Origin of the sequence: Pseudomonas sp. GM49 (assembly GCF_000282355.1) — a bacterium.
In the GTDB taxonomy this organism is placed as follows: domain Bacteria; phylum Pseudomonadota; class Gammaproteobacteria; order Pseudomonadales; family Pseudomonadaceae; genus Aquipseudomonas.
The window spans coordinates 1-53,392 of the sequence record NZ_AKJL01000087.1; the positions used below are offsets into that span (position 1 = coordinate 1).

Genomic DNA, 53,392 nt, shown 5'->3' on the forward strand with positions numbered 1-53,392 from the left:
CGACCATCGCGAGCAAGCTCGCTCCTACAGATGCAAAAAGCCCCGCATCAGCGGGGCTTTTTGTTGATTACGCGGTGGTTTTTTTCGCGTTGATCTTCTTCAGCTCTTCATCGCGCAATTCACGACGCAGGATCTTGCCGACGTTGGTGGTCGGCAGTGCATCGCGGAACTCCACGGAACGCGGGACCTTGTAGCCGGTGACGTTGGCGCGCATGTGCTCCATCACCTGTTCCTTGGTCAGGGTCACGCCCGGCTTGGCGACGATGAAAATCTTGATCGCCTCGCCCGACTTCTCGTCCGGTACACCGATGGCCGCGCATTGCAGCACGCCCGGCAAGGTGGCCAGCACGTCCTCGAGCTCGTTCGGGTACACGTTGAAACCGGAAACCAGGATCATGTCTTTCTTGCGATCGACAATGCGCATGTAGCCATCGGGCTGGATCAGCGCGATGTCACCGGTCTTCAGCCAGCCTTCGCTGTCGAGGATTTCATCGGTGGCTTCCTGGCGCTGCCAGTAACCCTTCATGACCTGCGGGCCCTTCACGCACAGTTCGCCGATTTCGCCCATCGGTTGTTCGACACCGGCATCGTTGATGACTTTGCACAGGGTCGACGGCACCGGAATGCCGATGGTGCCGACCTGGATGTTCTGGATCGGGTTGACCGTGGCCACAGGGCTGGTTTCGGTCATGCCGTAGCCCTCGCAGATGGCGCAACCGGTGACTGCCTTCCAGCGTTCGGCCGCGGCCAGTTGCAGGGCCATGCCGCCCGACAAGGTGACTTTCAGGGCGGAGAAGTCCAGCTTGCGGAAGCCTTCGTTGTTGCACAGGGCCACGAACAGTGTGTTCAAACCGACGAAGCCGCTGAACTTCCACTTCGACAGTTCCTTGACCATCGCCGGCAGGTCACGCGGGTTACTGATCAGGATGTTGTGGTTGCCGATCAGCATCATCGCCATGCAGTGAAAAGTGAACGCATAGATGTGGTACAGCGGCAGCGGTGTGATCAGGATCTCGCAACCTTCATTGAGGTTGGAACCCATCAGCGCCTTGCACTGCAGCATGTTCGCCACCAGGTTGCGGTGGGTCAGCATCGCGCCCTTGGCCACGCCGGTGGTGCCACCGGTGTATTGCAGCACTGCGACATCACCGCTGGCCGGGTTGGCTTCCGCCACTGGCTGGCCCAGGCCTTTGCTCAGCACGTCGTTGAACTTGATGGCTTTTGGCAAGTGATAGGCCGGCACCATCTTCTTCACGTACTTGATGACGCTGTTGATCAGCAGGCGCTTGAGCGGCGGCAGCAGGTCGGCGACTTCGGTGACGATCACGTGCTTGACGCCGGTTTTCGGCACCACGATTTCCGCCAGGTGCGCCATGTTGGCCAGGCAGACCAGGGCCTTGGCACCGGAGTCGTTGAACTGGTGTTCCATTTCCCGTGCGGTGTACAGCGGGTTGGTGTTGACCACGATCAACCCGGCGCGGATGGCGCCGAAGACGGCGACCGGGTACTGCAACACGTTGGGCAGTTGCACGGCGATTCGATCGCCGGGCTGCAAGTCGGTATGCTGTTGCAGGTAAGCGGCAAACGCACCGGACAATTCGTACAGTTCACCGTAGGTGAGTGTCTTGCCCAGGTTGCTGAATGCCGGCTTGTTGGCGAAGCGTTGGCAGGATTGCTTCAACACTGCCTGAATATTCGGATACTCATCTGGATTGATGTCGGCAGCAATTCCAGCTGGGTACTTATCCTTCCAAAAGTCTTCGATCATGGAAGCCCACTCCTCAGCAACGCGAATTCAGCACCGCATTTGATGCGATTATTATTGGTGTTTGGCCATTGGTGAATCTGGCTGATAGAAGGCCGAGAAGTCACAAAGCGCGCCGAGAGTAGCAGCTTTGCCAAGGGTCGACTAGAGCCAAAAGCGGCCTCTACGGTCACTTTTGTGACTCAAGACTTACAAGCGGTCATTTTAGAGCAAAAAACCTATAAAGCCCTGAAGCCCACGAAAACCGGGGCTTTAGCGTTCGCCGAAAAGCATCGCGGGCAAGCCCGCTCCCACAGGGTTCGCGTCGTTCACATCCATTGTGTACGACACGAACCCTGTGGGAGCGTGGCTTGCCCGCGATCCGCGCAAAGCGCGGCCATTCACCGATCAGGCGATATCACGCAACTCCCGCCGCAGGATCTTGCCCACCGGCGTCATCGGCAACGACTCACGCAGCACAATGTGCTTGGGTACTTTGTACGCGGTGAAGTTCTCCTTGCAGTAAGCCTTCAACTCTTCAAGGCTGACACCCGCTTCGCGGGCCACCACGAACAGCTTCACCGCCTCCCCCGACCGCTCGTCGGGCACGCCGATGACCGCACAGTTGGCGACTTTCGGGTGGGCCATCACCACGTCTTCGATTTCGTTCGGGTACACGTTGAAGCCCGAGACAATGATCATGTCCTTCTTGCGGTCAACGATTCGCACGAAACCGTCCGGGTCGATCACCGCAATGTCACCGGACTTGAACCAGCCCTCGGCATCCAGCACCTCGGCAGTGGCATCGGGTTTCTGCCAGTAGCCCTTCATGATCTGCGGGCCCTTGATGCACAACTCGCCGCGTTCGCCCAAAGGTTGTTCGACACCGTCATCGCTGATGACTTTCAGCGTGGTGCCCGGCACCGGCAGGCCGACCGTGCCGATCCGCGACTGGTCGCCGTACGGGTTGGTGCAGGCCACCGGCGACGTTTCGGTCAGGCCGTAACCTTCGGTGATGCGGCATCCGGTCAATTGCTGCCAGCGCTCGGCGGTGGCCTTGACCAGCGCAGTGCCGCCTGAGTTGGTGAGCTTGAGGCTGGAGAAATCCAGGGTCTTGAAGTCCGGGTGATCCATCAGCGCGACGAACAGCGTGTTGAGCCCCAGCAACGCCGAGAACCGCCAGTTCTTCAGTTCCTTGATGAAGCCACCGATGTCCCGTGGATTGGTGATCAGCACGTTGTGGTTGCCCGTCACCATCATGCACATGCAGTTCGCGGTGAAGGCATAGATGTGGTACAGCGGCAGCGGCGCGATCATGACCTCCTGCCCTTCGCGCAACAACGGCTGGCCATCACGTCCATGCTGACTGAGACAAGCCCGCGCTTGCTGCATGTTCGCCACCAGGTTGCCGTGGGTCAGCATCGCGCCTTTGGCCAGGCCGGTGGTGCCGCCGGTGTATTGCAGCACGGCGATGTCGTCGAGGCCGACGTTCAGCGGCTTGATTCCCAGGCCCCGCCCCATGCGCAGCGCGCTCTTGAAGGAAACAGCCTGGGGCAAGGAATAGTCCGGGACCATCTTCTTGACCTTGCTCACCACAGTGTTGACCAGCCACCCCTTGGCGGCCGGCATCAGGTCGCCCATCTTCGCTTCGATCAGGTACTGGATATCGGTGTCGGGCAGCACTTCCTGGACTTTCTGGCCGAACATGTTCAGGTACACCAGCGCCCGGGCGCCGGAGTCCTTGAATTGATGACGCATCTCCCGCGCGGTGTACAGCGGGTTGGTGTTGACCACGATCAGCCCGGCGCGCAAGGCGCCGAACACGGCAATCGGGTAATGCAGGACGTTGGGCATCTGCACCGCGATGCGGTCCCCCGGCACCAGGTCGGTGTGGGCTTGCAGGTAACCGGCGAAGGCCGCGCTGTGGCGTTCCAGCTCGGCATAGGTCAGGGTGATGCCCATGTTGCTGAACGCAGGGCGGTCAGCAAACTTCTTGCAGGAACGCTCGAACACCTCGATCACCGACTTGTAGGTTCCCAGATCGATATCCAGGGGTACGCCGGCCGGGCGTTTGTCATTCCAGAAATCAGGTTGCATTGTTCTTGTCCTCTTTACCTGAATCTATCCGGGGCCACTTTTCTGTCATTTCTCTCTGATCCCTCAAAGGCAGAAAGCGAAAAGCGGAGCTTCACGGACACTAGCAGCTATGGCGATTCAGGCAAATATGCCGAAAGCCGTCATTGATCGTGTGAATCTTCCTGCCTTGCTGTGGGCTGATCAGACGCGTGCAACGGGATGCGCTATACAATGCAACGACTCAGTGCAAAGGAACCGCCATGACCCATGACACTTTCTGGCTGACCACGAGCGACCACAGCCGTCTCTTCGTCAACCAGTGGCTTCCTGACGGCAGCCTCAAGGCAATGATTCTGCTGGCCCACGGCATGGCCGAACACAGCGGTCGCTATGGCCCCCTTGCGGAAAAACTCTGTGATCAGGGCTATGGCGTGTGTGCGCCGGACCTGCGTGGACATGGCAAAACTGCCGAAAACGGGACGCTCGGGCATTTCGCCGATGACGACGGCTGGTGCAAGGTCGTGAGCGACCTGGCCTGCCTCAACCAGCACATCGGCCAGCAGCACCCTGGCGTACCGATCGTGCTGCTGGGCCACAGCATGGGCAGTTACATCGCCCAGGCCTATCTGCTGCACCACAGTGCCAGCCTGCACGGGGCAATCCTCAGCGGCTCGAACTTCCAGCCCGTGGCGCTTTATCGCGCGGCACGGCAAATCGCCCGTATCGAACGCCTGCGCCAGGGCCAAAAAGGACGCAGCGCATTGATCGAATGGCTGTCGTTCGGCTCGTTCAACAACAAATTCAAACCGGCACGCACGCCGTTCGACTGGCTCAGCCGTGATCCGGCGCAGGTCGATCTGTACGTTAACGACCCGCTCTGCGGTTTTCGTTGCACCAATCAACTGTGGATCGATTTGCTCGGTGGCTTGCAGCAAATCAGCAAAGCGTCCAATCTCGCCCAGATCGATCCGGGTCTGCCGCTGCTGGTGATTGGTGGTGAATGTGATCCGGTGAGCGAAGGCAAACGTCTGAAGGATCTGGCCGGCGCGCTACGGGCGGCCGGCAGCCAGCACCTGCAACTGACCGTTTACCCGCAGGCGCGGCACGAACTGTTCAATGAGAGCAACCGCGATGAAATCATCGCCGATGTGCTGAACTGGATCGCACAAGCCTTGAGCGCCCCTCGGCCGCACCGATCCGAATAGTTTTTTGTGAATTTTTTAATTCGTCACAGGAATTGAGATAGATGACCCAGGTTACCAACACCCCTTACGAAGCCCTTGAAGTCGGCCAGACCGCCAGTTTCAGCAAGACGGTCGAAGAGCGCGACATCCAGTTGTTCGCCGCGATGTCCGGCGATCACAACCCGGTGCACCTGGATGCCGAGTACGCCGCCAGCACCATGTTCAAGGAGCGCATCGCCCACGGCATGTTCAGCGGCGCGTTGATCAGCGCGGCGGTCGCCTGCGAATTGCCTGGACCGGGGACCATCTACATCGGCCAGCAAATGAGCTTTCAAAAGCCGGTGAAGATCGGCGACACCCTGACCGTGCGCCTGGAAATCCTGGAAAAACTGCCGAAGTTTCGCGTGCGCATTGCCACCCGCGTGTTCAACCAGCGCGATGAACTGGTAGTGGATGGCGAAGCGGAAATCCTTGCGCCACGCAAGCAACAAAGCGTGACCTTGACCACGCTGCCCGCGATCAGCATCGGCTAACCCTCTGTGGCAAGGGGGCTTGCCCCCTCGCCACTGTCCCCGCAGCACCTCAACTACTGCAGTCTCTTGCAATTCCTGTTCGCATAAAAAACGCCAGGCTAGCTGGCATTATTTATGTCGGTCATTTGGCCTCCATGCAGAAGGCCTGTATTTTCCAGACTGACTGAATCAAGACGACCGATCGATGAATCCTGAAAAACTCGAACTGCTGATCACCCGCGAAATGCCCTTCGGCAAGTACAAGGGGCGAATCATTGCCGACCTGCCCGGCCCTTACCTTAACTGGTTCGCCCGGGAGGGTTTCCCCCATGGTGAGTTGGGTGGCCTGCTGGCCCTGATGCAGGAAATCGATCACAACGGTTTGTCGGACTTGCTCGAACCGCTGCGCGCCAAACACGGCAAACCGGCCCCGCGCCACTGAATCACCTACCGAGTACCCCATGCCCGACAACACCCGCCGCGCCCGTGATGAAGCCTTCTGGCAAACCTTTGCCGACCGTTACGATGTCGAACCCGGCCCGCTCAACCTGGAGAACGGTTACTTCGGGCGCATGTCGCGCACGGTGGTCGAGGAGTACCAGCGCAACATCGAGCTCATCAACCGCAGCAACTCGGTGTACGTGCGTCAGCGTTTCGAACAGGCCGACAGCCTGAAGATCCGCGCGCAACTGGCCAGGATGATTGGCGTACCCGCCGACAGCATCGCCCTGACCCGAAACGCGTCGGAAGGTTTGCAGTCGCTGATCCGCAACTACAACCGGCTCCAGCCCGGCGATCAGGTACTGATTTGCGATCTGGAATACGACACGGTCAAAGGCGCCATGCGTTGGCTGGCACGCAATCGTGGTGTCGAAGTGATCGAGATCGAACACGCGCACCCGGCAACCTTCGACAGCCTGCTCAATACCTATCGAGAAGCCTTCGCGCGGCACCCACGGCTGAAGTTGATGGCCCTGACCCACGTCACCCATCGCACGGGCCTGGTAATGCCGGTGCAGGCGATTGCAGCCGCCGCGAAAGAACATGGCATCGACGTCATCCTCGACGGGGCCCATGCCCTCGGCCAACTCGAATTCGACCTGGCCGAACTCGGTATCGCCTTCGCCGGCTACAACCTGCACAAGTGGATCGGCGCACCGCTGACGCTCGGTTTCATCTACATCGCCCCCGAACGCCTGGCCGACATCGATCCGGACATGGGCGAGATGCATTTTCCGCCCACTGACATTCGCGCCCGTACCTCGTACAGCACCCCCAACATCCCGGCACTGCTGACCCTGCCGCTGGTACTCGAAGAACATTGGGCGATGGGTGGTGCCGCGGCCAAGGGCGCGCGGCTCAATTACCTGCGCAATCGCTGGGTCGGTGCGGCGCGGCAGTTACCGGGCATCGAAGTCCTGACCCCGGATGACCCGCGCCTGTATTGCGGCATTACGTCGATGCGCTTTACCCGGCATGCCGACCAGCAAGTCATGGTCGAGCGCCTGCTCAATGAGTACAACCTGTTCACCGTGACGCGCAGTGGCGCGGCGTGCGGTCCGTGCATCCGCATTACACCGGGGCTGACTACTACGGCGGCCGACATGGATGTGCTGGCCAGGGCACTGACCGAACTGGGCTGACCTCAGACGGTGTACTTGTCGAAGTCTTCGGGTTTGATCTGTGTCGACACGGCGAACGTGTCGATGCCGATGGTCATCTGCCCGAAGTATCCGTCTTCAGCCGAATCCCGCCCCAGGGTGTGCACGCTCAAGGTCGATTTGTCACCGCCCATGGTTGTATAAAAAAAGTCCTTATCGTTGCTCAGTACCGGTACGGCTCGGCCGCTGTACGGTCGGCTGCCGAGCACCGAACGCGAGGCCACCTCAGGCAGGTAAAGCTGCCCGACCCAGGCGACATGCCGCTCCTGCAAATAGTTGTTGCCGGTCGTGATGCGCACGGCGACGTGAATGTGCAGGGCACGACCGGCGTAAAAGCCCGGATAGATCGTGGTGAAGCGCACGATGCCCGACTTGTCGGTAAACTGCCCGCCGCGCAGGTAGGTATCGTCATCGGTTCGCGGGACAGCGCCAATGTCACCGGTATCGACCTCGACATCCGGGTTGATCTTGCTCCAGCCGGAATAGGCCCCCCGCGCATTACAGTGCCAGATATCCACCAGCGCATCGGGGACTGGCTCACCGGTCATGGCATCGACAATGGTCAGCCGCAGCACCAACGGAATGCCATCGGCACCTTCGCTGATGTTTCTGCGGATCAGTTTCGGATTGCGGAAATACGGGCCGGCAATCTGTTCGGGGGCCAGCAGGTAAACCGGTGCTGAGGGGACTGCGAAGGTGTTGTCTTCCATGACGTTCTCTCTTCCATAAGATGAACGCAGGCTAGCACCGGTCGACTTTCGGCATGCGGTAACTATGTATCGCATGATGCCCCTGTGGGAACGAGCTTGCTCCCACAGGGGCGGGATGAGTCGATCCAGGCAACTTTCTTCAGGCAAAAAAAAACGGTGCACCGACCAAGCGCACCGTAAAGCCGTAGAACACACAACGAGGTGTCGGGTGAAGCGATCAGTCCAGCAGCGCCAAAGCCTCGGCGGTGCACTCCTGAATGCGGGCCCAGTCGCCGTTCTTGATCCACTCCGGATCAAGCATCCAGCTACCGCCCACGCACATGACGTTTTTCAATGCCATGTAGCTCTTGATGTTGGCAGGTCCCACGCCGCCGGTCGGGCAGAATTTCACTTCGCCGAACGGGCCGCCCAGGGCCTTGATGGCCGCGACGCCGCCGCTGACTTCCGCCGGGAACAGCTTGAAGCGGCGGTAACCCAGACCGTAGCCTTCCATGATGCCCGAGGCATTGCTGATACCCGGCAACAGTGGAATCGGGCTGGCGACACTGGCTTCGAGCAGGTCACGGGTGATGCCCGGCGTAACGATGAATTGCGAGCCCGCCGCCTCCGCCGCAGCCAGCATGTGGCGATCGAGCACAGTGCCAGCACCGGTCACCAGCTCCGGGCGCTGCTCGCGCAGAATCTGGATCGCCTTGAGGCCGAATTGCGAACGCAGGGTCACTTCCAGGGCCGTCAGGCCACCGGCCGCGAGAGCGTCAGCCAGCGGCAGAATGTCCTGCTCGCGGGCGATGGTGATCACCGGCAGAATCCGCGCTTTCGCGCAGAGGCTGTCGATCAGGGCAACTTTGTCCGCCATGGAAACGGTCGGGGATGGGTTTGTCATAGCGGCTGTTCCTTGGCTCATGGGCACCAGTAAATCTCTAACGTGGGTTGCAGGAATGCGCGAACCGGCATTGCGGCGACATCGTCACCCGCCAGTGCGGTACTCAGGGTGGTCAACTTGGACTGACCGGAAATCGACAGAACTTTGTGCTTGGCCGAGGCCAGCAGCGCGCGGCTCATGGTCAGGCGCTGATGCGGCACGGTTGGCGCCAGCATCGGCCAGCAACGACGGACACCGTCGGCCTGCAATGCTTCGGCAAGGTTCGGACTGTTGGGGAACAGCGACGCGGTGTGGCCGTCATCGCCCATGCCGAGGATCAGCACGTCGATCACCGGCAGTTCGGACAGCAAACGGTCCGCCTGCTCGGCAGCCTGTTCAAGGTTGGCACTGGCGCTGTACAGACTCAGGAATTGCGCCTTGGCCGCCTGACCTTGCAACAGATAACGCTTGATCAGGCCGGCGTTGCTGTCGGCGTGTTCGACCGGCACCCAGCGTTCGTCGGCCAGGCTGATCACCACATTCGACCAGTCCAGCGTCTGCCTGGCCAGGTGCTGGAAAAACGCCACCGGGCTGCGGCCACCGGAAACCACCAGGGTCGCAGTGCCCCGGGCTTCGATCGCGTCGCTCAATTGTTTGGCCACATTCAGTGCCAAACCTTCGGCCAGCAACACCGGGCTCTTGAACGCATGGGCGCTGACGCCCTGCGGCAGTTTCAGTTTAGATATCGCCATACCACGACCTCCCGTCCCGCGTGATCAGAGCAATGGAGCTCATCGGCCCCCAGGACCCGGCCGCGTACGGCTTGGGCGCATCACCGGATTTCTTCCACCCGGCGATCAACTGGTCACACCACTTCCACGCGGCTTCGATTTCATCTTTACGGACAAACAGGTTCTGATTGCCGCGCATCACTTCCAGCAACAACCGTTCGTAGGCATCGGGAATCCGTGCGCTGCTCCAGGTGTCGGAAAAATTCAGCTGCAACGGACCGCTGCGCAGCTGCATGCCTTTGTCCAGGCCTTGGTCTTTGGTCATGACACGCAAGGAAATGCCTTCGTCCGGTTGCAGGCGGATAATCAGCTTGTTGCTGATTTGCAGGCGCTGCTCGGGAGCGAAAATGTAGTGCGACGGTTCCTTGAAGTGGATGACGATCTGCGACAGCTTCTGCGGCATGCGCTTGCCGGTACGCAGGTAAAACGGCACGCCTGCCCAGCGCCAGTTGCGGATGTCGGCACGCAGGGCGACAAAGGTTTCGGTGTCGCTCTGGGTGTTGGAATTGGGTTCTTCCAGGTACCCCGGCACCGCTTTGCCTTCGCTGTAGCCGGCGATGTACTGGCCGCGCACCACCTGAGTGGTCAGGCCTTCCGGGCTGATCGGCGCCAGGGCCTTGAGCACTTTGACCTTCTCGTCACGGATGCTGTCGGCGGACAGGTCGGCCGGCGGGTCCATGGCGATCAGGCAGAGCAGTTGCAACAGGTGATTCTGAATCATGTCCCGCAGCTGGCCGGCCTTGTCGAAGTAGCCCCAACGGCCTTCGATGCCAACCTTCTCGGCCACGGTGATTTCCACGTGGGAAATGTAATTCTGGTTCCACTGGGTTTCGAACAGGCTGTTGGCGAAACGCAGGGCGATCAGGTTCTGGACGGTTTCCTTGCCCAGATAATGGTCGATGCGGTAGGTGCGGTTCTCCGGGAAGAATTGCGCCACGGCGTCGTTGACCTTGCGCGAGGATTCCAGGTCCGAGCCGATGGGCTTTTCCAGCACCACACGGGTGTTTTGCGCCAGACCGACCTTGGCCAGGTTCTCGCAAATCGCGCCGTAGACGGCTGCCGGCGTGGCGAAGTAGGCAATGACACGTTGCGTGGCACCGGCAACTTCGGCCAGGGCCACATAATCTTCGGACTTGAGGAAATCGACGTGCAGGTAACTCAGGCGCGCCAGAAAACGCTCGACCACGGCTTCGTCCAGCTCTTTGGCACCGACATAGCGGCGCAGCTCGGCGGCGATGAACGCCAGGTGTTCCTGCTCGCTGCCAGCCTCACGGGCCAGCGCGATGATGCGCGTGTCCTCGTGCAGCAGGCCGGCACCGTCAAGTTGATAGAGGGCAGGAAACAGCTTGCGCAAGGCCAGATCGCCAAGGGCGCCGAACAAGGCAAAGGTGCACGGTTCAACCGTAATCGAGAGCATGATGTTTGTTCTTTTATCAAGTTAAGCTACAAATACCTTTTTTCAAGGCATCACTCAAGGGAAAATGTAGTAATAACCACAACATTTTCGCAAAATACAGATTCCGAGTGGTGGTCGGTCGGAGCCATCAGTAGGATAGGCCACCGTTACGGGCCTCACCAAAGGCCCTTTTTGCATTAGCCGCGCGCTTATCGGCGCCGGTGAATCAAGGAATCCCATATGGACCGCGTGCGAAATTTACTGGAACAAATCCAGAATCGCCTTGAAGAGCTGAACAAGGCCGAGCGCAAAGTCGCCGAGGTGATCCTGCTCAACCCGCAGCAGGCTACCCGGTTCAGTATCGCCGCCCTCGCTCAGGCTGCTTCGGTCAGTGAACCGACGGTCAACCGTTTCTGCCGTTCGTTCGGCGTCAGCGGTTACCCCGAGCTCAAACTGCAATTGGCGCAAAGCCTGGCCAGTGGCGCCGCGTATGTCAGCCGCGCGGTGGAAGCCGACGACAACCCTGAAGCCTATACCCAGAAGATCTTCGGCAGCGCCATCGCCTCGCTGGACAGCGCCTGCCAGGCCCTGGACCCGAACCTGATCAGCCGCGCTGTCGACCTGTTGATCCAGGCGCGGCAGATCCACTTCTTCGGCCTCGGCGCCTCGGCCCCGGTGGCACTGGATGCGCAGCACAAGTTCTTCCGCTTTAACCTCGCCGTCACCGCCCACGCGGACGTGCTGATGCAGCGCATGATTGCCTCGGTGGCGCATACCGGCGAATTGTTCGTGATCATTTCCTACACCGGCCGCACCCGCGAACTGGTGGAAGTGGCGCGCATCGCCCGGGAAAACGGCGCCTCGGTCCTTGGCCTGACCGCCGAGAACTCGCCATTGGCCAAGGCCAGCACCCTGAGCCTGAACATCCCGCTGCCGGAGGACACCGACATCTACATGCCGATGACTTCGCGGATCATTCAGTTGACCGTGCTGGACGTGCTCGCCACCGGCATGACGTTGCGCCGGGGCGTGGATTTCCAGCCGCATTTGCGCAAGATCAAGGAGAGCTTGAATGCAAGCCGGTATCCCGTTGGGGATGAGTTTAATTAATCCAGCATCTCCATCGCCCTGAATGGCCTCATCGCGAGCAAGCTCGCTCCCACAGGGGAATGCATTCCAAATGTGGGAGCGAGCTTGCTCGCGATGGCGGTATACGGAGCACCACAGATGCTGAGCTAAACCCCCACCCGCGCCTGCAAACTCAAATGCGCCCGCTCCCCCGGTTTCAGGCACAGGCTGTCGGTGCCGCCGCTTGCTGCCTCTACGCAAACGAATTCGGATATCTCGTTCCAAGTCACGCCAAGCAATGGCCGCGAGCCGGGATGCCACACCACCGTGTCGGCCGTTTCACCCGTATCGATGCGCAGCGCCCGCTGCCAGGCATGGTCATTGAGTTGTAATTCACCGTCGTGCTGGAACACCCGCTGACAACCGCCGTCCACGCGTAATTCGCCTTCCTGCTGACAAACCTGTCGGTTCAACTGGTCGTAACCCTGCGCACCTTCGAGCCCAGACAGCGCTACCTCGCTGACATCGCCAATACGCCAGTACGCATGCAAAGCCTGGCTCAACTGGCACGGCATGTCATCCTGATGCTCGGTGCTCAGGCGCAACTCCATGCGCTCACCCAGGTGCGCGTGCAGGTCTACCTGCCAGTCGCACAACTTCAGTTGCCAGTGCAAACGCACGCCATCGTCGCCACTGTTGCTGTCGAGCAGTTTCCAGTCGAGCAATCGGGCCCAGCCATGGGACGGCCAGGCGTTTTCGCTCGGATGCCGGCCATACCACGGCCAACACACCGGCACGCCACCGCGAATGGCACCGACCTGCGGCCACTTCGCCGCGCACCACAGCCAGGGCTTTTGTCCCTTGGGCTGGAAGTGCAACAACTGCGCCCCCTGACGACTGAACACCGCCTGACACAGCGGATGATCGATCACCAGCACGTCGCGCATCTGATAGCGCTCCCACGCGAACACGGAACGCTCGCGCAAGGATTTGAAGAAGCGTTGTAGCGGATGCTCAAGCATGTGCCACGATCCTGAAAATCATCTGTCACCGGGGTGCGCGGCCCGCAAAAAAAAGCGGACAGCCATGGCTGTCCGCAAATATGCGCACATGGAGAGAAGCTTATCGCAGACGCGTCAGAACACCGACTGAATTTTCAGGCCAGCCACCAGCGCGTTGTCGACTTGATCCACACCCCCCGGGTGCGTGATGTATTGCAGGTTGGGACGCACGGTCAGCCAGTTGGTTACGTGGAAACCGTAGTTGAGCTCGTAGTTGTATTCGGTTTCACGAATGGGCGAGAACAGCGGATTATTGTAGTCCGAAACACCGTTGGCTGCGTTAGTCAGCTCGGCGTTTTTCTTCACGTCATCGTTGACATGGATACGGGCGAAACCGATACCCATGTCATCCTTCGGACGCGCGTCGAACGGGCCCTTGTACACGAACATCAGCGACTGGTAGTTGTCGACGACGTTAGTGTCCTTGTCATGGAAGGTGGCGTTGGCGGCGATGTTCAGACCGCGAGAAGCGTCACCGTTGTGACTGGTGAGTTGCTGCTGCGCGACGAACCAGTAGCCGTGCTTGCTATCGTGGACGCGGAATGCGTTGCCGGTGGTCGCTGCGTCCTGACCGTTGTCGTCCTTGAGAACGTCATCAGCAGGGGCTGTGCTTTTGTAGTAACCGACACGGTATTCACCCGGCAGGCTGTTGACCTTCGGCGACCAGACCAGCTCGACCGGCAAAACGGTGCCAGCTGTACCGCTGCCGCTGAGCTTGAAGCCGTTTCCGTGCTCCAGTTGCGACGGGTTCTGGTTGTACGCGCCAATCTGGGCGTAGAGCTCGTCGTTGATGTTGTACTTCACGCGGATCGCCGCCTGGCTGACCGGCCAGTTGAACCAGACGTTGGTGGCCCAGTTACCCACCTGGGATCCGCAGAACGCCAGGTTCTGGAATTCGCACGGGAAGGTGTTGAAGTCTTCACCTTCGCCGAAGTAACCGGCCTTGACGTCCAGTTTGTTGTCGAAGAACTGGTGCTGAATCCACAACTGGGTCAGACGCACCATATGGCCACGACCGAAGACTTCCTGGGAGGAACTCAGGGTGCCGGCACGCGGGTCGCCGATACGATCGTTGGAGATGTTCTCGCCGTTACGGTTGGTGAGCTGGATCTTGGCCTGGGTGTTATCCCAGCCGAACAGTTTTTCCAGGTCCAGCGCCGCGCCCAGGCCGAACTGGTCGGCGTAGCGCGCGGTCTTGTCATCGTTGAAACCGCCATGCAGATTGCCGCCGACTTCACCGACGTAGTCCATCTTGATGTCGATGCCTTGCTCGATCAGCTTGGTACGCTCGCCACCCCAGTCGCCCGTCATCCACTTGGAGTCGGAGCTGAACGCTTCATCGGCCATCGCATTGCCGGCCAGAACCAGTGCTGCCGCTGCTGACACTTGGCAGATCAACCGGGCCTTGTTCTTCATCTTCATCCCTACATCCTCGTTTTATTGTTATTAACTTTTCTTTTTTTAACGCGGTTACAACGGTTGCGACGGATGTCTCCACCCGACGCATATCCCCCCCTGTAGGAGCGAGCTTGCTCGCGATGGTCTCAATTGCACCGCGTTCACCCAGTCGGTGCACGTCATCGTTAACGTCCATCGCGAGCAATCGAGCGTCGACCGGCTGCTCCTACAGTCTTGTTCTTCAGCGGCTTTTGAATTGCGCTACGTTGGCAGCGTGAGTCTCCGCTTTTGGCACACCGGCAACCCCCAGCCGCTCCCCGCTCTTGGCATCGAACAGCAGAACTTTCGCCGGATCGAATTGCAGGGTCAGGGTCTCGCCCACCGCCGGCGCCACGTCCGGTGCCAGGCGGCAGCAGACCTTGGTGTCGTTGAGGTTGACGAATACCAGAGTGTCGGGACCGGTCGGTTCGGTGACCTGGACTTCGGCACGAATGGTCGGCAAGCCATTCGCATCGCCGTTGGCCAGAATGATCTGTTCAGGGCGCATGCCGAGGATCACTTCACGATCTTCAAGACCGGCGTCCTGCATACCCAGCGGCAATTCGCAACGAGCCTGGCCGCTGTCGAGCAGCGCCAGCAGACGACCGTCCTTGCGCTGCAGGCGCAGCGGGATGAAGTTCATTGGCGGCGAGCCGATGAAGCTCGCCACGAACAGGTTGGCCGGGTTGTTGTAGATGTCTTTCGGCGTGCCGAACTGCTGGATGATCCCGTCCTTCATCACCGCCACCTTGTCGCCCAGGGTCATGGCTTCGATCTGGTCGTGGGTCACGTAGACCGTGGTGGTTTTCAGGCGCTGGTGCATCAGTTTCATTTCGGTGCGCATCTCGACCCGCAGCTTGGCGTCGAGGTTGGACAGTGGTTCGTCGAACAGATAAATCTTCGGCCGCCGCGCCAATGCACGGCCCATCGCCACACGTTGCTGCTGGCCACCGGAGAGCTGGCCAGGCTTGCGACTGAGCAGGTGCTCGATCTGCAACAGCTTGGAAACCCGAGCGACTTCTTCGTCGATTTCGGCCGTCGGCATTTTGCGAATCTTCAGGCCGAAGGCGATGTTGTCGCGCACGCTCATGGTCGGGTACAGCGCGTAGGACTGGAACACCATGGCGATGTCGCGATCCTTGGGGCTCATGCCGCTGATGTCGGCGTCGTCCACCAGGATCGCGCCGCCGCTGATGGTTTCCAGGCCGGCGATGCAGTTCATCAAGGTCGACTTGCCGCAGCCCGACGGGCCGACCAGGATCAGGAACTCACCGTCATCGATTTTCAGTTCGATGTTTTTCAGGGTGTCCGGCAGGCCGGGGCCGTAGGTCTTGTTGACGTTGCGTAATTCGAGAGTTGCCATTTTTCTACCCCTTGACCGCGCCGGACGTCAGCCCACGCAGGAAATACTTGCCAGCGAATATGTAGACCAGCAGTGTCGGCAGCCCGGCGATCATCGCGGCGGCCATATCAACGTTGTATTCCTTGGCCCCGGTGCTGGTGTTGACCAGGTTGTTCAGGGCCACGGTAATTGGCTGGGCGTCGCCACTGGCGAACACCACGCCGAACAGGAAGTCATTCCAGATCTGGGTGAACTGCCAGATCAGGCAGACCATCACGATGGGGATCGACATCGGCAGCAGGATCTTCAGGAAGATCGTGAAGAAGCCCGCGCCATCGAGCCTTGCGGCCTTGACCAGCGCATCCGGAATGCTCACGTAGTAGTTGCGGAAGAACAGCGTGGTGAACGCCAGGCCGTAGACCACGTGCACCAGCACAAGGCCGGTGGTGGTGTTGGCCAGGCCGAACTTGCCGAGGGTGAACGAGGCCGGCAACAGCACGGTCTGGAATGGCAGGAAGCAACCGAACAACAGCAGGCCGAAGAACAGTTGCGAGCCACGGAAGCGCCACATCGACAACACGTAGCCGTTCATCGCGCCGATGAAGGTAGAAATCAAAACCGCCGGCACGGTGATCTTCACCGAGTTCCAGAAGTAGCCGCCGACCACGTCCCAGGCCTTGATCCAGCCGATGCCGTCGATCACGGTCGGCCAGCTCAACAGGTTGCCGGTGCGGATGTCTTCCGGGGATTTGAAACTGGTCAGCAGCATCACCACCAGCGGGATCAGGTACACCGCAGCCGCCAGCAACAGGGTTGCGTAGATCGCAATGCGGCTGAAGCTCAAGGCTGGCTTGCCGAGTTGATTAGTCATGGCGTTTGCCTCGCAGCTCGGAGTACAGGTACGGCACGAGGATGGTCAGCACGGCACCGAGCATCAGCATGGCGCTGGCCGAACCGATGCCCATCTGGCCACGGCTGAAGGTGAAGGAATACATGAACATCGCCGGCAGGTCGGAGGAGTAACCCGGACCGCCCGCGGTCATCGCCGCGACCAGGTCGAAGCTCTTGATCGCGATGTGCGCCAGGATCATGAACGCACTGAAGAACACCGGGCGCAGGCTCGGCAGGACGATCTTCAGGTAGATGGTCGGCAGGCTCGCACCATCGACTTGCGCGGCACGGATGATCGATTGATCGACACCGCGCAGGCCGGCGAGGAACATCGCCATGACAAACCCGGAGGCTTGCCACACGGCGGCGATCACCAGGCAGTAGACGACGCGATCCTGATCCACCAGCCAGTCGAGACGGAAGCCTTCCCAGCCCCAGTCACGCAGCATCTTGTCCAGGCCAAGGCCGGGGTTGAGCAGCCATTTCCACGCGGTACCGGTGACGATCATCGACAGCGCCATCGGGTACAGGTAAACGGTGCGGATGAAGCCTTCCTTGCGAATGCGCTGGTCCAGCAGCACGGCGAGGAACACACCCAGCACCAGGCTGATGCCAATGAACATGCCGCCGAACACCGCGAGGTTCTTGCTCGCGACCCACCAGCGGTCGTTGTCCATCAGGCGCATGTATTGCTGCAGGCCAACCCACTTGTAGCTCGGCATGAAGCTGGAATTGGTGAAGGACAGAATGAACGTCCAGATGATGTAACCGTAGAAACCTACCAACACGATCAGCATGCTCGGCGCGAGTACCAACTTGGGTAGCCAGCGTTGCAGGGCATCGAACGGTGAGGCTTTGCTGAAAACCGCCACAGAGCTCATCGGGATAATCCAGGTGGAGAAGTGAAATCCGGACAGAGTTCCCCCCTGTAGGAGCGAGCTTGCTCGCGATGGAATCAAGAACACCGGGGTCTGTCTGGATGATCGCGGTGTTTGGTAGTCCATCGCGAGCAAGCTCGCTCCTACAATGGGGCGGAGCTCTCTCTGGGGTTTGCCGCAGGATCACCTGCGGCGATTACGAGTTACTGGGCCGCTTTGACAGCCGAAGCCAGTTGGGCGCTGGCCTTGGCCGGGTCTGCGTCCTTGTCGTTCATGAAGTTGGTGACCACGTCGAAGATCGCGCCCTGCACGGCCAGGGAGGTGGCCATGTTGTGCGCCATGCTCGGTTGCAGGTCGCCGGTCTTGTCGTCCGCGATGAAGTCCTTCGCCGACTTCTGGGCACACTCGTCGAAGCCGAGCTTGTCCATTTCGTTCAGCATGTCGTTGCGCACCGGGATCGAACCCTTGTTCATGCTGAAGACTTTCTGGAAGTCGGTACCCAACGCGACCTTGGCCAGGTCTTGTTGCGCGGCGATGTCACCCTTGCGATCAGCCTTGAGCTTGAACACCGCCAGGGAGTCGATGTTGTAGGTGAAGGCTTTTTCGGTGCCCGGGAACGCTACGCACTGGTAGTCCTTGCCCGCGACTTTCTTCGCCGCAGTCCACTCGCTTTTCGCCCAGTCGCCCATCATCTGCATGCCGGCCTTGCCATTGATGACGTCGGCGGCGGCGATGTTCCAGTCACGACCGGCGCGGTTCGGGTCCATGTAGCCGGTGATCTTTTTCAGCTCGGCGAACGACTTGGTCATCTCCGGGCCGGACAGGGTTTTCTGGTCCAGGTCGACCAGGGCTTTCTTGTAACCGTCAGCACCCATTACCGAGAGCACCACGTCTTCAAACACGGTGCTGTCCTGCCAAGGCTGGCCACCGTGGGCGAGCGCGATGAAGCCTGCGGCTTTGAGCTTGTCGCCAGCGGCATAGAATTCTTCGAGGGTGGTCGGGGCCTTTTCGATCCCGGCTTTCTTGAACACCTCCGGGTTGATCCACAGCCAGTTGACGCGGTGGATGTTCACCGGCACGGCGACATAGTCACCTTCGTACTTCACCGTGTCGGAAACTTTTTTCGACAGCAGGCCATCCCAGTTTTCCGCCTTGGAAACGTCTTTCAGCGCGTCGGTGCTGAGCAGGCCAGTGCTGCCCCACTCCTGGATGTCCGGCCCCTTGATCTGTGCAACGCCCGGCGGGTTGCCGGCTACGGCGCGACTCTTGAGTACGGTCATGGCCGTGGAACCGCCACCACCGGCGACCGCGCCATCCTTCCAGGTGAAGCCGTCTTTTTCGACTTGTGCCTTCAGGACATCGACCGCTGCTTTTTCACCACCGGAAGTCCACCAGTGAACGACTTCAACGGAACCTTTGGATTCGGCGGCAAGGACACTGAGAGGGAGTGCAGACAGGGAAGCGAGAGAAATGACAGTAGCGAGGCGAGAAATCGCATTCATCTAGGAGCACCTTTCTTGTTGTTATGCATGCAAGTCTGTTGCTTGCGCTGCATAGGATTTTAAACAGGCGCCATCCCCCGGCAGGTAACGAAGGGACGCGCATATGTCACCGCATGGTTACATAGAACCGCTCTGGGACAGCTGTGCCAGCGCACTGGCCATGCTCGGCGCCAGGGGCAGGCGCGGAATCAGCACGGCTTGCCAGGCGTGATAAAGGTCAGGCTTGCCGGGCCAGATATCGGCACTCGGGCGGTTCAGCGGGTCGAGTTCGTGATGCCAGCTGCCGCCTTCGCGATCGATGAAATGACGGTCACAGAACTCCCAGAATAGTCGGTACCAGTGTTCGTACTGCGCCTCTGCAGTGCGCTTGAGCAAGGCACTGGCGGCGGCGCTGGCCTCGCAATGGGTCCAGTGCAGGCGGTGGCGGACCACCGCTTTGTTGTCCCAATCGAGGGTGTAGACAATGCCCGGCGCGCCATCGATGTCCCAGCCGTGGAGGCAATTGTGCTCGAACAGTTTTTGCGCGTCGGTGACCAGCCAGCCCGGCGTGAGCATCCCGGCTTTCACCCGCGCAGCTTCGAGGTGCAGCAACAGTCGCGCCCACTCGAAACCGTGGCCCGGGGTGGTGCCGTAGGGGCGAAAGCCGTCGGCCGGATTGTCGCGGTTGTAGTCCTGCAGTGGCTGCCAGTCGCGGTCGAAATGCTCGATCACCAGGTAGTCGTTGGCGGCGGCGTGGCCATGGATCACACGTTCCACGATGCGCTGGGCGCGGCACAACCAGCGGTTGTCATCGGTGACATCGGCCAGGGCGAGGAAGGCTTCGGTAGCGTGCATGTTGCTGTTGGCGCCGCGATAGGCTTCTTCGCAACTGAAGTCGCGGTTGAAAGACTCGCGCATCGCACCTTCTTCTTCGCTCCAGAAACAGGTGTCGATGATGTCGATCGCATCATCGAGCAGGGCTTGAGCACCGGGACGCTGTGCGACCACCGCAGAACTGGCGGCCAGCGCGACGAAGGCATGCAGATAGGCGTTCTTGCCGGTGTTGCCGTCGCGATGTTCGGCAGTGGCGAACCAGCCGCCGTGAACCGTATCGCGCAACGGCCCGCGCAGGGCCGCAACACCGTGATCGACCAGCTCGGCGAAACCCGGCAAGCCCTGAATATGCGCCATGGCGAAGCTGTGGGTCATACGCGCGGTGTTCATGGTCTGGGCTTGCGCATCAGCTGGGAGGCGACCTTTTTCATCGAGGTTGCCGAAGCCTTCAGGGAGTTTTGAAGCCTTGGCAAAATTCAACAAGCGCAGGCCTTCGGCGGCGAGCCATTGCTGATGGGCAGGTGCGTTCAGCCAACTGCTGAAGGCTGGTTGGAGGGTGTCCATGGCGTACCTTTTTTGTTGTTATGACTGAGGGGCAGTCTAAACAACGGACGACGGCGGGCTTGTAACGAAGGGGGTGGGTTATGTCACCAGGCTGTGACAATGGACACCAACATTGAGTGAAATACTTGTGGCGAGGGGGCTTGCCCCCGTTGGAGTGCGAAGCGCTCCCAAAACGACCACCCTCTAATTATCTGTGATATGAGGTTGCTGATTTTACGACTGCTGCGCAGCCGAACGGGGGCAAGCCCCCTCGCCACAGGGTGGTGTCAATCCATCGAGCGAGGCAACTGCAGGGTCACCCGCAACCCGCCCTCACGCAGGTTCTGCAAGCTGACCTCACCACCATGACTATGGGCAATGTTGCGGGCAATCCCCAGCCCCAATCCATACCCCTGCTGCTGCCCGGCCAGACGAAAGTGAGGCTCGAACACCTGCTCCAGCCGCTGCTCCGGCACACCTGGCCCTTCATCATCGACATGCAGGATGAACGCGCTGTCATCGTCATCGATGTGCAGGTGCGCGTTCTGCCCGTACTTCAATGCATTGTCGATCAGGTTGCCGATACAGCGCTTGAGCGCCAGCGGTTTGCCCGGGTACGCCGCCAGCGCCCGCCCCTGCTGGGTCACGCGGCCGTTGCCGTTCGGCCCGAGATAGGGCTCCACCAAACAGTCGAGCACATGGTTGAGGTCCACCAACTCGATGTTCTCGTGGATGTCGGTGTCTTTCACGCATTGCAGCGCGCCTTTGACCAGTAATTCGAGCTCGTCCAGATCGCGCCCGAATTTGGTTTGCAGCGTTTCGTCCTCGAGCAATTCGACCCGCAGGCGCAAGCGGGTGATCGGTGTGCGCAGGTCGTGGGAAATGGCGCTGAACAACTGACTGCGCTCCGTCAGGTAACGGCTGATGCGCTCGCGCATGGTGTTGAACGCGCGCCCAACCTCGACCACTTCACTGCCCCCGCCTTCGGCCACCGGTTCCACGTCGGCTCCCAACGACAGATCCCGGGCCGCCCGCGCCAGGCGCTTGAGCGGACGACTCTGCCAGTGCACCAGCAGGCCGATGAACAACAGCAAAAAGCCGCTGGTCAGGAGGATGAACCACACCTGCTGCGCCGGCAGGCCCTGCTCTTCAAGACTGGTATAGGGCTCGGGCAACAGCGAGGCGATGTACAGCCATTCGCCTGGCGCCATCTGGATCTGCGTGACCAGCACCGGCGGGTTCACCGGTTCCAGGGTCAGCGCGTAGTGCGCCCAGGAGCGAGGCAACTCATCGAGCTTCAGGCCGCCATTGAAGATGCGCAGGTCTTCCGGGCTGACGAAGGTTACCGAGATGTCCGCGTCCTGGCCGAGGGACTGGCGCAGCACTTCGTCCACCGCTTTGAGTACCGCCGCTTTGCGCGGGGTGATGGGCAGTACTTCCATGCCCAGAGGTTTATCGTTGAGCGTCACCACGAACCGGGTGCCGCCCATGCTGCGCAACTGATCGAGCACCAACGGTCGAAACGCCACCGGCAACGAACGGAAGTAACTGACACTGGCCGTCATCGAATGGGCCAGGCTGCGGGCGCTGGTGACCAGGCCCTCGAGCTGCGTGGCGCGCAATTGCGAAACCCAGATCACGCTCGACAGCGTCTGGGCGAACAATACCGCCAGCAAGGTCAACAGCAACATCCGCCCGAGCAGCGAACGCGGCATCGGTATTTTGCCGGCGAGTTTGCGGAAAATCTCAGTGGCCATTGCTGGCAACCACATTGGCCGCCAGTTGGTAGCCGCTGCCACGCACGGTGCGGATCAGCCGTGGCGGTTTTTCAGTGTCGCGCAGGCGCTGGCGCAATCGGCTGACCGCCATGTCGACGATGCGATCGAGGGGCATCAAATCGCGGCCACGGGTGGCGTTGCCGATGGTGTCGCGGTCGAGGATTTCCTGCGGGTGATCGAGGAACAGTTTCAGCAGTGCGAAGTCGGCGCCCGAGAGAATCACCTCTTCGCCGTCGATGTGAAACAACCGATGGCTGACCATATCCAGACGCCAGTCATCGAAGGCCAGCACCTCACCACCGTTACGTTCCTGGCCGAACTGCGCGCGGCGCAGCAACGCCTTGATCCGCGCCTGCAATTCCCGTGGGCTGAATGGCTTGCCCAGATAATCGTCGGCGCCCAGTTCCAGGCCGATGACGCGGTCGGCTTCGTCTGAACTGGCGGTGAGCATGATGATCGGCACCTGCGCCTGGCGTGGATGCTGGCGAATCCAGCGGCACAGGCTGAAACCGTCCTCGTCGGGCAGCATCACATCAAGGATCACCAGATCGCTCGGCGCCTCATTCAACGCCTGGCGAAAACCGGCACCGTCGGGCGTGGTACGCACCTGGAAACCGGCACGGGTCAGGTAGGTGTCCAGCAACTCGCGTATCTCTTGATCGTCATCGACCAACAAAATCGACTTGTTGACTGAGCTCACTTCGAAGGCATCCTTGTTGTTTGAATTGGGCGGATTATGCCTGATGAACCTTGAAAAATTGTTGCCTGTTCTGGCCTCATCGCGGGCAAGCCCGCTCCCACAAGGTTATGTACACATTCTGAAAATGCCGGTGATCCTGTGGGAGCGGGCTTGCCCGCGATGAAGGCGACTCGATCTCAAGCCTGTTCGAGCGCTACTCCCGCGCCAACAAGTCCGGAATACGGCGCCGTCACCAGCCACACTGGAATCCCCTTGAAGTAATCGCTCATGCAACCCTTGTCGGCGAAGCACCGGGCGAAACCGCTTTCAAGGAAGAAATCGGCAAACCGCGGGATCACCCCGCCAACGATGTACACGCCACCACGCGCACCGGTGGTCAGTACGTTGTTGCCCGCCACGCGACCGAGCCAGCAGCAGAACTGTTCAAGCACTTCCACGGCAATCGGGTCACCCGCCAGTCCGGCAGCGGTGATCGCTTCCGGTGTTTCGAGCACAGGCGTGTGTCCGTCCACCGCGCAGATCGCCCGGTAGACGCGCGGCAAGCCGCCGCCGCTCAGTGCCGTTTCTGCGCTGACATGGCCAATCTCGTTGAAAATGTGCTGCCACAGTTGGGTTTCACGCGGGCTGCTCAGTGGCAGGTCGACGTGACCGCCCTCCCCTGGCAACGCAGCGAATCGGCCCTCGCCCAGATCGAGCAGGGTGCCGACGCCCAGGCCCGTGCCCGGGCCAATCACCACCGCCGGACGCAACGGCTCCGGCGTGCCTTCGCAGACCACGCGAAATTCGCCGGGCTGCAAACGGGTCATGCCCAGGGCCATGGCCGAGAAGTCGTTGACCAACAGCAGTTGATCGACCTGCAAGGTCTGGCAAAAACCCTTGCGGCTCAAGCGCCAGTGATTGTTGGTGAACTTGAATTCATCGCCGCTCACGGGACCGGCCACCGACAGGCACACCGATCCGATCGAACCCGGCGCCAGCCCCAGGCCATTGAGGTAGAGGCTGATCGCCTCCTCCGGGCTCGGGAAATCTGCCGTTGCCAGCACCTGGACCGATTCCAGTTGCTGGTTTTTCCACAACGCGAAACGTGCGTTGGTCCCACCGATGTCACCGACCAAAGCCAGTTTCAATTAAGCGTCTCCAGGGCAGAAGTAAAGGCGCTGGCGCCCTGCTCCGCCGAGCTGAAGGCCATGCGCATGAAACCGAACAGCTCGCGACCGGTGCCGATGTTGTTGCCCAACAGGCCCTTGGCCGGCGTGCGCGCTGCGAATTCTTCGGCGTCCACCTTAAGTTCCAGGGTGCCTTTGACGCCATCGACGCGGATGATATCGCCCTCTTGCACCCGCGCCAAAGCGCCGCCTACATAGGCCTCGGGGCTGACATGAATGGCCGCCGGGATTTTCCCTGATGCGCCGGACATGCGCCCGTCGGTCACCAGTGCGACTTTGAAGCCGCGATCCTGCAGCACGCCGAGGAACGGCGTCATCTTGTGCAGCTCCGGCATGCCATTGGAGCGCGGACCCTGGAAGCGCATCACCGCGACAAAATCCTTCTCCAGCAAACCGGCCTTGAACGCATCGGCCAGGTCCTGCTGATCCTGGAACACCATGGCCGGCGCTTCGACAATCTGGTTCTCCACGGCTACTGCGGAGACTTTCATCACACCGCGACCAAGGTTGCCTTCCATCACCCGCAGACCACCTTCCGGCGAGAATGCACGAGCGACCGGACGCAGGATGCTTTCATCGAGGCTGTCGGTCACGCCTTCGCGCCACACCAGCTGGCCATTGTCGAGGAACGGCTCCTGGGTGTAGCGGCTCAGGCCATGGCCCATCACGGTGTTGACGTTTTCGTGGAGCAACCCGGCTTCCAGCAGTTCACGGATCAGGAACGACATGCCACCCGCGGCCTGGAAGTGGTTGATGTCGGCCTTGCCGTTCGGGTAGACGTGGCTCAGGGTCGGCACCACCTCGGAGAGGTCGGCCATGTCCTGCCAGGTCAATTGAATGCCCGCCGCCATGGCGATGGCCGGCATGTGCAGGGTGTGGTTGGTCGAGCCGCCCGTGGCGTGCAACGCGACAATCGAGTTGACCAGCGAACGCTCGTCGACGATTTCGCCGATCGGCATGAAGTCACCGTTCTGCTTGGTCAGGCGCGTGACCTGATGCGCCGCTTCGCGGGTCAGGGCATCGCGCAACGGCGTGTTCGGGTTGACGAAGGACGCGCCCGGCAGGTGCAGGCCCATGACTTCCATCAGCAACTGGTTGGTGTTGGCCGTGCCGTAGAAAGTGCAGGTGCCAGGGCTGTGGTAGGACTTCATTTCCGATTCCAGCAGCTCTTCGCGGGTCGCCTTGCCTTCGGCGTACTTCTGGCGCACGTCGGCTTTCTGCTTGTTGGAAATGCCCGACACCATCGGCCCGCCCGGCACGAAGATCATCGGCAGATGGCCGAAACGCAGCGCGCCCATCATCAGGCCCGGCACGATCTTGTCGCAGATGCCGAGCAGCAGCGCGCCATCGAACATGTTGTGGGACAGCGCCACGGCGGTGGACAACGCGATCACTTCGCGGCTCGGCAGGCTCAGTTCCATGCCTGGCTCGCCCTGGGTCACGCCATCGCACATGGCTGGCGTGCCACCGGCGAACTGGCCGACGGAGCCGATCTCGCGCAGGGCTTTCTTGATCAGTTCGGGGAAGACTTCGTACGGCTGGTGCGCCGAGAGCATGTCGTTATATGACGAAACTATCGCGATGTTCGCGGAGTTCATCATCCGCAGGCTGTGCTTGTCATCGCTGCCGCAACCGGCCACGCCATGGGCGAAGTTGGCGCATTGCAGCTTGCCGCGCATCGGGCCGTCGCTGGCCGCACCGCGGATCAATGCAAGGTAGGCCTCACGCGTGGCGCGGCTGCGGGCGATAAGCCGTTCAGTGACCTCAAGGACGCGGGGATGCATGTGTAGAACTCCAGGCTAACGGATGTGGCGACCTGATTGTCTATGCTGAACAAGAGCCGTTGTTGACGGGATGACAGACGGTTTTCTTGATCAATCGGACCAGTTGATTCAGGTCACTCGTTGTAGATTGAACAAAATATTGCCACTAAAAAGGCTTGTTTTCTATTTTTTTGCGAATAATCTTGTAATTCCAACAACAAAACGACGGCGGCGCTGATATATGACTCTTCGAATCGCAATCAATGGTTTTGGCCGTATTGGCCGTAATGTCCTGCGGGCACTCTATACCCAAGGCTATCGCCGGGATTTGCAGATCGTCGCCATCAACGACCTGGGCGACAGCGCGATCAACGCGCACTTGCTCAAGTACGACACTGTTCACGGCACGTTCGATGCCGATGTTCAACATGATCAGGAAAGCCTGACCGTCAACGGCGACCGCATTTCGGTCAGCGCCATCCGCAACCCGGCCGACCTGCCATGGGCCGCGGAAAAGATTGATGTGGTATTCGAATGCACCGGTCTGTTCACCGACCGCGCCAAAGCCGCCGCGCATATTACGGCCGGCGCGCGCAAAGTGATCATCTCGGCTCCCGCCAAAGGCGCCGACGCTACTGTGGTTTACGGGGTCAACCACGACATTCTGCGCCAGTCGCACCAGATTATTTCCAACGCCTCGTGCACCACCAACTGCCTGGCCCCGGTGGCCCAAGTGCTGCACCGCGAGCTGGGCATCGAAAGCGGCTTGATGACCACCATTCACGCCTATACCAACGACCAGCACCTGACCGACGTCTATCACGTCGATCCGTACCGCGCCCGTTCGGCCACCCAGAACATGATCCCGAGCAAGACCGGTGCTGCCGAAGCGGTGGGCCTGGTGCTGCCGGAACTGGCGGGCAAATTGACCGGCATGTCGGTGCGCGTACCGGTCATCAATGTGTCGCTGGTGGACCTGACGGTGCATCTGAAAAAAGAAGCCAGCGCAGAGGAAGTCAATGCGCTGATGAAAGAAGCCAGCCAGCATTCGAAGATCCTTGGGTACAACACCCTGCCGCTGGTCTCCAGCGACTTCAACCACAACCCGCTGTCGTCGATCTTCGACGCCAACCACACCAAATCCAGCGGCAAATTGCTCAAGGTATTGGCGTGGTATGACAACGAGTGGGGCTTCTCCAACCGCATGCTTGATAACTGTCTGGCGCTGTGCAACGCAGAATAAGCAGCACGCCCACCGGTCTTGTAGGAGCGAGCTTGCTCGCGATGGTCGTTAACGATAACGCCGGGAACCTGATGCCCCGCGGTGTTCTACAGTCCATCGCGAGCAGGCTCGCTCCTACAAGGTGCGCGTCATGTCTGGAGTAACAATCGATGATCGGCATCAGCTTTACGCAAAAGACCATGGCAGCGCGCAAGCGTATCGCCCTGGTCGCCCATGACCACTGCAAGGTGTTCTTGCTGGACTGGGCCGAACGGCAAAAAGACAAACTGGCCCAGCATGATCTGGTCGCCACAGGCACCACGGGGTTGTTGTTGCAACAACGCCTCGACCTGCCTGTGCAAAGCATGATCAGCGGGCCGCTGGGCGGCGACCAACAGCTCGGTGCGCAAATCGCCGAACAGCGGGTCGACATGCTGGTGTTTTTCTGGGACCCGTTCGAACCCCAGCCCCACGATCCGGATATCAAGGCATTACTTCGGGTCGCGGCGGTGTGGAACATCCCGGTGGCGTGCAACGAATGCAGCGCCGACTATCTGCTCAGCAGTCCGCTGATGGATCAGGCACACCTCCATCGGATTCCCGATTACGCGACCTATTTGCAGGGTCGTGCGTAAAGCTTCACAAATCAGTGCTTGACCATTCGAGTAGATGATAAGCATTATCATTTGCTCGAAATGGATCAGGTCCTCCCGTGAGTCAGTCGCGCTTCAACCACGTTTTCCTCACCCAGCGTACCTCCCTGCTGCGCACGCTGGAACGGATGGTCAACAATCACAGCACCGCTGAAGACCTCCTGCAGGAAACCTATCTGCGGGTGACCCGCGCGTTGAGCGAACGGGCCATCGATCATCTTGAGCCCTTTGTCTTCCAGACGGCGCGCAACCTGGCGCTGGACCATTTGCGCGCGCGGCGCATCCATTCGCGCACCATGGTCGACGACGTACCGCAGGAGGTGATGCACAGCATCGCCGCCCCCACCAGCAGCGCTGAAGACGCTGCCCATGCCGAACAATTGCTGGAGCGCCTGAACGTGAGCCTCAGTGAACTCAGCGCCCGCCAGCAGCGGATTTTCATCCTCAGCCGCCTGCACGGGCACAGCTATCAGGAAATCGCCGACGAGCTGAACGTATCCCTCAGCACCGTGCAGAAAGAACTCAAACTGATCATGTCGATCTGCATGGGTGTCGCCGAAAGGAATGACGGCAGCGGCAAGCTTTAAGCGGCAAGCCGCAAGCTCAACGCCAAACCGAGCTTTAGCTTGCAGCCTGTAGCTTGAAACTTGAAACTTGAAACTGCTGCTCAAAAAGCCCCGCCGAGGAAACACCGTGACGGACAACCACCGCTCCCCCGAGCCTTCACTGGCGCAGGATCCCGCAAGTGCGATGGACCAGGCCCTGGACTGGTTGATCGTGCTCGGCAGTCCCGACGAGGAGCAGAGCCGCCAATTCCACGCATGGCTCGACGCCGATCCGTTGAATGCCCAGGCGTTCGCCAAGGCCCAGGCGATCTGGGACGGCCCGCAAGTGGCGCAATGCGCGCAAAGCCTGGCTGCGCGCCCCGCGAAAGTCACGGTCCTCGCCCGCCTGCGTCCGCACTGGAAACCGCTGGCCACCGCCGCCGTGCTGCTGCTCGGGATGTTCAGTTTCAGCAATTTGCCAATGCGCCTGCAGGCCGATCACCTGACCGTGGTCGGGGAGCGTCAGCGCCTGCAACTGGAGGACGGCTCCAGGGTCCTGCTCAATACCAATTCGGCGTTCTCCAGCACCATCAATGATCAACAACGAGTTGCCCGCCTGTACCAGGGCGAAGCGTTTTTCGAAGTGCAGGCCAACCACAGCCAGCCACTGGAAATCGACGCCGGCCCGGTCAAGGCCAGCGTTCGCGATACCGCTTTTGCCGTGCGTTACCTCGACGGCGTGGCACAGGTGCGGGTGCAGCGCGGCGATGTCGACTTGCGAGCCACCCGTGACGATGCGCGGGTGCGCTTGTCCGCCGGGGAAAGTATCCGCATCGGCCCCAACGGTTTCGACCACCCGGCCAGGCTGGATGCCGCCACCGACCTGGCGTGGGTCCAGGGGCGACTGGTGTTTGAAAACTGCCCGTTGAACCAGGTGCTGGCAGAACTTCGCCGCTACTACCCGGGCTGGATCATCAACAACAACGAGCAGTTGGCCGATGTCGCCGTGACGGGCAACTATCGCCTCGACCAGCCACTGGACGTGGTTCGCGCCCTGGCCCACATCACCTCGGCACGGCTTCAGGAATTCCCGGCGCTGGTCATCCTGAACTGAATGAGAATTATTTTTACTCGATAGCCAAGCCCAGTACGTCTCGTTATAGCCAATGCAATTGATTCGCATCTAACCATGCCGATCAGCACCTATAAAGATTCGTGCGACACGGAGCGCTATCGATGTCCCCTCGCCTCACCCGCCAAGCCTCTTCACCTTCCCGCATGCTGTCGCTGCTGACCGCGGCCATCCTGACGGCCAGCACCGCACCGCTCATGGCCGCCACCGCCACCGAGCCGTCAACTCGCAAAATGGGCGACTACTCGTTCGCCATTCCCCAACAGTCACTGGTGTCGGCACTCAATGCCTTTACCGCGGTGACGGGCTGGCAGGTCGGCGTGTCGTCACAGCTGGCGCAAGGCGTGGTCTCGCCGGGGATACGCGGCAACCTGTCACCGGAAAAAGCCCTGGATCGCCTGTTGGTGGGGACCAGCCTGAGCTATCGCAAACTGGGCAACAACAGCATCGTTCTGGAAAAGCGCGCCAACAGCGGTGCCCTCAATCTGGATCAGGTGACCATCAGCGCCACCCGTAATGAGCAGAGTGTGAACAGCGTGCCGAGCACGGTCTCTGTCTACACACGCGAGGATCTGGACCGCAACAACGTCAATACCATCAAGGAACTGGTGCGCTATGAACCCGGTGTTTCGGTGGGCGGTTCGGGCCAACGCGCCGGCATCACGGGTTACAACATTCGCGGCATCGATGGTGACCGCGTGCTGACCCAGGTCGATGGCGTGCAGGTGCCCGACGGTTTCTTCAACGGCCCGTATGCCCAGACCAACCGCAACTATGTCGACCCGGAAATCGTCAAGCGTGTGGAAATCCTCCGCGGCCCGGCCTCTGTTTTGTACGGCAGCAATGCCATTGGCGGCGCCGTCAGCTACTACACGCTGGACCCGGACGACATCATCAAACCGGGCAAGGATGTCGGCGCACGGCTGAAAACCGGCTACAGCTCCGCCGACGACAGCTGGCTGACCTCCGGCACCATCGCCGGCCGCACCGGCGAGTTCGATGGTCTGTTGCATCTCAGTCAACGCAACGGTCATGAAACAGAGTCCTTTGGCGAAACCGGCGGCACTGGCCTGAACCGCACTCAAGCCAACCCCCAGGACGTGCGCACCACCAGCGTGCTGACCAAACTGGGCTGGAACTACGCCGACGACGCACGCCTTGGCCTGATCTACGAGAATTACTACGCCGACCGCGACACCAATCAATTGAGCGCGGTGGGTGGCCCGTTCAATGCCGGACGTGGTTTCGGCTTCTATAAGTCCCGCACCGGCAACGACACGATCACCCGCGAACGCTTTGGCCTGGAACACAGCTTCGGCCTGGACAGTTCGCTGGCAGACAACATCAAGTGGACGCTGAACTACCAGATCGCCAAGACCGACCAGAGCACCGAGGAAATCTACGCACCGTCGCGGACTGTGCTGCGTAACCGCGATACCAACTTCAAGGATCGCCAATGGATATTCGATGCCCAGGCTGACAAGTCGTTTACCATCGCCGACACCGAACACCTCGTCACCTATGGCACCACCATCAAGCAGGACAAAGTCACCGGCCTGCGTACCGGTACCGGCACCTGCCTGACCGTGGCCGGTGCCTGCCGGGTCATTGGTGCCCCTAGCGCCCTCGACACGTTGACGCCCGCCAGTGACTTCCCGGACCCGACCATCAATAGCTACAGCCTGTTCGCCCAGGATCAGATCAGTTGGGGCAACTGGACCTTCATGCCCAGTGCACGCTATGACTACACCGAGCTCAAGCCGCACATCACCGAAGAGTTCCTGGCCACCGCCGACCAGAGCGGCAACGGCACGGTGAGCGACGACACCAAGACCTGGCATCGTCTGTCGCCGAAGTTCGGCACCACCTACAGCTTCAACGATAACTACACTTGGTACGGCCAATACGCCGAAGGCTTCCGCACACCGACCGCCAAGGCGTTGTATGGTCGTTTCGAAAACCTCGCCGGCGGCTATCGGGTCGCGCCTAATCCGGACCTGGAACCGGAAAAAAGCAAAAGCTACGAGACCGGTTTGCGCGGCAACTTCGAGCAGGGCTCGTTTCACGTGGCGGTGTTCTACAACAAATACCGCGACTTCATTAACGAGAACGCCATCACACCCGGCTACACCGAGACCACGTTCCAGAGCAACAACATCAAGCACGCCACCATCAAGGGTGCCGAGGTCAAGGGCCGTCTGAACCTCGACGCCTTCGGTGCCCCGCAGGGTCTCTACACCCAGGGCTCGGTGGCCTATGCCTACGGGCGCAACGACGACAGCGGCGAACCGCTCAACAGCGTCAACCCGCTGACCGGCGTATTCGGCCTCGGTTACGACCAGGACAACTATGGCGGTTTGCTCAGCTGGACCCTGGTGAAGAAGCAGGACCGCGTCGACAGCACCAGCTTCAAAACCCCGGACGGCACCAGCACCCAGTTCAAGACCCCGGGCTTCGGCATTCTGGACCTGAGCGCCTTCTATAAGGTGACCGACGACGTTACCGTCAACGGCGGCATCTTCAACCTGACCAACAAGAAATACTGGCTGTGGGATGACGTGCGCGGCTATGACAGCGTCGGCGAAGCGTCGGTGACCCAGCCGGCCAACCTCGACCGCCTGACCCAGCCGGGTCGCAACTTTGCCGTCAACGTGATCTGGGACATCTGATCCGATCCTGCCACCGAGCGGTTTCATCAAGCCGCCCGGTGAAGATTTTTTACTGTCAGGCGCCTGCTTGTTCGTCTCGTTACCAAGCGCCTTTTTTCCCCAAGGAATTGCCATGAATACCCAGGCCACCGAACAACGTCCCAACCTGCGTTCACAGCGTTTGAACCAGATCACCCACGAGCCGCACAGCAAGCTCGATGCCCTGGTCAAAGCCCATGCCCCGTTTGAAACCCCGGCCAATTTCGCCCGCTTCGTGGTGGCGCAGTACCTGTTCCAGTCGGAACTGGTCTCGCTGTACAACGATGCCGAACTGACCACCATCGTCCCGGACCTGCTGGCGCGCTGCCGTGCCGATGCAGCCAAGGCCGACCTCGCGGACCTGGACACCGACGTGCCGGCGCCCGTCGCCGGTGCACTGAAGCACCCGACCAAGGCCGAAGCCCTGGGCTGGATCTTTGTGTCGGAAGGTTCGAAGCTCGGTGCTGCGTTCCTGATCAAGCGTGCCGTGGGCCTTGGCCTGAGCGAAACCTTTGGCGCCCGTCACCTTGGCGAACCAGCCGGCGGCCGTGCTGAAGGCTGGAAAAGCTTCGTCAAAACCCTCGACGGCCTGGCGTTCAGCGCCCGAGAAGAAGCCGAAGTAGAAAAAGGCGCCATCGACGCGTTCAACCGTTTTACCGTGTTGCTGGAACGGGCTTACGCCAGCGCGCCAGAAGTCGCCTGACACTCCACTGCCCCTGTGGGAGCGGGCTTGCTCGCGAAAGCGGAGTACCAGTCGACATTTTTTTTGAATGTCAGACCCCTTTCGTCGGTACGCCGCCCGGAGCAAGCCCGCTCCCACATTGGACGAAGCAAGTCTGTAAAATTTCGATTCGCCTCACGTGCTGCCTTGAGCCCATGCCCATCTCCTCCAGACTCTCCCGCCTCCTCTTCGGCCTGTTGGCCTATGTCAGCCTGGGTATCGGCCTGATCGCCATCGTCATTCCCGGCCTGCCAACCACCGAATTCATCCTGCTGGCCGCCTGGGCCGCGACCCGAAGTTCGCCGCGCCTGAGTGCCTGGCTGGAAAACCACCGGCTGTTCGGCCCCATCCTCCATAACTGGCGCAACGGCAAGATCATCGCGCGCCGGGCAAAGATCAGCGCCACTGTCAGCATGCTGTTATGTGCAGGCCTCATGCTGGCGATGCTCGAGCACGGCTGGCCGGTCTACCTGGCGATTGCCGGGATGGGGCTGGGCAATCTGTGGATCTGGTCTCGGCCGGAATCACTGCCGGAATCCTGCTGAACAACTCCGCGATATTTCTTCGTTTTAAAGCACTTTTCGGCACATTTTTCTGCGCAAACGTTCAACCACTACCGTTCGTCGGCACCCCATTCATGTAACCTGGCCTTCACGCCGATGTGCCTTGATCGGCGCTAAATGGATTTAGCGAGTGAGCCGCAACGGCTCGCAGCCAACACTTCATCCATTCGCGAGTTCGCCCTATGTTCGACTCACTGTCCATCCGCCTGAAAATCGTCCTGCTGTCCGGTCTGTGCCTGCTGGGTGTAGTCGCCTTGATAGTGGGCATGAATATCTACCAGACCAATCAGAACGATGATCTGGTCAACGATTCCAGCAGCAGAATGCTCACCGCCAGTGTGCAGGACCTGCTTCAGGCCAAAGCCGCCGAGCAAGCGGTACGGGTGCAGAAGACCTTCGGTGAAACCCTGACGGTGGTGACCGCCCTGGCGGATCAGATCAAGGACATGCGCACCATGGCCGCCAAGCGCTCGCTTGAGCCTGGCGCCCTGCGTGAAGAGTTGAACCAGAGCCTGAAAACCGCCTTCGAGCGCAATGGCAAGGTGCTGGGCATCTGGCTGGCGTTCGAGCCCAACGGCCTGGACGGCAAGGACAGCGAATTCGTCAATGACGCCGTGCGCCAGTCCAACGAGATCGGTCGTTACGCCACCTACTGGAGCCGCGCCGGCGGTGAGTCGCTGAACACGATCATGGTCGAAGAGGACATGACCAAAACCACCCTGAACCTCAGCGGCACGCCGTACAACGTCTGGTACACCTGCCCGCGGGACAGCAAGCGCACCTGTCTGCTCGACCCCTACGCCGATACTGTCGGCGGCAAGGAAGTGTTGATGACCACCATTTCCGTACCGCTGCTGGAAAATGGCAAGTCCATCGGTGTGGTCGGTATCGATATCGCCCTCGACGCCCTGCAAGCGGCGGCGGTCGGCTCCCAGCGTGAACTGTTCAACAACGCCGGGCACATGCTGATCGTCTCCGGCACTGGCGTAATGGCCGCCTACAGCGTCGATGCGGCGAAAGTCGGCAAGAGCATCGGCGACACCCTGGGTGCAGATGGCAAGGACATCCTGCAACTGCTTGGCAGCGGTGCACCGAAGATTCTCCAGCAAGGCGACCTGATCCGTGCGGTTTACCCGGTCAGCCCGATTGCCGATGCCAAGACCTGGGCCGTGGTGATCGACCTGCCCAAACAAGTGCTGCTGGCCGACTCGGTGAAGCTGCAAGCAGTGCTCGACGATGCCCAGCAAAGCGGCACGATCAAGGCCCTTTCGGTGGCGGTGATTGCCGGCCTGCTCGGTCTGCTGCTGATGTGGCTCACCGCATCGGGCGTGACCCGGCCGATCAACAGTGTGGCTGAAATGCTCAAGGCGATTGCCAGTGGCGACGGCGACCTGACCCAGCGCCTGCACTACAGCAAGAAAGACGAGTTGGGCGAACTGGTGGGCTGGTTCAACCGCTTCCTCGACAAGCTGCAACCGACCATCGCGCAGATCAAGCAAAGCATTACCGACGCCCGCGGCACGGCCGATCAATCGTCCGAGATTGCCCGCCAGACCAGTGAAGGCATGCAGGTGCAGTTCCGCGAAATCGACCAGGTCGCCACGGCGTCCAACGAAATGAGCGCCACTGCCCACGATGTCGCCAACAGCGCCTCGAACGCGGCCAACGCCGCCAAGGGTGCCGACCAGTCGGCCCGCGACGGTCTGTCGATCATTGAGCGCAGCACCCGCGACATCAATCAACTGGCCGAGGAGGTCAGCAAGGCCGTGACCGAAGTCGAAGCCCTGGCGGTCAACAGCGAGCAGATCGGTTCGGTGCTGGAAGTGATCCGCAGTATTGCCGAGCAAACCAACCTGCTGGCACTCAACGCGGCCATCGAGGCCGCCCGTGCCGGTGAAAGCGGTCGCGGCTTCGCGGTGGTGGCCGACGAAGTGCGTAACCTGGCCAAACGCACCCAGGATTCGGTGGAAGAAATTCGCCTGGTGATCGAGCGCATCCAGTCCGGCACCCGCGGCGTGGTCGCCACCATGCATTCAAGCCAGACCCAGGCCCACAGCAACGCCGGACAGATCCAGCAGGCGGTCCAGGCCTTGGGCAAAATCAGCGACGCGGTCACCGTGATCAGCGACATGAACCTGCAAATCGCCAGCGCCGCCGAGCAGCAAAGCGCCGTGGCCGAAGAGGTCAACCGCAATGTCTCGGCGATCCGCACCGTCACCGAAACCCTGACCGGCCAGGCCACTGAATCGGCGCAAATCAGCAGCCAGCTCAATTCCCTGACCACTCACCAGATGAAGTTGATGGATCAGTTCCGCGTTTAAAAAGCACCGCCGATCAATGTGGGAGCGGGCTTGCTCGCGAAATCGGACTGACATTCAACATTGATGTCGACTGAAAGTCTGCTATCGCGAGCAAGCTCGCTCCCACAAGGATTTCATCTGACCTGGAAACTTTTGGACTAAGATCAGGCTCTCGCTCCGGAGGGCCTTCGATGACTGATCTGCTCACGTCCATTCAAGCCGCACTCGGTTTGCCTCACACCCCGATTCCTTTCACCTCCAGCGGCGCCCTGCCCTCGGCGTTTGCCGTCACTGACCTGGCCTGCGCCAGCATTGCCGCCGCCGGACAGGCCGCCAGCGAACTGCTGCACCGACAAACCGGACGCCTGCCCGACCTTGAAGTTGACCGACGCCTGGCGTCCTTCTGGTTCGCGACCTCGATTCGCCCGACAGGCTGGAGCGTTCCGCCGCTGTGGGATGCGGTCGCCGGTGACTACGCCACCTGTGATGGCTGGATTCGCCTGCACACCAACGCGCCCCATCACCGTGCCGCTGCCGAAAGCGTGCTCGGCGCCTGCACCGACCGCGTAGCGATGACCGGCAAAGTGGCGCAATGGACGAAAAGCGAACTTGAGCAGGCGGTGGTCGATGCTGGTGGTTGTGCCGCAGAAATGCGCACCTGGGAACATTGGCAAACCCATCCTCAAGGCCAGGCGGTAAATGCCGAACCCTTGATTCAATTCGCCAACCACCCAAGCCAGAGCAGCCAACCGTGGATGGGTTCAGTGGCCCGGCCACTGGCTGGCATCAAGGTGCTGGATTTGACGCGGGTGCTTGCCGGCCCTATTGCCAGCCGCTTTCTGGCAGGCCTGGGCGCCGATGTCTTGCGCATCGATCCGCCGACCTGGAACGAGCCGGGGGTGGTGCCGGAAGTCACTTTGGGAAAACGCTGCGCGCGCCTTGATCTGAACGACAAATCCGATCGCGGCGTATTCGAATGCTTGCTCAGGGACGCCGACATTCTGCTCCACGGTTATCGTGCCGATGCACTGGAGCGGCTTGGCTTGGGCATGCATGACCGCCGGCAACTGAACCCGGGGCTGATTGATGTTTGCCTCAATGCCTATGGCTGGATCGGCCCCTGGCAAAACCGTCGGGGCTTCGACAGCCTGGTGCAGATGAGCAGCGGCATCGCCGAAGCGGGCATGCGCTGGAAGCAGGCGGACAAGCCGACGCCGTTACCGGTGCAGGCCCTTGATCACGCCACCGGGTACTTGATGGCGGCCAGTGCGATCAGGTTGTTGGCGCAACGGTTGAGCGACGGCACAGGCGGCTCGGCGCGATTGTCGTTGGCGCGTACGGCGAAGTTGTTGATCGAGCACGGGCCCGGGACGGGCGAGGCGTTACGCGCGGAAGATGTGCAGGATCAGGCGATGCTCGTGGAGCAGACACCGTGGGGGGCGGCGCATCGGTTGCTTGCGCCTTTGAAGATCGCGGCGACGCCGTTGCAATGGGCGCTTCCGGCAACGGAACTGGGTTCACATCCTGCGCAGTGGTGGTGAACTTCAGATAGCCATCGCGAGCAAGCTCGCTCCCACATTTGATCACGGTCGTGAGCTAGAACTCGGTCACCTGTGGGAGCGAGCTTGCTCGCGATGGCGCCAGAAGAGGCAATACAAAACCCGGATCAACTCAGTCCGCCCGACTCAATGAAGTCCACAGCACCTGCGCCGCATACCCTCGATAAGGCCGCCAGCCCTCAGCCCGCAACAACAGCTGCTTCGCCGTTACCGGCCCACCCTCCAGCGCTGCCAACGCATTGATCAGCCCCACGTCGCCATTGGGAAACCCATCCAACTCCCGCAACTGTCGCAATGCAATGTATTGCGCCGTCCAGTCGCCAATCCCGTGCAAGGCCAGCAACCGCGCTACGCCCCCCTCCCGGCCGGACTCGAACAGTCGCGGATCATCGAGTAATGCCTGAGCCACTCCCGACAACGTCCGGCCTCGGCTTTTCGGCATGCCCAGCGTCGCCAGATCCGCCCCTGCCAGCACGCCAGCCGTGGGAAACACATGGCTCAATCCCGGCTGCGGTGAACTTAATGGCACACCATATTGCGCCAGCAGCTTCCCCGCCAACCGGATCGCCGCCACTACCGTAATCTGCTGCCCCAACACCGCACGGATCGCCAGTTCCAGCCCATCCCACGCCCCTGGCACTCGCAACCCGGGGCGCTCGGCAATCAACCGTGCCATCAGCGGATCAACCGCCAGGTGTCGGTGAATCGTGCACAGGTCGGCATCCAGGTCGAACATCCGCCGCAGCCTTGCGACAATTTCAGGTACGGCGCCCGGGTCAGGAAAATCAAGGGTCAGCTCAAGTGCATCGGATGTAGCAGGCTGGATCGAAAACGTACCGTGAACGCCATGCAAGTCGATGCTGCGCGAGTAAACACCCTCGACCACCGTTTCCAGGCCAACAATCGCCCGCGCCGACAAGAACCCCAGCAACGCCGGCCAGTCATAGGGCGGCTGGTACGCCAGCAACAACCTCACAGACTGAGCACCCCGCTGTACAACCCATAAGCCGCCAGCCCCGCACCACCGATGACACAGGTGAAAATGCCTTTCTCGACAACCGTGAACAATGGCTTGCCCTGCTCATGACGTGCCTTGGCAAACAGGATCACACCCGGCGCATACAGCAACGCCGACAGCAGCAAATACTTGAGGCCGCCGGCATACAGCAACCACACCGCGTAGCCCAGAGCGATGCCACCGATCAGCAGATCCTTGATCCGCTCGGCGGGTGCCTGTTGGTAGGTTTCACCCCGCGCGCACAACAACACCGCATAGGCCGCCGACCACAGATACGGCACCAGGATCATCGAGGACGCCAGATAAATCAGACTGGTGTAGGTGCCGGCGGAAAACAGCGTGATCAGCAGGAACAACTGGATCATCGAGTTGGTCAGCCACATCGCATTGACCGGCACACGGTTGGCATTTTCCCTGGTCAGGAATGCCGGCATGGTCTTGTCTTTCGCCGTGGCAAACAGAATTTCGGCGCACAGCAGCGCCCAGGACAACAAGGCCCCCAACAGCGAGATCGCCAGGCCGACGCTGATCAGCAACGCCCCCCAGGGGCCGACGATATGTTCAAGCACCGCCGCCAACGAGGGGTTCTGCAGTTTCGCCAACTCCGGCTGGGTCATGATCCCCAGCGACAGTACGTTCACCAGCACCAGCAGCGCCAAGACCCCAAGAAACCCGATAACCGTCGCCCGGCCCACGTCGGAACGTTTCTCCGCCCGGGCCGAATAGACACTGGCCCCCTCGATCCCGATAAACACGAACACGGTGACCAGCATCATGTGCCGGACCTGATCCATCACGCTGCCGAATTCCGGGTTGTTTCGCCCCCAGATATCGAGAGTAAAGACGTCCGCCTTGAACGCCACGGCGGCAATCACGATGAACATGATCAGCGGCACAATCTTGGCCACGGTGGTCACTTGATTGATGAACGCTGCCTCCCTGATCCCGCGCATCACTACAAAATGCACCGTCCAGAGCAGTAGCGAAGCGCAGACGATAGCGATCGGCGTGTTGCCTTCGCCAAAGACCGGAAAGAAATAACCGAGGGTGCTGAACAGCAGCACGAAGTAACCGACGTTGCCCAGCCAGGCGCTGATCCAGTACCCCCAGGCCGAAGAAAAGCCCATGTAGTCGCCGAACCCGGCCTTGGCGTAGGCGTACACCCCGGAGTCCAGCTCCGGCTTGCGATTGGCCAGGGTCTGGAATACGAACGCCAGGGTCAGCATGCCGACGGCAGTGATCGCCCAACCGATCAGGATCGCCCCGGCATCGGCCTTGGCCGCCATGTTTTGCGGCAGGGAAAAGATCCCGCCGCCAATCATCGACCCCACCACCAACGCGATCAATGCACTCAGGCGAAGCTTGCTCGGTGATTGCGACATCGTTGCATCTCCATTTCTCTGGGGGGCGACAAGTGCTGCGAGATCGTCACATAACGAGCGTCAACTAAACTGTTGAAGAGTAATAACGTTTATTGGATAACGCCAACACACGTCTTTTTACTTGCACAAAACAGCTATTAGAAGCGCCGATATAATCTTTTGTTGTATACGTTTTCCCTATACATCAATTTTGTACAAAAAACCCATGGGGAAGATTGGCGGATTCTGAAAAACCAACTAGCGTCATAATTCGAAATAAAATACAAAATAACCGAAATAATCTACAAAAAGGCTCTAGAACAAGCATTACAAGCAGCCGCCTTGCAAATGATGGCACTCCGCCAACAAACTGGGAACGCTCTCATTTAGTGATCCAAGTCAGCTGATTGGATAGCCAACGGAATTAGTCTGTTGCCTCTCTTCTCCTGCATTGGAGTCATGCAATGTCTGAAGCCCCCGGAAAACTCAAACTCGGCGCACTGGTTGCATTAGTCGTCGGTTCGATGATTGGTGGCGGGATCTTTTCCTTGCCGCAAAACATGGCCGCCAGTGCGGATGTCGGCGCCATTTTGATCGGTTGGGCGATCACCGCCGTCGGCATGCTCACCCTGGCGTTCGTATTCCAGACCCTGGCCAACCGCAAACCCGATCTTGATGGCGGGGTTTACGCCTACGCCAAGGCCGGTTTCGGCGACTACATGGGCTTTTCGTCCGCCTGGGGGTACTGGATCAGTGCCTGGCTGGGCAACGTGGGGTACTTCGTACTGCTGTTCAGCACCCTCGGCTACTTCTTTCCGCTATTTGGCGAGGGGAATACCCCCGCTGCCGTGATCGGTGCCTCGGTGCTGCTCTGGGCCGTACATTTCCTCGTACTGCGAGGAATTAAGGAAGCAGCGTTCATCAACCTGGTGACCACCGTCGCCAAGATTGTGCCGCTGGTGCTGTTCATGTTGATCGCGTTGTTCGCCTTCAAACTGGAGATCTTCACTGCCGATATCTGGGGCCTCAAGAACCCGGACCTGGGCAGCGTGATGGACCAGGTGCGCAAAATGATGCTGGTCACCGTGTGGGTGTTCATCGGCATCGAAGGCGCGAGCATCTTTTCGGCCCGGGCGGAAAAACGCAGCGATGTAGGTAAGGCCACCGTTATCGGCTTCGTCACCGTGCTGTTGTTTTTAGTCCTGGTCAACGTGCTGTCGCTAGGGATCATGACTCAGCCGGAACTGGCCAAGTTACAGAACCCGTCGATGGCCGCCGTACTGGAACACGTGGTCGGTCACTGGGGCGCAGTGCTGATCAGCGTCGGTTTGATCATCTCGTTGCTGGGGGCGTTGTTGTCGTGGGTGCTGCTGTGCGCGGAGATCATGTTCGCCGCCGCCAGGGACCACACCATGCCGGCGTTTTTGCGCCGCGAAAACGCCAACCATGTACCGGTCAACGCCCTGTGGCTGACCAACGCCATGGTGCAGATTTTCCTGATCATCACGCTGTTCTCGGCCAGTACTTACCTGTCGCTGATCTACCTCGCCACCTCGATGATTCTGGTGCCCTACCTGTGGTCGGCGGCCTACGCACTGCTGTTGGCGGTGCGTGGCGAAAGCTACGAAGGCGCGGCGGGCGAGCGGCAGAAGGATCTCGTCATCGGCGCCGTGGCCCTGGTCTACGCGATCTGGCTGCTGTACGCCGGCGGCATCAAATACCTGCTGCTGTCCGCCCTGCTCTACGCCCCCGGCGTGATCCTGTTTGCCAAGGCTAAGCTTGAAGTAAACAAACCGGTTTTCACCAACGTCGAGAAGCTGATTTTCGCGGCGGTGGTCGTCGGCGCCGTGGTGGCGGCCTACGGCCTCTATGACGGCTTCTTGACTCTTTAACTACCCTGTTTTGTCATCTGGAGGATCACTGTAATGACCAAGGAAAAAGTTAAGTACGGCGTCCATTCCGAAGCCGGCAAACTGCGCAAAGTCATGGTTTGCTCCCCAGGGCTTGCCCATCAGCGGCTGACCCCGAACAATTGCGATGAACTGCTGTTCGATGACGTGTTGTGGGTGGCCCAGGCCAAGCGCGACCACTTCGACTTCGTCACCAAGATGCGTGAACGCAACATCGATGTACTGGAAATGCACAACCTGCTGACGGACATCGTCGCCATCCCCGAAGCCCTGGACTGGATTCTGGAGCGCAAGATCACCGCCAACTCGGTGGGCCTGGGTCTGATCAACGAAACCACTTCGTGGCTGCGTAGCCTGGAGCCGCGCAAGATCGCCGAGTTCCTGATCGGCGGCGTCTCGGGTGACGACTTGCCCACCAGTTTCGGCGGCAAGGCCATCGAGATGTTCCGCGACTTCCTCGGCAACTCCAGCTTCATCCTGCCGCCGCTGCCCAACACCCAGTTCACCCGCGATACCACCTGCTGGATCTACGGTGGCGTCACCCTCAACCCGATGTATTGGCCGGCGCGCCGTCAGGAAACCCTGCTGACCACTGCCATCTACAAGTTCCACCCCGAGTTCACCAACGCCGATTTCCAGATCTGGTACGGCGACCCGGATAAGGACCACGGCAACTCCACCCTTGAGGGCGGTGATGTGATGCCGATCGGCAACGGCGTGGTGTTGATCGGCATGGGCGAACGCTCGTCGCGGCAGGCCATTGCCCAACTGGCGGTGAACCTGTTCAAAAACAAAGCCGTGGAGAAAGTGATCGTCGCCGGCCTGCCGAAATCCCGCGCGGCGATGCACCTGGACACGGTATTCAGCTTCTGCGATCGCGACGTGGTCACAATCTTCCCGGAAGTGGTGAACCAGATTGTCGCCTTCACCCTGCGTCCCGATGAAAGCAAAGCGGGTGGCATCGACATCCGCCGCGAAGAAACCAACTTCCTCGACACTGTGGCCCAGGCCCTCAACCTCAAGGCCCTGCGCGTGGTGGAAACCGGCGGCAACAGCTTCGCCGCCGAACGCGAGCAATGGGACGACGGCAACAACGTGGTGGCCGTGGAGCCAGGCGTGGTCATCGGCTACGACCGCAATACCTACACCAATACCCTGATGCGCAAGGCCGGGGTGGAGGTCATCACTATCAGCGCCGGCGAACTCGGCCGGGGACGGGGCGGCGGCCATTGCATGACCTGCCCGATCATCCGCGATCCGATTGACTACTAACCTATTAGCCTTGGCCCGCGCTGCCCTCTACCCAAGGGCATGCCCGGACAAGGGGATAACCGACACCTTAGGAGATCCAAAATGGCGTTCAATATTCATAACCGCAATCTGCTGAGCCTGGAACACCACACCCCTCGCGAATTGCGCTACCTGCTCGACCTGTCCCGCGACCTCAAACGTGCCAAGTACACCGGCACCGAACAGCAGCATCTCAAGGGCAACAACATCGCGCTGATCTTCGAAAAAACCTCGACCCGCACCCGCTGTGCGTTCGAAGTCGCCGCCTATGACCAGGGCGCCAATGTCACCTACATCGACCCGAACTCCTCGCAGATCGGTCACAAGGAAAGCATGAAGGACACCGCCCGCGTGCTTGGGCGCATGTATGACGCCATCGAATACCGTGGCTTCAAGCAGGAAATCGTCGAGGAGCTGGCCAAGTTCGCTGGCGTACCGGTGTTCAACGGCCTGACCGACGAGTATCACCCGACACAAATGATCGCCGATGTGCTGACCATGCGTGAGCACGCCGACAAGCCAATCCACGAGATCAGCTACGCCTACCTCGGCGATGCGCGTAACAACATGGGCAACTCGCTGCTGCTGATCGGCGCCAAACTCGGCATGGACGTGCGCATCTGCGCGCCAAAAGCCCTGTGGCCGGCGGACGATCTGGTGGCCCGCTGCAAACAGTACGGTGAAGAAAGCGGCGCGCGCATCACTCTCACCGAAGATCCGAAAGCCGCCGTCAAGGGCGTGGATTTCATCCACACCGATGTCTGGGTGTCGATGGGCGAGCCGGTCGAAGCCTGGGCCGAGCGCATCCAGCAACTGCTGCCGTATCAGGTCAACGCCGAACTGATGAAAGCCACCGGCAACCCGCGCACCAAGTTCATGCACTGCCTGCCGGCGTTCCACAACTGTGATACCAAAGTCGGCAAACAGATTGCCGAGCAGTACCCGCACCTGAGCAACGGCATCGAAGTGACCGATGACGTGTTCGAGTCGCCGGCCTGTATCGCCTTCGAGCAAGCGGAAAACCGCATGCATACGATCAAGGCGATTCTGGTGTCTACCTTGGCTGACCTCTAAAGACCGGAACCCGGTCCATGTAGGAGCGAGCCTGCTCGCTCCTACAGGAGATCGAGTTGCTTGTGACTTCTCAATTTAGAAGGACTGCACCATGCGTATCGTCGTTGCTCTGGGCGGTAATGCCCTGCTCCGCCGGGGCGAACCCATGACCGCTGACAACCAGCGCGCCAACATCCGGATCGCCACCGAACAGATCGCCAAGATCCATCCCGGCAACCAACTGGTCATCGCCCACGGCAATGGCCCCCAGGTCGGCCTGCTGTCATTGCAGGCGGCGGCCTACACCTCGGTTTCGCCCTATCCACTGGACGTGCTCGGTGCCGAAACCGAAGGCATGATCGGCTACATCATCGAACAGGAACTGGGCAACCTGCTGGACTTCGAAGTGCCCTTCGCGACCCTGCTGACCCAGGTCGAAGTCGATGCCAATGACCCGGCCTTCAAGAACCCGACCAAACCCATCGGCCCGGTCTACAGCAAGGCCGAGGCGGAGAAACTCGCCGCCGAGAAAGGCTGGGCCATCGCCCCGGACGGCGACAAATACCGCCGCGTGGTCGCCAGCCCGAAACCCAAGCGCATTTTCGAAATCCGTCCGATCAAATGGCTGCTGGAAAAAAGCAGCATCGTGATCTGCGCCGGTGGCGGCGGCATTCCGACCATGTATACCTCGCCCGGCAAGCTCGAGGGCGTCGAAGCGGTCATCGACAAGGACCTGTGCTCGGCGCTGCTGGCCGAACAGCTTGAAGCCGATCTGCTGGTGATCGCCACCGACGTCAACGCCGCCTTCATCGACTTTGGCAAACCCACGCAGAAAGCCATCGCCCAGGCGCACCCCGACGAAATGGAAAAACTCGGCTTTGCCGCCGGCTCCATGGGACCGAAGGTGCAGGCAGCCTGCGAATTCGCGCGCCATACTGGAAAAGTGGCGGTGATCGGCTCGCTCGCGGACATCGAAGCGATCGTCCAGGGCAAGGCAGGTACGCGCATCAGTACGGCGACACCGGGCATCAGCTATCAGTAACCGAAACTTCGGGGGCAGGCCTGGGGCCTGCCCTGATTCAAGACCTTTTGAAGGAGAGTCAACAATGGCAACGTTCGAGCCGGGTCACCTGCACATCGAGCGGCACGCGCTGAACAAGGACGACGTCAGCTACAACATCTACCTCGACTATGAAGTCAGCCAGGATCCCAAGGAAGGCAAAGGGATGCTGTTCAAGATGCACGGCAGCATTCAGAACAAAGACATGAGCGAGTCGTTCTTCCTGCCCAAGGACATGGCCTACAACTTCGCCAGCAACGTCACCAAGATTGCCGAGAAGTACGGCATCCCGAAAACCCACAGCAACATCGGTTCGGTCCACAAACATTACGACTCGATGTTCGAAGACGTGCGGGTGCAGCTGAACATGAAATCGGGCGACCCGGTCAAACCCGAGCACCTGGAATAACCCAGCCTCCAAATGAAAGCTGTACCTGTGGGAGCGAGCTTGCTCGCGATAGCGGCCTGTCATCAACATTGATATTGACTGACACACTGCTATCGCGAGCAAGCTCGCTCCCACAGTGGGTAATGTCGTCCTGAATATCGGCGGTACATTTCACCATTAGCCCGCCCCAAGGCATACTTGCCACCCTTCGCACTGCAGAACCCAAAACCGCCCCATGCGTATCCACGTCAGCTTCATCGACCGCGTCGGTATCACCCAGGAAGTCCTGGCCCTGCTCGGTGGGCGCAATCTGAACCTGGATGCGGTGGAAATGGTCCCGCCCAATGTTTATATCGACGCCCCGACCCTGAGCCCACAAGTCCTCGAGGAACTGCGCGATGCCCTGTTCAGCGTGCGTGGCGTGCAAGCGGTGACAGTGGTCGACATCCTGCCCGGCCAGCGCCGGCACTTGCAGCTCGACGCGTTGCTTGCAGCCATGACCGACCCGGTGCTGGCACTGGACAGCGACGGCAAGGTGCTGCTGGCCAACCCGGCATTGATCGCCCTGTACGGCCGCGAACCGGCCGGTGAAAGCGTGGCCGACCTGTTTGCCGACCCGGCTTTGCTCGACGCCCTGCTCGAACACGGCTTTCGCCTGCCGCTGCGGGAAATCACCGTCAACGGCCAGACCTTGTTGCTCGACGCCACACCGATCACCGACGCCGGCGCCCTGCTGACCCTGTATCAACCGAACCGCATCGGCGAACGCCTGTCCGCGCTGCACCATGATCACGCCGAAGGTTTCGATGCACTGCTCGGCGAGTCCCCGGTGATCCGCACCCTCAAGGCGCGCGCCCAGCGGGTGGCGGCCCTCGATGCACCGCTGTTGATCCAGGGTGAAACCGGCACCGGCAAGGAACTGGTGGCCCGGGCCTGCCACGCCATCAGCGCCCGGCACAGTTCACCGTTCCTGGCGTTGAACTGCGCGGCATTACCGGAGAACCTCGCCGAAAGCGAACTGTTCGGCTACGCCCCCGGCGCCTTCACCGGCGCGCAACGCGGCGGCAAGCCAGGGCTGATGGAGCTGGCCAACCAGGGCACGGTGTTTCTCGATGAAATCGGCGAGATGTCGCCGTATTTGCAGGCCAAATTGCTGCGTTTCCTCAACGACGGCAGTTTTCGCCGGGTTGGCGGTGATCGTGAGGTCAAGGTCAACGTACGGATCCTCAGTGCGACCCATCGCGACCTGGAAAAAATGGTCAGCGAAGGTCTGTTCCGCGAAGACCTGTTCTATCGCCTCAACGTCCTCAACGTTGAAGTGCCGCCGCTACGCGAGCGCGGCCAGGACATCCTGCTGCTGGCCCGCTACTTCATGCAGCAGGCCTGTGCGCAGATCCAGCGACCGATCTGTCGCCTGGCGCCAGGCACCTACCCGGCGCTGCTGGGCAACCGCTGGCCGGGCAACGTGCGGCAATTGCAGAACGTGATCTTCCGTGCCGCGGCGATTTGCGAAAGCAGCCTGGTGGACATTGGCGACCTCGACATCGCCGGCACCTCGGTGGCCCGCCAGAGCGACCATGACGTCGACAGCCTGGAACAGGCCATGGACGAGTTCGAGAAAACCCTGCTGGAAAAACTCTACGTCAGTTATCCCTCGACCCGGCAACTCGCCACCCGCCTGCAAACCTCCCACACCGCGATTGCCCATCGGTTGCGCAAGTACGGGATTCCCGGCAAGGCCTGAGGCCTGACACAGAACAACTGTGGGAGCGAGCTTGCTCGCGATTGCGAAGTCACATTCAACAAAAATGTCGACTGACACGCCCTCATCGCGAGCAAGCTCGCTCCCACAGTTTTTTGTGTTCGACATGAAATCACGCCAAAAACGACCTCCACCTGTACTGAAAGCGCTACAGTGGAACGATATCGCTACACTCCTCTCCGATCACGGCTGTGCAAGGCTTTGATCCACCTCGGCTTTTATCCAGGACATATGCCGTATCGATTTCGCTACAGCGAGTGAGTTTCAGCGTTTGTCGAAACCACCTAAATCATTGATCAATAAGCATAAAAACAACATTGGCCGCGTTCTTGCTATGTAGTCCTCCATAACCAGGGCATCGCCCAAGCATTCAATCGCGTCCACCAGACGAGTCTGGCCCCTTAGGAGTTTCCATGAGCGAGTTGCGTTTTACTGAAGATCACGAATGGCTGCGCACCGAAGCTGACGGCAGCGTCACGGTCGGCATCACCGCTTTCGCACAGAACGCTCTGGGCGATGTGGTTTTCGTTCAACTGCCTGAGCTGCAGTCTTACGACAAAGGCGCCGAAGCCGCCACCGTGGAATCGGTAAAGGCTGCAAGCGGCGTGTACATGCCGCTGGACGGTGAAGTGCTGGAAGTGAACCCGGCCCTGGACAGCAGCCCTGAACTGGTCAACGAAGATCCGCTGGGTGAAGGCTGGTTCTTCCGTTTCAAACCAAGCGACGCCGCCGCTGTCGGCCAACTGCTGGACCAGGACGCCTACGACCGCCTGATCAAAGCGCAAGCCGAAGCCTGAGGAGCGATGACATGACTCAAATCAACCCTGCCGTTGTAAACATAAGCACCGCCAACGAATTCATCGCCCGTCACATCGGCCCGCGCGCCGGTGACGAGCAAGCCATGCTCAACAGCCTCGGCTTCGACTCCCTGGAAGCCCTGAGCGCCAGCGTGATTCCCGACAGCATCAAGGGCACCAGCGTTCTCGGCCTGGAAGACGGCCTGAGCGAAGCCGATGCCCTGGCCTTGATCAAGTCCATCGCAACTAAAAACCAGCTGTTCAAGACCTACATCGGCCAGGGCTACTACGGCACCCACACGCCGTCGCCGATCCTGCGCAACCTGCTGGAAAACCCGGCCTGGTACACCGCCTACACCCCATATCAGCCAGAAATTTCCCAGGGCCGTCTCGAAGCGCTGCTGAACTTCCAGACCCTGATCAGCGACCTCACCGGCCTGCCGATCGCCAACGCCTCGCTGCTCGACGAAGCCACCGCCGCTGCCGAAGCCATGACCTTCTGCAAACGCCTAAGCAAGAACAAAGGCAGCCACCAATTCTTCGCTTCCGTGCATTGCCACCCGCAGACCCTCGACGTACTGCGCACCCGTGCCGAGCCTTTGGGTATCGACGTGGTGGTTGGCGACGAACTCGAACTGACCGACGTGACGCCGTTCTTCGGCGCCCTGCTGCAATACCCGGCGAGCAACGGTGACGTGTTCGACTACCGCGAGCTGACCGAACGCTTCCATGCCGCCAACGCCCTCGTTGCCGTGGCTGCCGACCTGTTGGCCCTGACCGTGCTGACCGCACCGGGCGAGTTTGGCGCCGACGTGGCCATCGGCAGTGCACAACGCTTCGGCGTGCCGCTGGGCTTTGGTGGCCCGCACGCGGCGTACTTCTCCACCAAGGATGCGTTCAAGCGTGACATGCCAGGCCGCCTGGTCGGTGTTTCCGTAGACCGTTTCGGCAACCCGGCCCTGCGCCTGGCCATGCAGACCCGCGAACAACACATCCGTCGCGAGAAAGCCACATCGAACATCTGCACCGCGCAAGTGCTGCTGGCCAACATCGCCAGCATGTACGCCGTGTACCACGGTCCAAAAGGCCTGACACAGATCGCCAATCGCGTGCATCACCTGACTGCAATCCTGGCCAAAGGCTTGAGCGCATTGGGTCTGAACGTCGAGCAAGCGAGCTTCTTCGACACCCTGACCGTGAAGACCGGCGCTCAAACCGCTGCCCTGCACGACAAGGCACACGCCCAGCGCATCAACCTGCGCGTGGTCGATGGCGAACGCCTGGGCCTGTCCCTGGACGAAACCACCACTCAGGCCGACGTTGAAACCCTGTGGAGCCTGCTGTCCGATGGCAAGGCCCTGCCAGACTTCGCCGCCCTCGCCGCCTCGGTGCAGAGCGCCATCCCGGCCACGCTGGTGCGTCAGTCGCCGATCCTCAGCCACCCGGTGTTCAACCGCTATCACTCGGAAACCGAGCTGATGCGTTACCTGCGCAAACTGGCGGACAAGGACCTGGCGCTGGACCGCACCATGATCCCGCTGGGTTCGTGCACCATGAAACTCAACGCCGCCAGCGAAATGATCCCGGTAACCTGGGCCGAATTCGGCGCCCTGCACCCGTTCGCCCCGGCCGAGCAAAGCGCCGGTTATCAGCAATTGACCGACGAACTGGAAGCCATGCTGTGCGCTGCGACCGGCTACGACTCGGTTTCGCTGCAACCGAACGCCGGTTCCCAGGGTGAATACGCAGGTCTCTTGGCGATCCGTGCCTACCACCAGAGCCGTGGCGAAGACCGTCGCGACATCTGCCTGATCCCGTCGTCGGCCCACGGTACCAACCCGGCCACCGCACAAATGGCGGGTATGCGCGTGGTCGTGACCGCGTGCGATGCCCGCGGCAACGTCGACATCGAAGACCTGCGCGCCAAGGCCATCGAGCACCGCGAACACCTCGCCGCGCTGATGATCACCTACCCGTCGACCCACGGCGTGTTCGAAGAAGGCATCCGCGAAATCTGCGGCATCATTCATGACAACGGCGGCCAGGTGTACATCGACGGCGCCAACATGAACGCCATGGTCGGCCTCTGCGCGCCGGGCAAGTTCGGCGGCGACGTGTCGCACCTGAACCTGCACAAGACCTTCTGCATCCCGCACGGTGGTGGCGGCCCGGGCGTCGGCCCGATTGGCGTCAAGTCGCACCTCGCGCCGTTCCTGCCGGGCCACGCCCAGATGGAGCGCAAGGAAGGCGCCGTTTGCGCGGCACCGTTCGGCAGTGCGAGCATTCTGCCGATCACCTGGATGTACATTCGCATGATGGGTGGCGCGGGCCTCAAGCGCGCATCGCAGCTGGCGATCCTCAATGCCAACTACATTTCCCGTCGCCTCGAAGAGCACTATCCAGTGCTGTACACCGGCAGCAACGGCCTGGTGGCGCACGAATGCATCCTCGACCTGCGTCCGCTGAAAGACAGCAGCGGCATCAGCGTCGATGACGTGGCCAAGCGCCTGATCGACTTCGGTTTCCACGCGCCGACCATGTCGTTCCCGGTAGCCGGCACGCTAATGATCGAGCCGACCGAGAGCGAATCGAAGGAAGAACTGGACCGCTTCTGCGACGCCATGATCCGCATTCGCGAAGAAATCCGCGCAGTGGAAAACGGCACCCTGGACAAGGACGACAACCCGCTGAAAAACGCTCCGCACACCGCCAGGGAACTGGTCGGCGAGTGGTCGCACCCGTACAGCCGTGAACAAGCGGTTTACCCGGTTGCGTCGCTGATCGAAGGCAAGTACTGGCCGCCGGTCGGTCGCGTCGACAACGTGTTTGGCGATCGCAACCTGGTCTGCGCCTGCCCGTCGATCGAAAGCTACGCTTAAACCAATGAGGGGGCGGATTGATCCGCCCCCGATTTCCAGAACACCCCACAACCCTGTGGGAGCGAGCTTGCTCGCGATGACGGACTGACAGCCACCATCAATGTCGACTGAACGACCGCTATCGCGAGCAAGCTCGCTCCCACAGGGATCTGTGCCAAGTCTTATGTTCCGTGAATTCCTATAACAAGAAACCGGAGAACCACCATGTCGTTAAGCGTGTTCGACCTGTTCAAGATTGGTATCGGCCCCTCCAGCTCCCACACCGTCGGTCCGATGCGCGCCGCTGCGCGCTTCGTCGAAGGCCTGCGCCGTGAAGGGCTGCTGACGACCACCACCTGCGTCAAGGTCGAGCTGTACGGCTCGCTCGGCGCCACCGGCAAGGGCCACGGCAGTGACAAGGCTGTGTTGCTGGGCCTGGAAGGCGAACACCCGGACACCGTGGATACAGAAACCGTCGCTGCGCGCCTGCAAGAAATTCGTGGCAACGGTCGCTTGAACCTGCTCGGCGAACACAGCATTGCGTTCAACGAGAAAGAACACCTGGCGATGATTCGCAAACCGTTGCCCTACCACCCCAACGGCATGATTTTTCGCGCCTTCGACGCGGCGGGCCTGCAAGTCCGCAGTCGCGAGTACTACTCGGTGGGCGGCGGGTTTGTCGTTGATGAGGACGCTGCCGGCGCCGATCGTATCGTCGAAGACGCCACCCCCCTGACCTTCCCCTTCAAAAGCGCCAAGGATCTGCTCGCTCATTGCGCCAAATACGGCCTGTCGATCAGCCAGGTGATGCTGACGAATGAAAGCGCCTGGCGCCCGGAAGCGGAAACCCGCGCCGGCCTGTTGAAGATCTGGCAAGTCATGCAGGACTGCGTCGCCGCCGGTTGCCGCAATGAAGGCATCCTGCCCGGTGGCCTGAAGGTCAAACGCCGGGCGGCAGCGCTGCATCGGCAATTGTGCGGCAACCCCGAATCGTCCTTGCGCGATCCGCTGTCGGTGCTGGACTGGGTCAACCTGTACGCCCTGGCCGTCAACGAAGAAAACGCCAACGGCGGGCGCGTGGTCACGGCGCCCACCAATGGTGCGGCCGGGATCATTCCGGCGGTGCTGCATTACTACATGCGGTTTATTCCCGGCGCGAATGATGACGGGGTGGTGCGTTTTCTGCTGACTGCCGCGGCCATTGGCATTCTGTACAAGGAAAACGCCTCTATCTCCGGTGCCGAAGTCGGCTGCCAGGGCGAAGTCGGCGTCGCTTGCTCGATGGCCGCCGGCGCCTTGTGCGAAGTACTGGGCGGCACCGTGCAACAAGTGGAGAACGCCGCCGAAATCGGCATGGAACACAACCTCGGGCTGACCTGCGACCCGATTGGCGGGCTGGTGCAAGTGCCTTGCATCGAGCGCAACGCCATGGGCTCGGTCAAGGCCATCAATGCCGTGCGCATGGCCATGCGCGGCGACGGGCAACACTTCGTCTCCCTCGACAAGGTTATCCGCACCATGCGCCAGACCGGCGCCGACATGAAAAGCAAATACAAGGAAACCGCCCGTGGCGGTTTGGCGGTCAACATTATCGAGTGCTGATGAGCGCTCATCTGCACCCTTCTTCAGGAGCTGAATATGTCCACCGAACAACTGTTGAAAACCCCGTTGCACGCACTGCACATCGAACTCGGCGCGCGCATGGTGCCGTTCGCCGGCTACGACATGCCAGTGCAATACCCGCTGGGCGTGATGAAGGAACACCAGCACACCCGCGATCAGGCCGGGCTGTTCGATGTCTCGCACATGGGCCAGATCCGCCTGACCGGTGCCAACGCGGCCAAGGCCCTGGAAACCCTGGTGCCGGTGGACATCATTGACCTGCCGGTGGGCATGCAGCGCTACGCGATGTTCACCAATGCGACGGGCGGCATCCTCGATGACCTGATGGTCGCCAACCTGGGCAACGACGAATTGTTTCTGGTGGTCAACGCCGCCTGCAAGGATCAGGACCTGGCACACCTGCGCCAGCACATTGGCGACCAGTGCACGATCGAGCCGCTGTTCGAAGAACGCGCCCTGCTCGCCCTGCAAGGTCCGGCAGCGGTCACTGTGCTGGCACGTCTGGCACCTGAAGTGGCCAGGATGACCTTCATGCAGTTCGCTCGAGTGAAACTGCTGGGCGTGGACTGCTTTGTCAGCCGCTCGGGTTACACCGGTGAAGACGGGTTCGAAATCTCCGTGCCGGCCGCCAACGCCGAAGCCCTGGCTCGTGCACTGCTGGCTGAAGCGGAAGTGGCCGCCATCGGCCTTGGCGCCCGCGACTCCCTGCGCCTGGAAGCGGGTCTGTGCCTGTACGGCCATGACATGAATACCGACACCACCCCGATCGAAGCGAGCCTGCTGTGGGCGATCTCCAAGCCACGTCGCGCCGATGGCGCGCGGGCCGGCGGCTTCCCCGGCGCCGAAACCGTATTCGCTCAGCAACAGGCAGGCGTAAACCGTAAACGCGTAGGCCTGCTGCCGCAGGAACGTACACCGGTGCGCGAAGGTGCCGAGATCGTCAACGAAGCCGGCGACATCATCGGTAGCGTCTGCAGCGGCGGTTTCGGCCCGACCCTGGGCGGGCCGCTGG

The 53,392-nt window shown here is 60.6% G+C and carries 43 protein-coding genes and 1 pseudogene; 25 read left to right on the forward strand and 19 right to left on the reverse strand.

Annotation, left to right across the window (positions count from 1 at the left end; genetic code table 11):
• Positions 1-67: 67 nt before the first annotated feature.
• Together fadD1 and fadD2 are read right to left on the reverse strand one after the other, a co-directional pair.
• Positions 68-1,768 carry a long-chain-fatty-acid--CoA ligase FadD1 gene (gene fadD1 / locus PMI29_RS20920; protein WP_007995977.1) on the reverse strand — a complete coding sequence of 567 codons (1,701 nt, stop codon included), beginning with the start codon at positions 1,766-1,768 and terminating at the stop codon, positions 68-70.
• 384 nt (positions 1,769-2,152) lie between these two features.
• Positions 2,153-3,841, reverse strand: a complete 1,689-nt coding sequence (gene fadD2, locus PMI29_RS20915; RefSeq protein WP_007995979.1) for a long-chain-fatty-acid--CoA ligase FadD2 — start codon at positions 3,839-3,841, stop codon at positions 2,153-2,155.
• Between the two features lie 239 nt (positions 3,842-4,080).
• Between fadD2 and PMI29_RS20910 the strand changes: the two genes are divergently transcribed.
• From PMI29_RS20910 to PMI29_RS20895, 4 genes are all read left to right on the forward strand, one after another.
• Positions 4,081-5,025, forward strand: coding sequence for an alpha/beta hydrolase (locus PMI29_RS20910; protein ID WP_007995981.1), 945 nt, complete (start codon positions 4,081-4,083; stop codon positions 5,023-5,025).
• Positions 5,026-5,066: 41 nt separating this feature from the next.
• Positions 5,067-5,537, forward strand: coding sequence for a MaoC family dehydratase (locus tag PMI29_RS20905; RefSeq protein WP_007995982.1), 471 nt, complete (start codon positions 5,067-5,069; stop codon positions 5,535-5,537).
• A 184-nt stretch (positions 5,538-5,721) separates the two neighbouring features.
• The gene (locus PMI29_RS20900) at positions 5,722-5,958 is read left to right on the forward strand and encodes a DUF3820 family protein (protein ID WP_003227425.1); all 237 of its coding nucleotides are present in this window, start codon (positions 5,722-5,724) and stop codon (positions 5,956-5,958) included.
• Positions 5,959-5,977: 19 nt separating this feature from the next.
• On the forward strand, positions 5,978-7,159 hold the full coding sequence (locus tag PMI29_RS20895; protein WP_007995984.1) for an aminotransferase class V-fold PLP-dependent enzyme: 1,182 nt from the start codon (positions 5,978-5,980) through the stop codon (positions 7,157-7,159).
• A gap of 2 nt (positions 7,160-7,161) precedes the next feature.
• On the opposite strand, the gene PMI29_RS20890 is transcribed toward PMI29_RS20895, so the two are convergent.
• The 4 genes from PMI29_RS20890 to zwf all read right to left on the reverse strand — a co-directional run bounded on the left by PMI29_RS20890 (position 7,162) and on the right by zwf (position 10,957).
• The gene (locus PMI29_RS20890) at positions 7,162-7,887 is read right to left on the reverse strand and encodes an intradiol ring-cleavage dioxygenase (RefSeq protein ID WP_007995986.1); all 726 of its coding nucleotides are present in this window, start codon (positions 7,885-7,887) and stop codon (positions 7,162-7,164) included.
• 217 nt (positions 7,888-8,104) lie between these two features.
• On the reverse strand, positions 8,105-8,770 hold the full coding sequence (locus PMI29_RS20885) for a bifunctional 4-hydroxy-2-oxoglutarate aldolase/2-dehydro-3-deoxy-phosphogluconate aldolase (protein ID WP_007995989.1): 666 nt from the start codon (positions 8,768-8,770) through the stop codon (positions 8,105-8,107).
• Positions 8,771-8,787: 17 nt separating this feature from the next.
• Positions 8,788-9,501 carry a 6-phosphogluconolactonase gene (gene pgl / locus PMI29_RS20880; RefSeq protein WP_007995991.1) on the reverse strand — a complete coding sequence of 238 codons (714 nt, stop codon included), beginning with the start codon at positions 9,499-9,501 and terminating at the stop codon, positions 8,788-8,790.
• Positions 9,488-10,957: a glucose-6-phosphate dehydrogenase gene (zwf, locus tag PMI29_RS20875; protein WP_007995992.1), complete on the reverse strand. Its 1,470-nt coding sequence runs from the start codon at positions 10,955-10,957 to the stop codon at positions 9,488-9,490. The genes pgl and zwf overlap by 14 nt, the downstream gene beginning before the upstream one ends.
• 228 nt (positions 10,958-11,185) lie before the next feature.
• On the opposite strand from zwf, the gene PMI29_RS20870 reads away from it, so the two are divergent.
• Complete coding sequence (locus PMI29_RS20870; protein WP_170948639.1) at positions 11,186-12,046, forward strand: MurR/RpiR family transcriptional regulator; 861 nt, start codon at positions 11,186-11,188, stop codon at positions 12,044-12,046.
• Positions 12,047-12,171: 125 nt separating this feature from the next.
• Here the strand turns inward: PMI29_RS20870 and PMI29_RS20865 are convergent, their stop codons facing one another.
• The 11 genes from PMI29_RS20865 to edd all read right to left on the reverse strand — a co-directional run bounded on the left by PMI29_RS20865 (position 12,172) and on the right by edd (position 25,899).
• Complete coding sequence (locus PMI29_RS20865) at positions 12,172-13,026, reverse strand: D-hexose-6-phosphate mutarotase (protein WP_007995994.1); 855 nt, start codon at positions 13,024-13,026, stop codon at positions 12,172-12,174.
• 114 nt (positions 13,027-13,140) lie between these two features.
• A complete protein-coding gene (locus PMI29_RS20860; RefSeq protein WP_007995995.1) occupies positions 13,141-14,487 on the reverse strand; it encodes a carbohydrate porin in 1,347 nt (448 codons plus the stop codon).
• Between the two features lie 217 nt (positions 14,488-14,704).
• Positions 14,705-15,865 (reverse strand): ABC transporter ATP-binding protein, encoded by a 1,161-nt coding sequence (locus PMI29_RS20855; RefSeq protein ID WP_007995996.1) that lies wholly within the window; start codon positions 15,863-15,865, stop codon positions 14,705-14,707.
• A gap of 4 nt (positions 15,866-15,869) precedes the next feature.
• On the reverse strand, positions 15,870-16,715 hold the full coding sequence (locus PMI29_RS20850; RefSeq protein ID WP_007995997.1) for a carbohydrate ABC transporter permease: 846 nt from the start codon (positions 16,713-16,715) through the stop codon (positions 15,870-15,872).
• Complete coding sequence (locus PMI29_RS20845) at positions 16,708-17,616, reverse strand: carbohydrate ABC transporter permease (RefSeq protein ID WP_007974433.1); 909 nt, start codon at positions 17,614-17,616, stop codon at positions 16,708-16,710. Before PMI29_RS20845 ends, PMI29_RS20850 begins: the two co-directional genes overlap by 8 nt.
• A 200-nt stretch (positions 17,617-17,816) precedes the next feature.
• Positions 17,817-19,115: an ABC transporter substrate-binding protein gene (locus PMI29_RS20840; protein ID WP_007995998.1), complete on the reverse strand. Its 1,299-nt coding sequence runs from the start codon at positions 19,113-19,115 to the stop codon at positions 17,817-17,819.
• Positions 19,116-19,232: 117 nt separating this feature from the next.
• Positions 19,233-20,492 carry a D-mannose isomerase gene (locus PMI29_RS20835; RefSeq protein ID WP_007995999.1) on the reverse strand — a complete coding sequence of 420 codons (1,260 nt, stop codon included), beginning with the start codon at positions 20,490-20,492 and terminating at the stop codon, positions 19,233-19,235.
• Between the two features lie 266 nt (positions 20,493-20,758).
• A complete protein-coding gene (locus PMI29_RS20830) occupies positions 20,759-22,228 on the reverse strand; it encodes an ATP-binding protein (protein ID WP_007996000.1) in 1,470 nt (489 codons plus the stop codon).
• Positions 22,218-22,949, reverse strand: coding sequence for a response regulator (locus PMI29_RS20825; protein WP_007996002.1), 732 nt, complete (start codon positions 22,947-22,949; stop codon positions 22,218-22,220). Before PMI29_RS20825 ends, PMI29_RS20830 begins: the two co-directional genes overlap by 11 nt.
• 176 nt (positions 22,950-23,125) lie before the next feature.
• Entirely contained in the window at positions 23,126-24,076 is a 951-nt protein-coding gene (locus tag PMI29_RS20820; RefSeq protein WP_007996003.1) for a glucokinase, read from the reverse strand.
• Positions 24,073-25,899, reverse strand: a complete 1,827-nt coding sequence (gene edd, locus PMI29_RS20815; RefSeq protein ID WP_007996005.1) for a phosphogluconate dehydratase — start codon at positions 25,897-25,899, stop codon at positions 24,073-24,075. Before edd ends, PMI29_RS20820 begins: the two co-directional genes overlap by 4 nt.
• 220 nt (positions 25,900-26,119) lie before the next feature.
• Here edd and gap point away from each other — a divergent pair, with 220 nt between their 5' ends.
• The 10 genes and pseudogenes from gap to PMI29_RS20770 all read left to right on the forward strand — a co-directional run bounded on the left by gap (position 26,120) and on the right by PMI29_RS20770 (position 37,242).
• Positions 26,120-27,121 (forward strand): type I glyceraldehyde-3-phosphate dehydrogenase, encoded by a 1,002-nt coding sequence (gene gap / locus PMI29_RS20810; RefSeq protein ID WP_007996007.1) that lies wholly within the window; start codon positions 26,120-26,122, stop codon positions 27,119-27,121.
• 149 nt (positions 27,122-27,270) lie between these two features.
• Positions 27,271-27,735 (forward strand): methylglyoxal synthase, encoded by a 465-nt coding sequence (locus tag PMI29_RS20805; protein WP_007996008.1) that lies wholly within the window; start codon positions 27,271-27,273, stop codon positions 27,733-27,735.
• Positions 27,736-27,812: 77 nt separating this feature from the next.
• On the forward strand, positions 27,813-28,340 hold the full coding sequence (locus PMI29_RS20800) for an RNA polymerase sigma factor (protein WP_007996010.1): 528 nt from the start codon (positions 27,813-27,815) through the stop codon (positions 28,338-28,340).
• Positions 28,341-28,446: 106 nt separating this feature from the next.
• The gene (locus tag PMI29_RS20795) at positions 28,447-29,412 is read left to right on the forward strand and encodes a FecR family protein (RefSeq protein WP_007996011.1); all 966 of its coding nucleotides are present in this window, start codon (positions 28,447-28,449) and stop codon (positions 29,410-29,412) included.
• Positions 29,413-29,534: 122 nt separating this feature from the next.
• A complete protein-coding gene (locus PMI29_RS20790; protein WP_007996013.1) occupies positions 29,535-32,099 on the forward strand; it encodes a TonB-dependent receptor in 2,565 nt (854 codons plus the stop codon).
• Positions 32,100-32,211: 112 nt separating this feature from the next.
• A complete protein-coding gene (locus tag PMI29_RS20785) occupies positions 32,212-32,820 on the forward strand; it encodes a biliverdin-producing heme oxygenase (RefSeq protein WP_007996015.1) in 609 nt (202 codons plus the stop codon).
• Between the two features lie 173 nt (positions 32,821-32,993).
• Positions 32,994-33,383: a YbaN family protein gene (locus PMI29_RS20780; protein ID WP_007996017.1), complete on the forward strand. Its 390-nt coding sequence runs from the start codon at positions 32,994-32,996 to the stop codon at positions 33,381-33,383.
• Between the two features lie 473 nt (positions 33,384-33,856).
• Positions 33,857-34,864 (forward strand): annotated as a pseudogene (locus tag PMI29_RS33025) (PDC sensor domain-containing protein); the annotation flags it as partial.
• 102 nt (positions 34,865-34,966) lie between these two features.
• Positions 34,967-35,722, forward strand: a complete 756-nt coding sequence (locus tag PMI29_RS33030; protein ID WP_443216445.1) for a methyl-accepting chemotaxis protein — start codon at positions 34,967-34,969, stop codon at positions 35,720-35,722.
• Positions 35,723-35,892: 170 nt separating this feature from the next.
• A complete protein-coding gene (locus tag PMI29_RS20770; RefSeq protein ID WP_007996021.1) occupies positions 35,893-37,242 on the forward strand; it encodes a CoA transferase in 1,350 nt (449 codons plus the stop codon).
• Between the two features lie 130 nt (positions 37,243-37,372).
• On the opposite strand, the gene PMI29_RS20765 is transcribed toward PMI29_RS20770, so the two are convergent.
• Entirely contained in the window at positions 37,373-38,236 is an 864-nt protein-coding gene (locus tag PMI29_RS20765; RefSeq protein WP_007996023.1) for a DNA-3-methyladenine glycosylase family protein, read from the reverse strand.
• The gene (arcD, locus tag PMI29_RS20760) at positions 38,233-39,660 is read right to left on the reverse strand and encodes an arginine-ornithine antiporter (protein ID WP_007996025.1); all 1,428 of its coding nucleotides are present in this window, start codon (positions 39,658-39,660) and stop codon (positions 38,233-38,235) included. Before arcD (PMI29_RS20760) ends, PMI29_RS20765 begins: the two co-directional genes overlap by 4 nt.
• Positions 39,661-40,103: 443 nt before the next feature.
• Here arcD (PMI29_RS20760) and arcD (PMI29_RS20755) point away from each other — a divergent pair, with 443 nt between their 5' ends.
• The 10 genes from arcD (PMI29_RS20755) to gcvT form a co-directional block, all read left to right on the forward strand.
• Positions 40,104-41,531 (forward strand): arginine-ornithine antiporter, encoded by a 1,428-nt coding sequence (gene arcD / locus PMI29_RS20755; RefSeq protein WP_007996026.1) that lies wholly within the window; start codon positions 40,104-40,106, stop codon positions 41,529-41,531.
• A gap of 33 nt (positions 41,532-41,564) precedes the next feature.
• A complete protein-coding gene (gene arcA / locus PMI29_RS20750) occupies positions 41,565-42,821 on the forward strand; it encodes an arginine deiminase (protein ID WP_007996027.1) in 1,257 nt (418 codons plus the stop codon).
• An 81-nt stretch (positions 42,822-42,902) separates the two neighbouring features.
• Entirely contained in the window at positions 42,903-43,913 is a 1,011-nt protein-coding gene (locus PMI29_RS20745; RefSeq protein WP_007974406.1) for an ornithine carbamoyltransferase, read from the forward strand.
• A 91-nt stretch (positions 43,914-44,004) separates the two neighbouring features.
• On the forward strand, positions 44,005-44,934 hold the full coding sequence (arcC, locus tag PMI29_RS20740; protein ID WP_007996028.1) for a carbamate kinase: 930 nt from the start codon (positions 44,005-44,007) through the stop codon (positions 44,932-44,934).
• A gap of 64 nt (positions 44,935-44,998) precedes the next feature.
• The gene (locus PMI29_RS20735; RefSeq protein ID WP_007996030.1) at positions 44,999-45,361 is read left to right on the forward strand and encodes a DUF5064 family protein; all 363 of its coding nucleotides are present in this window, start codon (positions 44,999-45,001) and stop codon (positions 45,359-45,361) included.
• Positions 45,362-45,575: 214 nt separating this feature from the next.
• A complete protein-coding gene (locus tag PMI29_RS20730) occupies positions 45,576-47,084 on the forward strand; it encodes a sigma-54-dependent transcriptional regulator (protein WP_007996032.1) in 1,509 nt (502 codons plus the stop codon).
• 431 nt (positions 47,085-47,515) lie between these two features.
• The gene (gene gcvH / locus PMI29_RS20725) at positions 47,516-47,899 is read left to right on the forward strand and encodes a glycine cleavage system protein GcvH (protein WP_007996035.1); all 384 of its coding nucleotides are present in this window, start codon (positions 47,516-47,518) and stop codon (positions 47,897-47,899) included.
• Positions 47,900-47,910: 11 nt separating this feature from the next.
• Positions 47,911-50,778 carry an aminomethyl-transferring glycine dehydrogenase gene (gene gcvP, locus PMI29_RS20720; RefSeq protein WP_007996037.1) on the forward strand — a complete coding sequence of 956 codons (2,868 nt, stop codon included), beginning with the start codon at positions 47,911-47,913 and terminating at the stop codon, positions 50,776-50,778.
• A gap of 204 nt (positions 50,779-50,982) precedes the next feature.
• Positions 50,983-52,359 (forward strand): L-serine ammonia-lyase, encoded by a 1,377-nt coding sequence (locus PMI29_RS20715; protein WP_007996040.1) that lies wholly within the window; start codon positions 50,983-50,985, stop codon positions 52,357-52,359.
• Positions 52,360-52,395: 36 nt separating this feature from the next.
• Positions 52,396-53,392: glycine cleavage system aminomethyltransferase GcvT (gene gcvT / locus PMI29_RS20710; RefSeq protein ID WP_007996041.1), on the forward strand; the 997-nt coding region annotated here is incomplete at its 3' end.

Bases quoted from the DNA above. Each gene is read 5' to 3' on its own strand.
- fadD1 (WP_007995977.1), bottom strand. From the start codon at position 1,768: ATGATCGAAGACTTTTGGAAGGATAAGTACCCAGCTGGAATTGCTGCC.
- fadD2 (WP_007995979.1), bottom strand. From the start codon at position 3,841: ATGCAACCTGATTTCTGGAATGACAAACGCCCGGCCGGCGTACCCCTG.
- PMI29_RS20910 (WP_007995981.1), top strand. From the start codon at position 4,081: ATGACCCATGACACTTTCTGGCTGACCACGAGCGACCACAGCCGTCTC.
- PMI29_RS20905 (WP_007995982.1), top strand. From the start codon at position 5,067: ATGACCCAGGTTACCAACACCCCTTACGAAGCCCTTGAAGTCGGCCAG.
- PMI29_RS20900 (WP_003227425.1), top strand. From the start codon at position 5,722: ATGAATCCTGAAAAACTCGAACTGCTGATCACCCGCGAAATGCCCTTC.
- PMI29_RS20895 (WP_007995984.1), top strand. From the start codon at position 5,978: ATGCCCGACAACACCCGCCGCGCCCGTGATGAAGCCTTCTGGCAAACC.
- PMI29_RS20890 (WP_007995986.1), bottom strand. From the start codon at position 7,887: ATGGAAGACAACACCTTCGCAGTCCCCTCAGCACCGGTTTACCTGCTG.
- PMI29_RS20885 (WP_007995989.1), bottom strand. From the start codon at position 8,770: ATGACAAACCCATCCCCGACCGTTTCCATGGCGGACAAAGTTGCCCTG.
- pgl (WP_007995991.1), bottom strand. From the start codon at position 9,501: ATGGCGATATCTAAACTGAAACTGCCGCAGGGCGTCAGCGCCCATGCG.
- zwf (WP_007995992.1), bottom strand. From the start codon at position 10,957: ATGCTCTCGATTACGGTTGAACCGTGCACCTTTGCCTTGTTCGGCGCC.
- PMI29_RS20865 (WP_007995994.1), bottom strand. From the start codon at position 13,026: ATGCTTGAGCATCCGCTACAACGCTTCTTCAAATCCTTGCGCGAGCGT.
- PMI29_RS20860 (WP_007995995.1), bottom strand. From the start codon at position 14,487: ATGAAGATGAAGAACAAGGCCCGGTTGATCTGCCAAGTGTCAGCAGCG.
- PMI29_RS20855 (WP_007995996.1), bottom strand. From the start codon at position 15,865: ATGGCAACTCTCGAATTACGCAACGTCAACAAGACCTACGGCCCCGGC.
- PMI29_RS20850 (WP_007995997.1), bottom strand. From the start codon at position 16,715: ATGACTAATCAACTCGGCAAGCCAGCCTTGAGCTTCAGCCGCATTGCG.
- PMI29_RS20845 (WP_007974433.1), bottom strand. From the start codon at position 17,616: ATGAGCTCTGTGGCGGTTTTCAGCAAAGCCTCACCGTTCGATGCCCTG.
- PMI29_RS20840 (WP_007995998.1), bottom strand. From the start codon at position 19,115: ATGAATGCGATTTCTCGCCTCGCTACTGTCATTTCTCTCGCTTCCCTG.
- PMI29_RS20835 (WP_007995999.1), bottom strand. From the start codon at position 20,492: ATGGACACCCTCCAACCAGCCTTCAGCAGTTGGCTGAACGCACCTGCC.
- PMI29_RS20830 (WP_007996000.1), bottom strand. From the start codon at position 22,228: ATGGCCACTGAGATTTTCCGCAAACTCGCCGGCAAAATACCGATGCCG.
- edd (WP_007996005.1), bottom strand. From the start codon at position 25,899: ATGCATCCCCGCGTCCTTGAGGTCACTGAACGGCTTATCGCCCGCAGC.
- gap (WP_007996007.1), top strand. From the start codon at position 26,120: ATGACTCTTCGAATCGCAATCAATGGTTTTGGCCGTATTGGCCGTAAT.
- PMI29_RS20805 (WP_007996008.1), top strand. From the start codon at position 27,271: ATGATCGGCATCAGCTTTACGCAAAAGACCATGGCAGCGCGCAAGCGT.
- PMI29_RS20790 (WP_007996013.1), top strand. From the start codon at position 29,535: ATGTCCCCTCGCCTCACCCGCCAAGCCTCTTCACCTTCCCGCATGCTG.
- PMI29_RS20785 (WP_007996015.1), top strand. From the start codon at position 32,212: ATGAATACCCAGGCCACCGAACAACGTCCCAACCTGCGTTCACAGCGT.
- PMI29_RS20780 (WP_007996017.1), top strand. From the start codon at position 32,994: ATGCCCATCTCCTCCAGACTCTCCCGCCTCCTCTTCGGCCTGTTGGCC.
- PMI29_RS33030 (WP_443216445.1), top strand. From the start codon at position 34,967: ATGCAGGTGCAGTTCCGCGAAATCGACCAGGTCGCCACGGCGTCCAAC.
- PMI29_RS20770 (WP_007996021.1), top strand. From the start codon at position 35,893: ATGACTGATCTGCTCACGTCCATTCAAGCCGCACTCGGTTTGCCTCAC.
- arcD (WP_007996025.1), bottom strand. From the start codon at position 39,660: ATGTCGCAATCACCGAGCAAGCTTCGCCTGAGTGCATTGATCGCGTTG.
- arcD (WP_007996026.1), top strand. From the start codon at position 40,104: ATGTCTGAAGCCCCCGGAAAACTCAAACTCGGCGCACTGGTTGCATTA.
- arcA (WP_007996027.1), top strand. From the start codon at position 41,565: ATGACCAAGGAAAAAGTTAAGTACGGCGTCCATTCCGAAGCCGGCAAA.
- PMI29_RS20745 (WP_007974406.1), top strand. From the start codon at position 42,903: ATGGCGTTCAATATTCATAACCGCAATCTGCTGAGCCTGGAACACCAC.
- arcC (WP_007996028.1), top strand. From the start codon at position 44,005: ATGCGTATCGTCGTTGCTCTGGGCGGTAATGCCCTGCTCCGCCGGGGC.
- PMI29_RS20735 (WP_007996030.1), top strand. From the start codon at position 44,999: ATGGCAACGTTCGAGCCGGGTCACCTGCACATCGAGCGGCACGCGCTG.
- PMI29_RS20730 (WP_007996032.1), top strand. From the start codon at position 45,576: ATGCGTATCCACGTCAGCTTCATCGACCGCGTCGGTATCACCCAGGAA.
- gcvH (WP_007996035.1), top strand. From the start codon at position 47,516: ATGAGCGAGTTGCGTTTTACTGAAGATCACGAATGGCTGCGCACCGAA.
- gcvP (WP_007996037.1), top strand. From the start codon at position 47,911: ATGACTCAAATCAACCCTGCCGTTGTAAACATAAGCACCGCCAACGAA.
- PMI29_RS20715 (WP_007996040.1), top strand. From the start codon at position 50,983: ATGTCGTTAAGCGTGTTCGACCTGTTCAAGATTGGTATCGGCCCCTCC.